The 56409-nt window shown below is 65.4% G+C and carries 49 protein-coding genes and 1 other RNA gene (1 of these 50 only partly in view); 23 read left to right on the top strand and 27 right to left on the bottom strand.

Features of this window, described 5'->3' with window-relative positions:
- Window positions 1-58: 58 nt before the first annotated feature.
- Complete coding sequence (locus tag ACSQ3D_RS18380) at window positions 59-955, bottom strand: LysR family transcriptional regulator (RefSeq protein WP_436127852.1); 897 nt, start codon at window positions 953-955, stop codon at window positions 59-61.
- Between the two features lie 186 nt (window positions 956-1141).
- Here ACSQ3D_RS18380 and ACSQ3D_RS18385 point away from each other — a divergent pair, with 186 nt between their 5' ends.
- Together ACSQ3D_RS18385 and ACSQ3D_RS18390 are read left to right on the top strand one after the other, a co-directional pair.
- Entirely contained in the window at window positions 1142-1699 is a 558-nt protein-coding gene (locus tag ACSQ3D_RS18385) for an N-acetyltransferase family protein (RefSeq protein WP_436127853.1), read from the top strand.
- On the top strand, window positions 1699-2958 hold the full coding sequence (locus tag ACSQ3D_RS18390) for an MFS transporter (RefSeq protein ID WP_436127854.1): 1260 nt from the start codon (window positions 1699-1701) through the stop codon (window positions 2956-2958). The genes ACSQ3D_RS18385 and ACSQ3D_RS18390 overlap by 1 nt, the downstream gene beginning before the upstream one ends.
- Before the next feature lie 220 nt (window positions 2959-3178).
- Here ACSQ3D_RS18390 and ACSQ3D_RS18395 read toward each other — a convergent pair whose 3' ends face one another.
- From ACSQ3D_RS18395 to ACSQ3D_RS18405, 3 genes are all read right to left on the bottom strand, one after another.
- Window positions 3179-3937 carry a 3-hydroxyacyl-CoA dehydrogenase gene (locus ACSQ3D_RS18395; RefSeq protein ID WP_056171789.1) on the bottom strand — a complete coding sequence of 253 codons (759 nt, stop codon included), beginning with the start codon at window positions 3935-3937 and terminating at the stop codon, window positions 3179-3181.
- A gap of 167 nt (window positions 3938-4104) precedes the next feature.
- A complete protein-coding gene (locus ACSQ3D_RS18400) occupies window positions 4105-5157 on the bottom strand; it encodes an extracellular solute-binding protein (RefSeq protein WP_056419255.1) in 1053 nt (350 codons plus the stop codon).
- 355 nt (window positions 5158-5512) lie between these two features.
- The gene (locus ACSQ3D_RS18405) at window positions 5513-6061 is read right to left on the bottom strand and encodes a phasin family protein (protein ID WP_056419257.1); all 549 of its coding nucleotides are present in this window, start codon (window positions 6059-6061) and stop codon (window positions 5513-5515) included.
- A gap of 200 nt (window positions 6062-6261) precedes the next feature.
- Here ACSQ3D_RS18405 and ACSQ3D_RS18410 point away from each other — a divergent pair, with 200 nt between their 5' ends.
- From ACSQ3D_RS18410 to ACSQ3D_RS18450, 9 genes are all read left to right on the top strand, one after another.
- Window positions 6262-7200, top strand: coding sequence for a histone deacetylase family protein (locus tag ACSQ3D_RS18410; RefSeq protein ID WP_436127855.1), 939 nt, complete (start codon window positions 6262-6264; stop codon window positions 7198-7200).
- Window positions 7197-7703, top strand: a complete 507-nt coding sequence (locus ACSQ3D_RS18415) for an acyl-CoA thioesterase (RefSeq protein ID WP_436127856.1) — start codon at window positions 7197-7199, stop codon at window positions 7701-7703. The genes ACSQ3D_RS18410 and ACSQ3D_RS18415 overlap by 4 nt, the downstream gene beginning before the upstream one ends.
- Before the next feature lie 208 nt (window positions 7704-7911).
- Window positions 7912-9132, top strand: a complete 1221-nt coding sequence (pncB, locus tag ACSQ3D_RS18420) for a nicotinate phosphoribosyltransferase (RefSeq protein WP_056419266.1) — start codon at window positions 7912-7914, stop codon at window positions 9130-9132.
- 219 nt (window positions 9133-9351) lie between these two features.
- Window positions 9352-10713, top strand: coding sequence for a sodium:proton antiporter (locus ACSQ3D_RS18425; protein WP_436127925.1), 1362 nt, complete (start codon window positions 9352-9354; stop codon window positions 10711-10713).
- A gap of 172 nt (window positions 10714-10885) precedes the next feature.
- On the top strand, window positions 10886-11875 hold the full coding sequence (locus ACSQ3D_RS18430; protein WP_436127857.1) for a 2-hydroxyacid dehydrogenase: 990 nt from the start codon (window positions 10886-10888) through the stop codon (window positions 11873-11875).
- Window positions 11876-11948: 73 nt separating this feature from the next.
- The gene (gene rmuC, locus ACSQ3D_RS18435; protein ID WP_436127858.1) at window positions 11949-13691 is read left to right on the top strand and encodes a DNA recombination protein RmuC; all 1743 of its coding nucleotides are present in this window, start codon (window positions 11949-11951) and stop codon (window positions 13689-13691) included.
- Window positions 13688-14896 (top strand): MFS transporter, encoded by a 1209-nt coding sequence (locus tag ACSQ3D_RS18440; protein ID WP_056419279.1) that lies wholly within the window; start codon window positions 13688-13690, stop codon window positions 14894-14896. The genes rmuC and ACSQ3D_RS18440 overlap by 4 nt, the downstream gene beginning before the upstream one ends.
- A gap of 119 nt (window positions 14897-15015) precedes the next feature.
- Complete coding sequence (locus ACSQ3D_RS18445; RefSeq protein WP_436127859.1) at window positions 15016-16353, top strand: surface lipoprotein assembly modifier; 1338 nt, start codon at window positions 15016-15018, stop codon at window positions 16351-16353.
- Between the two features lie 11 nt (window positions 16354-16364).
- Complete coding sequence (locus ACSQ3D_RS18450) at window positions 16365-17369, top strand: FecR family protein (protein WP_396504569.1); 1005 nt, start codon at window positions 16365-16367, stop codon at window positions 17367-17369.
- A gap of 88 nt (window positions 17370-17457) precedes the next feature.
- Here the strand turns inward: ACSQ3D_RS18450 and ACSQ3D_RS18455 are convergent, their stop codons facing one another.
- From ACSQ3D_RS18455 to ACSQ3D_RS18475, 5 genes are all read right to left on the bottom strand, one after another.
- Window positions 17458-18321, bottom strand: coding sequence for a TIGR00730 family Rossman fold protein (locus ACSQ3D_RS18455; protein ID WP_436127860.1), 864 nt, complete (start codon window positions 18319-18321; stop codon window positions 17458-17460).
- A gap of 100 nt (window positions 18322-18421) precedes the next feature.
- Window positions 18422-18808: a fluoride efflux transporter CrcB gene (gene crcB / locus ACSQ3D_RS18460; RefSeq protein ID WP_396504571.1), complete on the bottom strand. Its 387-nt coding sequence runs from the start codon at window positions 18806-18808 to the stop codon at window positions 18422-18424.
- Window positions 18809-19010: 202 nt separating this feature from the next.
- Window positions 19011-20321: a TRAP transporter large permease gene (locus ACSQ3D_RS18465; RefSeq protein WP_200912615.1), complete on the bottom strand. Its 1311-nt coding sequence runs from the start codon at window positions 20319-20321 to the stop codon at window positions 19011-19013.
- A gap of 204 nt (window positions 20322-20525) precedes the next feature.
- Complete coding sequence (locus ACSQ3D_RS18470) at window positions 20526-21062, bottom strand: TRAP transporter small permease (RefSeq protein ID WP_056165298.1); 537 nt, start codon at window positions 21060-21062, stop codon at window positions 20526-20528.
- A gap of 12 nt (window positions 21063-21074) precedes the next feature.
- Window positions 21075-22091, bottom strand: coding sequence for a TRAP transporter substrate-binding protein (locus ACSQ3D_RS18475; RefSeq protein WP_056165300.1), 1017 nt, complete (start codon window positions 22089-22091; stop codon window positions 21075-21077).
- Window positions 22092-22279: 188 nt separating this feature from the next.
- Between ACSQ3D_RS18475 and ACSQ3D_RS18480 the strand changes: the two genes are divergently transcribed.
- Window positions 22280-22810 carry a winged helix DNA-binding protein gene (locus tag ACSQ3D_RS18480; RefSeq protein ID WP_056165302.1) on the top strand — a complete coding sequence of 177 codons (531 nt, stop codon included), beginning with the start codon at window positions 22280-22282 and terminating at the stop codon, window positions 22808-22810.
- 81 nt (window positions 22811-22891) lie between these two features.
- Window positions 22892-26554, top strand: coding sequence for a hydantoinase B/oxoprolinase family protein (locus ACSQ3D_RS18485; RefSeq protein WP_436127861.1), 3663 nt, complete (start codon window positions 22892-22894; stop codon window positions 26552-26554).
- Between the two features lie 60 nt (window positions 26555-26614).
- Here ACSQ3D_RS18485 and ACSQ3D_RS18490 read toward each other — a convergent pair whose 3' ends face one another.
- From ACSQ3D_RS18490 to gyrA, 16 genes are all read right to left on the bottom strand, one after another.
- Window positions 26615-27019, bottom strand: a complete 405-nt coding sequence (locus tag ACSQ3D_RS18490; protein WP_436127862.1) for a monovalent cation/H(+) antiporter subunit G — start codon at window positions 27017-27019, stop codon at window positions 26615-26617.
- Window positions 27016-27294 (bottom strand): K+/H+ antiporter subunit F, encoded by a 279-nt coding sequence (locus ACSQ3D_RS18495; RefSeq protein ID WP_055402533.1) that lies wholly within the window; start codon window positions 27292-27294, stop codon window positions 27016-27018. Before ACSQ3D_RS18495 ends, ACSQ3D_RS18490 begins: the two co-directional genes overlap by 4 nt.
- Window positions 27291-27809, bottom strand: a complete 519-nt coding sequence (locus tag ACSQ3D_RS18500) for a Na+/H+ antiporter subunit E (RefSeq protein WP_056419300.1) — start codon at window positions 27807-27809, stop codon at window positions 27291-27293. Before ACSQ3D_RS18500 ends, ACSQ3D_RS18495 begins: the two co-directional genes overlap by 4 nt.
- Window positions 27806-29521, bottom strand: a complete 1716-nt coding sequence (locus ACSQ3D_RS18505; protein WP_436127863.1) for a monovalent cation/H+ antiporter subunit D — start codon at window positions 29519-29521, stop codon at window positions 27806-27808. Before ACSQ3D_RS18505 ends, ACSQ3D_RS18500 begins: the two co-directional genes overlap by 4 nt.
- Before the next feature lie 159 nt (window positions 29522-29680).
- Entirely contained in the window at window positions 29681-30046 is a 366-nt protein-coding gene (locus ACSQ3D_RS18510) for a Na+/H+ antiporter subunit C (protein ID WP_056419306.1), read from the bottom strand.
- Entirely contained in the window at window positions 30037-32997 is a 2961-nt protein-coding gene (locus ACSQ3D_RS18515) for a monovalent cation/H+ antiporter subunit A (RefSeq protein ID WP_436127864.1), read from the bottom strand. Before ACSQ3D_RS18515 ends, ACSQ3D_RS18510 begins: the two co-directional genes overlap by 10 nt.
- 116 nt (window positions 32998-33113) lie before the next feature.
- Window positions 33114-33548, bottom strand: a complete 435-nt coding sequence (locus ACSQ3D_RS18520; protein ID WP_396504578.1) for a ComEA family DNA-binding protein — start codon at window positions 33546-33548, stop codon at window positions 33114-33116.
- A gap of 78 nt (window positions 33549-33626) precedes the next feature.
- On the bottom strand, window positions 33627-34784 hold the full coding sequence (gene lapB, locus ACSQ3D_RS18525) for a lipopolysaccharide assembly protein LapB (RefSeq protein ID WP_056419316.1): 1158 nt from the start codon (window positions 34782-34784) through the stop codon (window positions 33627-33629).
- The gene (locus ACSQ3D_RS18530; RefSeq protein WP_436127865.1) at window positions 34774-35103 is read right to left on the bottom strand and encodes a LapA family protein; all 330 of its coding nucleotides are present in this window, start codon (window positions 35101-35103) and stop codon (window positions 34774-34776) included. Before ACSQ3D_RS18530 ends, lapB begins: the two co-directional genes overlap by 11 nt.
- A gap of 176 nt (window positions 35104-35279) precedes the next feature.
- A complete protein-coding gene (locus ACSQ3D_RS18535; RefSeq protein ID WP_056419323.1) occupies window positions 35280-35606 on the bottom strand; it encodes an integration host factor subunit beta in 327 nt (108 codons plus the stop codon).
- Between the two features lie 156 nt (window positions 35607-35762).
- Window positions 35763-37463, bottom strand: a complete 1701-nt coding sequence (gene rpsA / locus ACSQ3D_RS18540; RefSeq protein WP_268751090.1) for a 30S ribosomal protein S1 — start codon at window positions 37461-37463, stop codon at window positions 35763-35765.
- Between the two features lie 191 nt (window positions 37464-37654).
- Window positions 37655-39694, bottom strand: coding sequence for a bifunctional 3-phosphoshikimate 1-carboxyvinyltransferase/cytidylate kinase (locus tag ACSQ3D_RS18545; RefSeq protein WP_436127866.1), 2040 nt, complete (start codon window positions 39692-39694; stop codon window positions 37655-37657).
- Window positions 39695-39934: 240 nt separating this feature from the next.
- Window positions 39935-40807 carry a prephenate dehydrogenase gene (locus ACSQ3D_RS18550; RefSeq protein WP_056419328.1) on the bottom strand — a complete coding sequence of 291 codons (873 nt, stop codon included), beginning with the start codon at window positions 40805-40807 and terminating at the stop codon, window positions 39935-39937.
- A 12-nt stretch (window positions 40808-40819) separates the two neighbouring features.
- The gene (gene pheA, locus ACSQ3D_RS18555) at window positions 40820-41917 is read right to left on the bottom strand and encodes a prephenate dehydratase (RefSeq protein WP_056419331.1); all 1098 of its coding nucleotides are present in this window, start codon (window positions 41915-41917) and stop codon (window positions 40820-40822) included.
- Between the two features lie 53 nt (window positions 41918-41970).
- Window positions 41971-43080, bottom strand: a complete 1110-nt coding sequence (gene serC, locus ACSQ3D_RS18560) for a 3-phosphoserine/phosphohydroxythreonine transaminase (protein ID WP_436127867.1) — start codon at window positions 43078-43080, stop codon at window positions 41971-41973.
- Window positions 43081-43205: 125 nt separating this feature from the next.
- Entirely contained in the window at window positions 43206-45878 is a 2673-nt protein-coding gene (gyrA, locus tag ACSQ3D_RS18565; protein ID WP_436127868.1) for a DNA gyrase subunit A, read from the bottom strand.
- A gap of 224 nt (window positions 45879-46102) precedes the next feature.
- Here gyrA and ompA point away from each other — a divergent pair, with 224 nt between their 5' ends.
- The 6 genes from ompA (at window position 46103) to ACSQ3D_RS18595 (ending at window position 50741) form a co-directional block, all read left to right on the top strand.
- A complete protein-coding gene (ompA, locus tag ACSQ3D_RS18570) occupies window positions 46103-46750 on the top strand; it encodes an outer membrane protein OmpA (RefSeq protein ID WP_396507548.1) in 648 nt (215 codons plus the stop codon).
- A gap of 99 nt (window positions 46751-46849) precedes the next feature.
- A complete protein-coding gene (gene ubiG, locus ACSQ3D_RS18575; RefSeq protein WP_056419343.1) occupies window positions 46850-47560 on the top strand; it encodes a bifunctional 2-polyprenyl-6-hydroxyphenol methylase/3-demethylubiquinol 3-O-methyltransferase UbiG in 711 nt (236 codons plus the stop codon).
- A gap of 11 nt (window positions 47561-47571) precedes the next feature.
- Window positions 47572-48237 (top strand): HAD family hydrolase, encoded by a 666-nt coding sequence (locus ACSQ3D_RS18580; RefSeq protein WP_396507552.1) that lies wholly within the window; start codon window positions 47572-47574, stop codon window positions 48235-48237.
- Window positions 48238-48249: 12 nt separating this feature from the next.
- Window positions 48250-48636, top strand: a transfer-messenger RNA (tmRNA) gene (gene ssrA, locus ACSQ3D_RS18585).
- 92 nt (window positions 48637-48728) lie between these two features.
- Window positions 48729-50468 carry a hypothetical protein gene (locus ACSQ3D_RS18590; protein ID WP_436127869.1) on the top strand — a complete coding sequence of 580 codons (1740 nt, stop codon included), beginning with the start codon at window positions 48729-48731 and terminating at the stop codon, window positions 50466-50468.
- A gap of 9 nt (window positions 50469-50477) precedes the next feature.
- On the top strand, window positions 50478-50741 hold the full coding sequence (locus ACSQ3D_RS18595) for a hypothetical protein (protein ID WP_436127870.1): 264 nt from the start codon (window positions 50478-50480) through the stop codon (window positions 50739-50741).
- 156 nt (window positions 50742-50897) lie between these two features.
- Here the strand turns inward: ACSQ3D_RS18595 and ACSQ3D_RS18600 are convergent, their stop codons facing one another.
- A complete protein-coding gene (locus ACSQ3D_RS18600) occupies window positions 50898-51182 on the bottom strand; it encodes a hypothetical protein (RefSeq protein ID WP_310636249.1) in 285 nt (94 codons plus the stop codon).
- A gap of 250 nt (window positions 51183-51432) precedes the next feature.
- Here ACSQ3D_RS18600 and ACSQ3D_RS18605 point away from each other — a divergent pair, with 250 nt between their 5' ends.
- From ACSQ3D_RS18605 to ACSQ3D_RS18620, 4 genes are all read left to right on the top strand, one after another.
- Window positions 51433-52779, top strand: a complete 1347-nt coding sequence (locus ACSQ3D_RS18605; protein ID WP_436127871.1) for a MobA/MobL family protein — start codon at window positions 51433-51435, stop codon at window positions 52777-52779.
- Window positions 52780-53278: 499 nt separating this feature from the next.
- Window positions 53279-53551: a hypothetical protein gene (locus ACSQ3D_RS18610; protein WP_436127872.1), complete on the top strand. Its 273-nt coding sequence runs from the start codon at window positions 53279-53281 to the stop codon at window positions 53549-53551.
- Between the two features lie 307 nt (window positions 53552-53858).
- Window positions 53859-54116: a hypothetical protein gene (locus tag ACSQ3D_RS18615; RefSeq protein WP_436127873.1), complete on the top strand. Its 258-nt coding sequence runs from the start codon at window positions 53859-53861 to the stop codon at window positions 54114-54116.
- Between the two features lie 334 nt (window positions 54117-54450).
- Window positions 54451-55593: a hypothetical protein gene (locus ACSQ3D_RS18620; protein ID WP_310636251.1), complete on the top strand. Its 1143-nt coding sequence runs from the start codon at window positions 54451-54453 to the stop codon at window positions 55591-55593.
- On the opposite strand, the gene ACSQ3D_RS18625 is transcribed toward ACSQ3D_RS18620, so the two are convergent.
- Window positions 55563-56409, bottom strand: partial view of a hypothetical protein gene (locus tag ACSQ3D_RS18625; RefSeq protein ID WP_310636252.1) — the 3' portion only. It continues 122 nt past the right edge of the window; only the last 847 of its 969 coding nucleotides appear in the window; its start codon lies beyond the right edge, outside the window; it ends in the stop codon at window positions 55563-55565. The genes ACSQ3D_RS18620 and ACSQ3D_RS18625 overlap by 31 nt on opposite strands.

The raw sequence follows: 56409 nt of genomic DNA on the forward strand, positions 1-56409 counted from the left end.
GGCGCTTCTGCATGCGCTCCAAGCCAATGGCACGCGACCCACACCTGCCATCACCTCCTCATTCCACCGCACGCAGCGCTGCCACCGTCTCGCGCAACCCCCAGTGCAGCTTTTTGTCCCGGCGCATCACCACGGCCAGGGTGCGGCGCAGGGGTGGCGACAAGGGCCGCACTTCCAGCGTGCCGCCATGTCCGCCATGTCCACGGTGCGCGCCTTGCACCGCCATGCCCGGCAGCACGGCGCAGCCCAGCCCTGCAGCGACCAGCTCCTTGATCGCCTCCACGCTGCCCAGCGACATGGCAGGCTGCAGCGCCACGCCGGCCCGCGCAAACCAGGCGTCCGCGAGGCGCCGGGTCTGGCCGCCGGGCTCATAGAGCAGTACCGGGTGGCGCGCCAGTTCCCTCGCGGTGACGCGTGCGGGCAGCCCCGTGCCCTGGGGCGCAATGGCGACGAAGGGGTCCTTGAGCACGGGTATCACCTCCAGCATCCGCCCGCTGGCGGGCAGCGTGACCAGGCCCAGGTCCAGCAGGTTGCCCTCCACCGCCTGCACGATGTCTGCGGTGTTGCCCGTGCTCACCGTGATGTCGAGGCCTGGAAACCGCTTCCGCAGTGACCGCAGCACCGGCGGCAGCAGAAAGATGCAGGCCGTGGCGCCCGTGCCCAGGCGCACGCGGCCGGTGCTGCCGTCGGCATGGCGCGACACGGCGTCGATCGCCTCGCTCACGGCGGCATCGATGCGCCCCACATGCGTCAGCAACTCGGCGCCCGCTGCCGTGGGCCGCAGCACCCGGCCGACCCGTTCGATCAGCACGGTGCCCAGGCGCTTTTCCAGTTGGCGCACCTGCAGGCTGACGGCCGGCTGGGTCAGGTCCAGGCGCTGCGCCGCGGCAGAAAAGCTGCCCAGTTCGATGGCGGTGGCAAAGCCGTGCAATTGGTCGAGGTTGATGCGTTCCATGCCAAAGAATTTCTCATACTTTGCATAAATTGAGAAAGCTTCTTTTATGGCAAGGATCTGGCCACACTGGCAGACATGCACACCTTGACGCCCTTTTCACCCTCCTTGTCTTCTCTCTCCGCAGGCACCCCGGCCGGGCTTTCGGCGCCCGGCGCTGCGGGCGGAGCGCCCTCCAAGGCATGCGCCGTGCGCCCCGCACACGACGGCGACCTGCCGGCCATCCAGGCGCTGTACGCACACCATGTGCTGCATGGGCTGGCCTCGTTCGAAGAGGTGCCCCCCGGTGTCGACGACCTGCGCGCGCGCCACGCGGCGGTGCTGGCTGCAGGGCTGCCCTATCTCGTGGCAGAGCTGGAGGGCCAGGTGGTCGGGTTTGCCTACGCCACGCCGTACCGCGCCCGTTCGGCGTACCGGCACACGGTGGAAGATTCCGTGTATGTCGCGCCGGGCCTTGCGGGGCGTGGCATCGGCGCGGCGCTGCTGGGCGCGGTCATCCGGCAGTGCGAGCCCGGGCCGTGGCGCCAGATGCTCGCCGTGGTCGGGCAGGGCGACGAAAACGCTGGCTCCCTGGCGCTGCATGCGCGCATGGGTTTTGAACGCATCGGTGCGCTGCGTTCGGTGGGCTTCAAGAAAGGCCGGTGGCTGGACACCGTGCTGATGCAGCGCCCGCTGGGCGCCGGCGATGGCGCGCTGCCGGCCCGCGCACCGGGTGGTGCAGCACCCGGAACGCGCGGGGTGGCGTAGTGCCAGGCCTTGCCGGCGGCGCGGCCACCGCGGCGCGCGCTCCGCACCTGAGCGGTCGCGTGGTCTTGTGCCTGGGAGTCTCGCAGTTCATCTGCTGGGGCATTTCGTACTACCTGATCGGCGCACTGGACGAGGCCATGGTGCAGGACCTGGGCTGGGCGCGCACCACCGTGCATGGCGGCTTCGCCGTGGCATTGCTGGTGATGGGGTGCGTCTCTGCCGCCGCCGGGCGCTGGGTGGACCGGTGGGGTGGGCGCCGGGTGATGGTGTGGGGATCGCTGGGGCTGGCCGCTGGCTGCCTGGGCCTTGCCGCCGCCCATGGGGTGGTGCTGTATTACGCCGCGTGGGCGGTGATGGGACTGGCGATGCGCCTGACGCTGTACGACGCAGCCTTTGCGGCGCTGGCCCATTGGGCGGGGCCGCACGCGCGCCGTCCCATGGCGCAGATCACGCTGCTGGGCGGCCTGGCGGCGACGGCTTTCTGGCCGCTGGGGCATGCCTTGGCGGACGGGGCCGGCTGGCGCGTGGCCTTGCTGGTGTATGCAGGGCTGGCACTGCTGACGGTGCCGCTGCACCTGGCGCTGCCGGGCCCGGCGGCCGCATTCAGCGACGGCGACCCAGCTGCCGCAGCGGCCTTGCCCGCGCACCCCGAACCCTTGGCCCGAGAAGGGGCCGAGCGCGCGCTCGCGGCCGTGCTCTTTGCCGCGATGACGACGCTCGTGAATTTTCTGAATGCAGGCATGTCGGCGCACCTGGTGGGGCTGCTGGCAGGCCTGGGCCTGGCGCTGCCATTGGCGGTGGGCGTCGCATCGCTGCGCGGCGTGGGCCAGTCGGCGGCACGGGTGGCCGAGGTGCTGTTCGGCGCCAGGCTGCATCCGCTCGCACTGGGGGCATTGGCCTGCGCGCTGCTGCCGCTGGCCTTCCTGGCAGGCGCAGCGTCGCGGCAGGTGTTGGCTGCGGCCTGGGTGTTCGTGCTGCTGTACGGCGCGTGCAATGGCCTGCTCACCATTGCGCGCGGCACGCTGCCGCTGGTGCTGTTCGACCACCGCACCTACGGCGCGTTCGTCGGGCGTCTGGTCGCACCCGGCTTTGTGCTGTCGGCCTGTGCGCCGGTGGTCTATGCGGCGGTCATGGATGGGTATGGTGCGGCGGCAGCGCTATGGATGTCGGTTGCGGTGGCGGCACTGGTGTGTGCGGCATCGATGGCGCTGCTGCTGCGCTTTGGGGCTCGGGCAAGAAGCGCGGTAGCCGACTCTTGACACTGGCGCGACCAAGGCCAGTGTTCCCGCGCGAGGGCCGCCAAGCCGCGCAGGCGGCGCTTTGCTTACGTGCTCTGGGAGCGCCCCCTCTCCACTCGCGCAGCGAGACGAGAGGGGGCCGAGGGCCGCGGCTCCAAGCCTGCTGCGCAGCGTTGGATGTGCCCGAAGAGCCAGCGCTTCTGGCGGGGGCACCGAGGCGCGAAGCGACTCACGGGGTGAATTACTTCGGCGCCAGGCGGATCGCGCCGTCCAGGCGGATCACCTCGCCGTTGAGCATGTCGTTCTCAAAAATGTGCTGCACGAGCTTGGCGTAGTCCTGCGGTGTGCCCAGTCGGCTGGGGAATGGCACGCCAGCGGCCAGTGCGTCCTGCACCTCTTGCGGCATGCCGAACAGCATGGGCGTGCCGAAGATGCCGGGGGCGATGGTCATGTTGCGGATGCCGTTGCGGGCCAGGTCGCGGGCGATGGGCAGGGTCATGCCTACCACGCCGCCCTTGGAGGCTGCATACGCCGCCTGGCCGATCTGGCCGTCGTAGGCGGCCACGCTGGCGGTGGAGATCAGGGCGCCGCGCTCGCCGGTGGCCTCGGGCTCGTTCTTGCTCATGGCTTCGGCGGCCAGGCGGATCATGTTGAAGCTGCCGATCAGGTTGACCGTGACGGTCTTGCTGAACACGGCCAGCGCGTGCGCGCCGTTCTTGCCCACGGTCTTCTCGGCCGGTGCGATGCCGGCGCAGTTGACCAGGCCCATCAGCTTGCCCAGGGACACGGCCTTGGCCACCACGGCCTGGCCGTCGGCCTCGTTGCTCACGTCGCACTTCACGAAGGCGCCACCGATGTCGCGGGCCACGGCTTCGCCCTTGTCGGCCTGCATGTCGGCGATGACCACCGTGCCGCCCTGCGCGGCCAGCATGCGCGCCGTGCCTTCGCCCAGGCCCGATGCGCCGCCGGTGACGATGAATACCTTGCCCTTGATGTCCATGAGGTGTCTCCTGTAAGTGACGTTAACGTAAACGTCAATTATGGCCGATGTGCCGCTGTGCCTTGCAGCTTTGCAGGCGCAAAAAAAGCAGCCCGGCGTTACCGGGCTGCTGGGGGCTGCCGCGCGCAGCCAGGGCGGCTGCGGGCAGGGGCTGCTTATGTTTCGACTTACTGGAAGCCCACGCGGTCCAGCATCTGCTGCACCTTGGTCACGTTGGCGCCGACGGCGCTGATCGGGATGGTTTCGCTCTTGAAAGGCTTGTTGTTGGTCATGGCCTTGAGTGCGGGGTTGTCCAGCGCCACGCCCTTGGCGGCGGGCCATTCGTTGTTGCCGTTGGCAAAGTAGTTCTGCGCTTCGGGGCTGGCCAGGTATTCCAGGAACTTGACGGCGTTGGCCTGGTTCTTGGAGTGCTTGGCCACGGCGCCGCCGGCGATGTTCAGGTGGGTGCCCCAGGACTCCTGGTTGGGGAACACCACGCCCACCTTGTTGACCACGGCCACGTCTTCGGGCTTGTTGGAGCGCATCATGCGCGCCAGGTAGTAGCTGTTGGTGACGGCGATATCGCATTCGCCGGAGGCCACGGCCTTGATCTGGTCCGTGTCGCCGCCCTTGGGAGGACGGGCCAGGTTGGCCACCATGCCCTTGAGCCAGGCCTCGGCCTTTTGCTCGCCCAGGTGCTCGGTCACGGCGCCGAAGAGGCTCAGGTTGTACGGGTGCGAGCCGGAGCGGATGCACAGCTTGCCCTTGTTCTTGGGGTCGCCCAGCTCTTCATAGGTGTCGACGTCGGCCTTTTCGACCTTGATCTTGTTGTAGACGATGACGCGGGCCCGGGTGGACAGGCCGTACCAGGCGATGCTGCCGTCCGCGGTGGGCGTGCTGCGCAGGTTGGCAGGGATGGCGTCGTTCAGCACCTGGGACTTGACGGGCTGGAACAGGCCGTCCACCTCGCCCTTGTACAGGCGGGCGGCATCGACCAGCAGGATCACGTCGGCGGGGGACGCCGCGCCTTCGGCCTTCAGGCGGGCCAGGATGCCTGCGTCGTCCGCATCCACGCGGTTGATCTTGATGCCGGTGGCCTTGGTGAAGCCGGTGTACAGCGCTTCGTCGGTGGAGTAGTGGCGGGCCGAGTAGAGGTTCACGACCTGCTCCTGGGCAGAAACGGCGCCAGCGGCGGCGGCCAGTGCGCAGGTGCAGAGCAGGGCTTTCACGGTCTTCGACATGGATGCGTCTTTCGGGGTTTGTAACACCCGCGATGATAAAACCAAACGCGAATTATTCTTAATAAACGTCTGGGTTTCTATGGGTATGCGGGGGCAGGGCTGACCTGGGTCACCGTGGAGATGGGTGGCGGGTGTGCCAGGCGCCACACCTGCGCTGCGGCCCGGGACACCCGGCGCGCAGGCAAAAAAAAGCCCGGCAGAACCGGGCTTTGAAGGGATCCTGGAAACGGGGGTTTCGCGAGGATCCAAGGAGACAACTCGTGCGCTGCAACCGGGGCTGCAGCGCGTGATGGGATTATCAGGGTAAGCCCTGAAAACGGCCTAGAGGTTGCTCTCCAGACCGCGTGCCCTGGGCTCAGCGCTTGCGGGGAGCGGCCGTCTTGGCGGCGTTGGCAGCGGTGCTGGCCACGGCGTTGAAGTTGGCTTCGGCCACGTCGGACGCTTGCTTGACAGCCTTCTGGACCGATTCAAAAGCGTTGTTGGCGGCAGAGACGGCGCTCTTCATCACGGCGACGGCGGTTTCGGAACCGGCGGGAGCGTTCTTCGCGGCGCTGTCGACCAGGCCGGTGAAGGCGCGTTGGGCGTCAGCAGCCTGGCTTTCGAAAGCCTTGCCGAATTCGGCGCCGGTGCCGGAGGCGATGTCGTACAGGTGACGGCTGTAGGCAGCGGTCTTTTCAGCCAGGGGCTGGAACAGGCCGGCTTGCAGGGCCAGCAGCTCTTGCGCGTCCTTCACGCCCAGCACAGCCTGGCTGTGGTTGGCGGCTTCGGTCAGTGCGGCGCGCGAGGCGGTCACGTTCAGCTCGACGAGCTTTTCCACGCCTTCGAAAGCCTTGGTCGTCAGACCGAACAGGGTTTCGAGGTTGGCTTTGTGGGAAGCGAGGATTTGTTCAGCGGTCAGCGTCATGTCATATCTCCTAAGAATGGGGCCCGGCGGGCCATGGTGGTTCACAAGACATCTGCGCTGGCCCTGACTCATCAAGTCATGTTGCAGTGCAGCATGGATCGAATTTTAAGGACTTGGTGCGGGTTTGCAAGAGGTTTTTGTTGCGATGCAGCAAATTAGAGGCGCGCCCTCAGGAATCCGCGGCTTGCCACAATCACGTCATGCACGCCTATTACGCCGACCAGTTTGTGCTGCCCCTGCCCGAAGGCCACCGCTTTCCCATGGCCAAGTACCGCCTGCTGCGCGACCGCATCGCCCAGCACCTGCCGGGCGTGTCGCTGCAGGTGGCGCAGCCCGCCGCCGACAGCGAACTGGCCCTGGCGCACGACAGCAGCTACATCGACGCCATTGCCGACGGCACGCTGCCCGCCCCGGCGCAGCGCGAGATCGGCTTCCCCTGGAGCCCCGCCATGGCCGAGCGCGCCCGCCGCTCGGTGGGCGCCACGGTGGCTGCGAGCCGCGTGGCGCTGCAGGAAGGCGTGGCGGGCAACCTGGCCGGCGGCACGCACCATTCGTACGCCCACAAGGGCAGCGGCTTTTGCGTGTTCAACGACGTGGCGGTGGCCGCGCGGCTGATGCAGGTGGAGCGCGCCAGGGCGCGGGGCCGCCACACCCAGCCGCTCAGCGTGGCGGTCATCGACCTGGACGTGCACCAGGGCAACGGCACGGCGCACATCTTTCAGGGCGATCACAGCGTGTTCACGCTGTCGCTGCACGGCGCCCGCAACTTCCCGTTTCGCAAGGAGGCGAGCGACCTGGATGTGGAGCTGCCCGACGGCTGCACCGACAACGCCTACCTGGAGGCGCTGTCGCACGCGCTGGACGCCCTGGAGCAACGCTTCACCCCGCAGCTGGTGTTCTACCTGGCCGGCGCCGACCCGCACGAAGGCGACCGCCTGGGCCGCCTGGGCCTCACGCACGACGGCCTGGAAGCGCGGGACCGACACGTCTTCGACTGGGCCTGGCAGCGGCGGCTGCCGCTGGTCTTCGCGATGGCGGGCGGCTACGGGCGCGACATGGAAGACACCCTGACGGCGCAGCTCAACACCTGGCGCGTGGCCTGGGAGTACCACCAGCGCTGGCAGAATGTGCGGCCATGACGTCCGCCGCCAGCCCCCCCCACGCCACCCGTCCAGACACCGTGACCGCAGCCGCCCCCGCGGCAGCACGCCCGGCGCCGCAGCCGCGCAGCGCCTACCGCGCGTTTCGCCCCATCACCACGCGCTGGGCCGACAACGACGTCTACGGCCATGTGAACAACGTCGTCTACTACAGCTGGTTCGACACGGCGGTGAACGCGCACCTCATCGAGCAGGGCGTGCTCGACATCCACGCGGGCGGCACCATCGGCCTCGTGATCGAGACCCAGTGCAACTACTTCGCGCCGCTGGCCTTCCCGCAGACGGTGGAGGCAGGCATCCGGGTGGCGAAGCTGGGCAGCTCCAGCGTGCGCTACGAAGTGGGCCTGTTCGCGCAGGGCGAGCCCATGACCGCCGCCGCCGGGCACTTCATCCATGTGTACGTGGACCGTGAAACCCGCCGCCCCGTGCCGGTGCCCGACGCACTGCGCCAGGTGCTGCAGGCGCTGGTGGTCACGGGCTGAGCGCCTGCATTACGGGTGCTATTGATTTAATAGCTCCTCGCGCCCGACCATCAAGCGGCAGGGCGCTTTTGGGCTTGAAAGCGCCGGGTGCGCGGGGTGCGTCGGGTCCCAAGGGGCTTCCCAGCGCCGCACGGCGGCATGGCCTACACTTTGCGGCTTTGCTGTACGGCCCCCTGCATCCCCGGCCTTCTCTGCGCCCGCACCGTCCATGATCATCACCAGCCTGCTCGACACCGACCTGTACAAGTTCACCATGATGCAGGTCGTGCTGCACCAGTTTCCGGGAGCGCAGGTCGAATACAAGTTCAAGTGCCGCAACCCGGGCGTGCAGCTGGCGCCGTTCGCCAACGAGATCCGGGACGAGATCCGTTCGCTGTGCAGCCTGCATTTCCAGGACGCGGAGCTGGCCTACCTGCGGTCCATGCGCTTCATCAAGAGCGATTTCGTGGACTTCCTGGGGCTGTTCAGGCTCAACGAGAAATACATCACCGTCACGCCGCTGCACAATGGGGAGATCGACATCGCCATCCGCGGGCCCTGGCTGCACACCATCCTGTTCGAGATCCCGGTGCTGGCGATCATCAACGAGGTGTACTTCCGCAACACGCAGAAGGTGCCCGATTTTCCCGAAGGCCGCCGGCGCCTGGATACCAAGATCGCGCAGCTGCAGGCCGAGGGCCTGTCGGACCTCAAGATCGCCGACTACGGCACGCGCCGCCGTTTCAGCCGCGCCTGGCATGAGGAAGTGCTGCGCGTGCTGGTGGCCCGCCTGGGCACGGGCGACCGCCGCCCCGGCGCGCCGGCAGGGCCTGGCCAGTTCGCCGGCACCAGCAACGTGCTGTACGCGATGAAGCTGGGCGTGACCCCGCTCGGCACCATGGCGCACGAGTACCTGCAGGCCTGCCAGGCCCTGGGCCCGCGCCTGCGCGACAGCCAGGTCTTCGGCTTCGAAGTGTGGGCCAAGGAATACCGCGGCGACCTGGGCATCGCCCTGTCGGACGTGTACGGCATGAGCGCCTTCCTGCGCGACTTCGACCTGTACTTCTGCAAGCTGTTCGACGGCGCGCGCCACGACAGCGGCGACCCTTTCGCCTGGGGCGAGCGCCTCCTGGAGCACTACCGCAAGAACCGCGTGGACCCGCTGACCAAGACGCTGATCTTCAGCGACGCGCTCACGGTGCCGCGCACCGTCGAGCTGTACCAGCAGTTCCGCGGGCGCTGCCAGCTGGCGTTCGGCATCGGCACCAACCTGACCAACGACCTGGGCAGCCCGCCCGCGCACGAGCCGCTGCAGGTCGTCATCAAAATGACCCGCTGCAACGACCAGCCCGTGGCCAAGCTGTCGGACACGCCTGGCAAGGGCATGTGCGACGATGAAAAGTACCTGGCGTACCTGCGCCAGGTGTTCGATATTCCCCAGACCGCCTGATCCAGCGGGGCGGGGCCAGCAGGGCGTGCGCTTTGCCGGTGCCCGGCGGCATTGGGCCGCATTCCGTCGCATCGGCGGCATTCATCGGCACCCGTCGGCACCTCGCGATGGGGCGCCACAAATGATTATTGGAGCGAGATGGAGACAACGCATATCTTGAAGTCGGCGCGCAGGCTGTCGGCCGTGGCGCTTTGGTTCGCGGCATGGCCCGGTGGTGCGATGGCCGCCGATCTGGATGGGAGCACGCTGTCGGTGCTGTGGGGCGTGCCGTTTGCGGGCATCCTGCTGTCCATCGCGCTCATGCCGCTGCTCGCGCCCATCTTCTGGCACCACCACTTCGGCAAGGTAGCCGCTGCCTGGGGCCTGGCGTTCTTGCTGCCCTTCGCCGTGGCCTTCGGGCCGGCGGTGGCGGGCGCGAACCTGGTGCATGCGCTGCTGGCGGAGTACATCCCCTTCGTGATCCTGCTCACCGCGCTGTACACCGTGGCGGGCGGCATCTACATCCGCGGCAACCTGCACGGCAGCCCGGGGCTGAACACGGGGCTGCTGGCCCTGGGCGCGGTGCTGGCCAGCTTCATGGGTACCACCGGCGCGTCCATGCTGCTGATCCGCCCGCTGATCCGTGCCAACGACAACCGCAAGCACGTGGTGCATGTGGTGGTGTTCTTCATCTTCATCGTGTCCAACGCCGGCGGCTCGCTCACGCCGCTGGGCGACCCGCCGCTGTTCCTGGGGTTCCTCAAGGGCGTGGACTTCTTCTGGACCGTGGGCCACATCCTGCCGGAGACAATGTTCCTCATCGGCACCCTGCTGGTGCTGTTCTTTGCGCTCGATTCCTGGTTCTACCGGCAAGGGGCCGAAGTGCTGCCGCGCGACCCCACGCCCGCCACCGGCGGTGCGCGCTCCTTCGGCTTTGACGGCAAGCTCAACTTCGCCCTCTTGGGCGTGGTGGTGGCGCTGGTACTGCTCAGCGGGTTCTGGAAGTCGCCCGTCGTGTTCGACGTGATGGGCACCCCGGTGGGCCTGCCCGGCATCGTGCGGGACGCAGGCCTTGTGGCCGTCACGCTGGCATCGCTGTGGCTCACGCCGCGCAAGGTCCACGACGACAACCAGTTCGGCTGGGCCCCGATGCAGGAGGTGGCCAAGCTCTTCGCAGGCATCTTCCTCACCATCATCCCGGTCATCGCGATGCTCAAGGCCGGCACGGACGGCCCGTTCGGCGCCGTGGTGCGGGCCGTCACCCGGCCGGATGGCACGGCCGACCCGGCGATGTACTTCTGGGCCACGGGCGTGCTCAGCTCGTTCCTCGACAACGCGCCGACCTACCTGGTGTTCTTCAACACGGCAGGGGGCGACCCGGCCGTGCTGATGACCACGCTGGCCCCCACGCTCGCTGCCATCTCGGCGGGCGCCGTGTTCATGGGCGCCAACACCTACATCGGCAACGCGCCCAACATGATGGTCAAGGCCATCGCCGAAGACCGGGGCGTGAAGATGCCCAGCTTCTTCGGCTACATGCTCTGGTCGGGCGGCATCCTGGTGCCGCTGTTTCTTGTCATGACATTCATCTGGTTCAGATGATGTACATCCCCCTGAGCGGCTGCGCCGCTTCCCCCTTCTCTCGCACCGCTGCGCGTTGCGGGAAGGGGGACGCCGCCCTCGCTGCAGGGCTGCCTTTGCCCGGCGGCCACTGGCCTGGGCAGCGCAGGTTTCACACGGCGACTGACCTCGCGAACACCTTGGAGATGAGAATATGAGCAAGCCCCGCATCCTGGTCGCGCGTGCGATCTTCCCGGACATCGTGGACCGCCTGCGCCAGCATTTCGACGTGCTGGACAACCCCGATGACACCATCTGGTCCCCGGCCGAGCTGGCCGAGCGCCTGGCCGACAAGGACGGCGCCTTCACCACCGGCAGCCAGCGCATCGACGCGGCGCTGCTGGCGGCCGCGCCGCGGTTGAAGATCGTGGCCAACATGGCGGTGGGCTACAACAACTTCGACGTGGACGCGATGACGGCCGCCGGCGTGTGGGGCACCAACACGCCCGATGTGCTGACCGAGACCACGGCCGACTTCGGCTTTGCGCTGCTGATGGCCACCGCGCGCCGCATGACGGAGTCGGAGCACTACCTGCGCGCCGGGAAGTGGACCAAGTGGAGCTACGACATGTTCTCCGGCAGCGACATCCACGGCAGCACGCTGGGCATCATCGGCATGGGGCGCATCGGCCAGGGCATTGCGCGGCGCGGCGCGCACGGCTTTGGCATGAAGGTGGTCTATCACAACCGCTCGCGCCTGTCGGCCGAGCTCGAAGCCGAGTGCAAGGCCACGTATGTCGGCAAGCGAGAGCTGCTCGCCACCGCCGACCACGTGGTGCTGGTGGTGCCCTACACAGCTGCGTCGCACCACACCATCGGCGCGGCAGAACTGGCGCTGATGAAGCCCACCGCCACGCTGGTCAACATCGCCCGCGGCGGCATCGTGGACGACGCGGCGCTGGCCGTGGCCCTGCGTGACGGGCGCATTGCGGCGGCGGGCCTGGATGTGTTCGAAGGCGAGCCCAGCGTGCATCCTGATCTGCTGACCGTGCCGAACGTGGTGCTCACGCCCCACATCGCCAGCGCCACCGTGCCCACGCGCCGCGCCATGGCCAACCTGGCGGCCGACAACCTGATCGCGTTCTTCGAGGGACGCGGTGCGCTCACGCCGGTGAACGCGCCCGCCGCACCGAACCGCGGCTGAATTTTCAATAAAAACACCTGCTACCGCTGGATGGATGAGCGCTGGCAGCTATCAAAAGTATAGTAATCAAATTTTGACTACCGACACCCTTGTCCTGCTGGCCGCACTGGCTGTTGTGGTGGTGCTGCTGGCTGTCGTCCTGCTGCGCCGCCCGAGTGTGAATCTGCCTGCCGAATGGATCGCCCGGCTGCAGGCGATGGAAAGCCTGGCCCAGGCCACCCGGCTGGCCGTGGCGCGCAACGATGGCGCGGTGGAGTCGCTGGCCCAGCAACTGTCGGGTTTCACGCAGGCCACGCAGCGCCAGCTGGAGGCGTTGCGCGGCGCGGTGGATGAGCGGCTGTCGCAGGCGGTGGGCGAATCGCGCACCGGGCGTGCCGAGCTGCTCGCGGCCTTCGGTGCCTTCGAGGCGCGCCTGGAGCAGCGCCTGGCCCAGGGCCAGGCCGAGGCGGCGCTGGCGCGCAAGGAGCTGTCGGATGCGCTGGCGGCGTTCCGTGCCGAGCTCACGCAGACCGCGCAGTCCCTGGCGTCCGACAGCCAGCGCTCGCGCGAGGCGCTGGCCGAGAGCACGCAGCTGTTCGAGCAGCGCATCCAGGAGCGCTTCGAGGCCCTGTCCGGCGCCACGCGCGGCACGCTCGATTCGCTCAAGAGCGACATCCACACCCAGCTGGGCGCAGTGTCCACCGCACTCAAGGACCAGCTCGAAGCCAACGGCCAGCAGATCCGCCACCAGTTCGGCGTGCTGCAGGACGCGGTGTCGCAGCAACTGGCGGGCCTGGTGCAGGGCAGCCAGCAGAACGCCGAGCAGCTGCGCACGGCGCTCAACGAACGGCTGGCGGCCATCCAGACCGACAACTCCGCCAAGCTCGAAGAGATGCGCCGCACGGTGGACGAGAAGCTGCACGCCACGCTGGAGCAGCGCCTGGGCGAATCCTTCAAGCTCGTGAGCGACCGCCTGGAGCAGGTGCACAAGGGCCTGGGCGAGATGCAGACCCTGGCCGGCAGCGTGGGGGACCTCAAGCGCGTGATGACCAACGTGAAGACGCGCGGCACGTGGGGCGAAATGCAGCTCGGGGCCATCATCGAGAACGTGCTCACGCCCGACCAGTTCGCGCGCAACGTCAAGGCCGTGCCCGGCAGCGACGACCTGGTCGAATTCGCCATCCGCCTGCCGGGCCGCGGCGACGAGCAGCCCGTGTGGCTGCCCATCGATTCCAAGTACCCGGTGGAGCAGTACCAGCGCCTGCTCGACGCGCAGGACGCGGCCGACAAGCCCGCCATCGCATCGGCCGGCAATGCGTTCGAGACCTCGATCAAGCTCGAAGCGAAGAAGATCTTCAGCAAGTACGTGTCGCCACCGCACACCACCGACTTCGCGGTGCTGTACCTGCCCACCGAGGGCCTGTTCGCCGAAGTCATCCGCCGTCCCGGCCTGGTCGAAGCGGTGCAGAACGACTGCCGCGTGATGATCACCGGCCCCGCCAATCTGGCCGCCATGCTCAGCAGCCTGCAGATGGGCTTCAAGACGCTGGCCATCGAAAAGCGCTCGTCCGAAGTGTGGGGCGTGCTCGGTTCGGTGAAGACCGAGTTCTCCAAGTTCGGCGAGATCGTCGAGTCGGCCCGCAAGTCCATCGACGCGGCGGCCAAGAAGTTCGACGACGTGGGCGTGCGCACCCGCGCCCTGCAGCGCAAGCTGCGCGACGTGCAGGAACTGCCCGCACCCAACGCATCCACCGGTCTCGGAGCACCCGCCGTGCCGGCAGCGGACACCGGCACGGCCGCGCTGCCGGGCCTCGACCTGGAGGACGACCTGCCATGAACCGCAACCTGGCACGCCTGATTGCCGGGCAGGTCTGCGTGCACGCCTGCATGGCCGGCATGCGGCTGGCGGCCCCGTTGCTGGCCCTGCGCGAAGGCTACGGCGCCGCGGCGGTGGGCCTGCTGGTGGCGCTGTTCGCGCTCACGCAGGTGTTCCTGGCGCTGCCGGCCGGGCGCTATGCGGACCGCCACGGGCTCAAGCGGCCGGTGGGCTATTCCGTGGCCCTGGCCGCCACGGGCGCGGCGCTGGCCATGCTGTTCCCGGTGTTTCCGGTGCTGTGCATCACCGCGTTGATGACGGGCGGGGCGGCCGGTGCGGCCACCATTGCGGTGCAGCGCCACGTGGGCCGCGCGGTGCACGACACCACGCAGCTGCGGCAGGTGTTCAGCTGGCTGGCCATCGGGCCGGCGGTGTCCAACTTCATCGGCCCCTTTCTGGCGGGCCTCATGATCGACCACGTGGGCCGGGTGCCCGGCAGCATCGAGGGCTACCGGGGCGCGTTCGCGCTGCTGGCCGTGCTGCCGCTGCTGTCCTGGGTGTGCGTGCGCACCACGGTGGAATTTCCGCCCGTGGTCGCGGCCAACGACGGCGTTCCACGCCGCGCCTGGGACCTGCTGGGCGACGTGCCCTTCAGGCGCCTGCTCATCGTCAACTGGCTGCTGTCCTCGTGCTGGGATGTGCACGCCTTCGTGGTGCCGCTGCTGGGGCACGAGCGCGGCCTGTCGGCGTCGGTCATCGGCACCATCCTGGGCGCGTTCGCCATTGCCGCCACGGTGATCCGCATGCTCATGCCCATGGTGGCGTCGAGCCTGAGCGAACGGGTGGTGCTGGCGGGCGCCATGGTGTCCACCACGGTGCTGTTTTGCATCTACCCGCTGCTGGGCAGCGCGCTGGGCATGGGCCTGTGCTCGGTGCTGCTGGGCTTTGCGCTGGGCTCGGCCCAGCCCATGGTGATGAGCCTGCTGCACCAGATCACGCCGTCGCACCGCCACGGCGAGGCCCTGGGCCTGCGGCTGATGGCGATCAATGCGTCGAGCGTGCTCATGCCGCTCATCTTCGGGTCGGCCGGGGCGCTGATCGGGGTCGGCGGGCTGTTTTGGGGCGTCGGGGCGATCGTGGCGGGCGGCACGCGCCTGGCGTGGCTGCTGACGGTGGCGCCGTCCGAGCCCGCGCAGGCGCACAAGGACTCGGGAAACGGCAGCTGAACGTCCACCGGGATGGGTTTTCGTGCGGTATTGCGCGCCGCGTGGCAATCAGGGCTTGAGGGGCTGAGCAAGCGGCGTGAAACGTAGTAGATTCGCCCCATTCGACAGAGGGGGCTGAGATGAACGTTCCAACCTGGTCCTGGCACGTGCGCCGCCTGGCCGTGCTGCCGTTTCTGGTGGCGGCCCCCGGGTCTTTCGTGCATGCGGACGACGTGCTGGGCCAGGCGCAGGCCTGGCTGCAGCAGGGCGACGCCCGGCGCGCCTTCGAGGCGCTGGATGCCCAGGAGGCCACGCGCGCCGGCGACCCGGCATTCGACGCGGCCATGGGCCGTGCCGCCCATGCAGCAGGCCAGTACAGCCGTGCCGTGCTGGCGTGGGAGCGGGTGGTGGCGGCGCAGCCCGGCAACACCGAAGCCCAGTGGGAGCTGGGGCGCGCACTGCACGCGGTGGGCGACAAGCAAGGTGCCAACGCCGTCTCCGAGCGCGTTCGTGCCGCCGGCATCCCGGTAGACGCTGCGCTCAGCATCGACCAGTTTCTGGTGTCCTACGACCGCCTGGGCCACCAAGGCCGCTCCACCTGGAAGGGCCATGTCGAGCTGACCGTGGGCCGCGACTCCAATGCCAATGCCGGGCCCGACCTGAATGCGCCTGCGCTGTCGCCGCCCGGCACGCCGGCCTGGTCGCTGGCCCCGGGCGCCGAGGCGCAGCGTGCGTCGTATGCCGCCGTGCTGGGCAATATCCGTGGGCGGCATGTGCTGGATGCGCGCTGGTCGCTGATCGGCGCGGCCACCGCCGAGGCGCGGGGGTATTCCGATGCCGGCAAGCCCTACGACAGCGCGCAGCTCGACGCCAGCGCGGGCGTGGCCTACCGCGTGGAGCGCCACGAGTGGATGCTGAGCGCGCAGGGCGCGACCTACCGGCTCGATGGCGACACGCTGCGCAACATCGGCGGCGTGGTGGGCGAGTGGATCTACCGGCTCGACGGCTTTCGCCAATGGGACACCTTCCTGCAGGTGCAGGACCTGCGCTATCCCACGCAGTCGCTGCGCAACGCCCGGCGCACCGTGGGCGGCACCTCGTATGTCCATGTGCTGCGCAACGGCAGCCTTTACTACGCGGGCCTCTACGCCGGGCAGGAGAACCCCCGGGCCAGCGATGTGGACAACCTGGGGCACCACCTGGCGGGGCTGCGGGCCGGCGTGCAGTGGGCCATCACGGCCGACTGGGCGGCCTTCGTGCACCTCAATCACGAGCGCCGCCGCTACGGGGCCACAGACCCTTTCTTCGGCGTGACGCGCCGCGACCGCCAGACCTATGGCGTGCTGGGCGTGTCCTGGCTGCCCGCGCCCGGCTGGCGCATCACGCCGCAGTGGGCCGTCACGCGCAATGCGTCCACGCTGCCCATCACCGATTACGACCGCCGGGTGTTTTCCGTCACCGTGCGGCGCGAGTTCTGAGGGAGTTCCTGATGCCGTCCCAATTTCCTTCTTCCCGGCTGGCGCTGTGGCTGGCCGTGGCGGCCGCGTGGCCCCTGCAGGGCCTGGCCGCCGCCGGCCTGGTCCAGTTCGTGGCGGGCGACGTGCAGTTGCGCCGAGGCTCCGCGCAGGCGCCGGTGGCCAAAGGCGCCGAGGTCGAAAGCGGCGATGTCGTCGTGACCGGTGCCGCGGGCCGTGCGCAGATCCGTTTTTCGGACGGCGGGCTGGTGGCGCTCTACCCGGACTCGCAATTCACGGTCACGCGCTATGCCGACGCCGGCAACGCGGCCGAAGACCATTTCGCCGTGGACCTGCTGCGCGGCGGCATGCGCGCCATCACCGGCCTGATCGGCAAGCGCGACCCGCGCAACTACCGGGTGACCACGCCCACGGCGGTGGTGGGCATCCGGGGCTCGGCCTTCCTCATCGCCTTCAATGCCGATGGCGAGCTGGTGGTGTCGGGCGAGCAGGACGAGATCGAGGTGTGCACCGAGGCCGGTTGCGTGGGCGTGAAGGCGGGTGAATCGGTGCGTGTGGTGGCCAGCAACCAGCTGCCGCTGTACACCCACACGCGCGCCGTGCTGCCGCTGCCGCCGCCACCGGTGCCGTTTGCGGTGGGCGAGGAGCTCAACAGCAGCGGCCGCCTGGCGCCCACGCCGGTCGCCCCCGTGCCGCCGCCCGTCACCACCACACCCACACCGCCCGCGCCCGGGGTGCCGCTGCCCCCGCCGCCACCACCGCCCACGACGACGGCACCGCCGCCGGACCCGTCCATCCCGACCCCGCCGCCGCCCCCCACCACGGGCACGCCCACGCAGCCGCCGACAACGCGGCCGCCGGTGACCGGTGCGCCACCGACGACACCGCCCACGACGGCGCCCACCACGCCCGCGCCGCCGGCCACGCGTCCACCCATCTTCGTGCTGCCGCCCATCGTGCGGCCCATCATCGTGCTGCCACCGATCGCGGTGCCGCCTCCGCCGCCGGTGATCCGCTGACGAGGCGGCCCCTGCACGCACCAGCGGGTGGTGCGGACAGGGGGCGCATGGCAAGGGCAGGGGCCCGCAGGCCCAGGGGCTCAGCCGTTCACAGCTGGTAGAACGACTTGATCAGCTCCCACGCTTCCTGCGGGTCGTCGGTGTAGTGAAAGAGGCCCAGGTCCTGGGCCGAGATGGTGCCTTCTTCGACCAGCACCTCGAAGTCGATGAGGCGCTTCCAGTAGTCCGCGCCGAACAGCACGATGGGCACGGGCTTGGCCTTCTTGGTCTGCACCAGCGTGAGCACTTCGAACAGCTCGTCCAGCGTGCCGAAGCCGCCGGGGAAGGCCACCAGCGCCTTGGCGCGCATCATGAAATGCATCTTGCGCAGCGCGAAGTAGTGGAACTTGAAGCTCAGCGTGGGCGAGATGAAGCGGTTGCCGCTTTGCTCGTGGGGCAGGGCGATGTTCAGGCCCACGTTGAGGGCGCCCACATCGTGCGCGCCGCGGTTGGCGGCCTCCATGATGCCGGGGCCGCCGCCGGTGCAGATGTAGATGCGGTCTGCGGGCGGCTGGCGCTCGCTGTGCTCGGCCACCACGCGGGCGAACTGGCGGGCCAGGTCGTAGTACTTGGCGTTGCGCACCGCCAGGCGCGCGCGCTGCAGGCGCACGTCGTCGCCGCTGGCCTCGGCTTCGAGCAACTGGGCGTCGGCTTCGTCGGGGGCGATGAAGCGGGCGCTGCCGTACACGACCACGGTGTTCTCGATGCCTTGCTCGATCTGGCCCAGGTCGGGCTTGAGCATCTCCAGCTGGAAGCGGATGCCGCGGGTCTCGCGGCGGAACAGGAATTCAGGGTCGGCGAACGCGAGGCGGTAGGCATCGGCGTGCAGCGGGTTGCCGCTGGCGGCGTGGCTTTGCAGCTCCGCCCAGGCATCGGCCAGGCGGCGTTCGTTGAGTTGGGTATTGGCGTCCATGGCAAGTCAGAAAAAAGCGCTGCAGGCCCTCGCACAGGCGCAGGTCGGCAGTAGTTGAACGTGGGTGGAGATGAGCGTTGCGCTTGATTATCACGCAGGATCAAGCGCGTGCAGCTATCAAAAGGGTAGCGCTGTGGATGCCCAGCACCGTGAGTGTGAGCGAGCCGAGCAAATGCACTGCGGTCGTGCCCAGCGCCAGCAGATAACGCTGCTGCTGCAGCATGCCCACCACCTCGGCCGAGAAGCTGGAGAACGTGGTGAGCCCGCCCAGAAACCCGGTGACGAGCGCCAGGCGCCACACCGGGTCGAGCTGCGGCAGCGACTGGAACACCGCCACGCAGACCCCCACCAGGTACCCCCCGATCAGGTTGGCCGCCAGCGTGCCCCACGGCAGCAGGGCTCCCGCCGTGTTGAGCCAGATACCGAGCCGCCAGCGCGCCAGCGCACCCACGCTGGCACCGATACAGATGGCCACGACTGCAAGCATGGTGCGATGACTCCGGAGAAACGAAGGGCCGTATTGTCGGCGATGCTGTGTTCAGCCGGTCTGTGCCGTGGCCACGGCTGCGCGACCCGCCATCCACCGTCAGCCTGGGACGCAACCCCGGCCAGCGCCACCGTGGAACCGGCTTCGCCGGGCCACTGGAGGCGTCCCCCTTGGGGGGAAGGCGCGAAGCGACTCAGGGGGGCTACTTTTCCTTGCCCATCACCAGGTCCGGCAAGATCGTCACGACCTGCGGGAACACCGTGATGATCGCGATGCACACGACCAGGCACAGGAAGAACGGAATCGCAGCGCGCGCAATCGTGTTGCTGTCCTTGCCCGTCATGTTCTGCAGCACGAAGAGGTTGAAACCCACCGGCGGCGTGACCTCGGCGATCTCGACCAGCAGCACGATGAAGATGCCGAACCAGATCAAATCGAACCCGGCCTGCTGGATCATGGGCAGCACCACCGCGCTGGTCAGCACGATCATGCTGATGCCGTCGAGCGCCGTGCCCAGCACCAGGTACACGATGACCAGCACGCTGATGAGCGCGAACGGCGACAGGTGCATGGCGTTGACCCACTCGGCCAGCTCGCGCGGGATGCCGGTGAAGGCCATGGTCTTGGTGAGGAACGCGGCACCGGCCAGGATGAACATGATCATGCAGCTGGTGCGCGTGGTGCCCATCAGCCCGTCCTTGAAGTTCTGCCAGGTGAGCGAGCGGCTCCAGAGCGCCAGCCCCAGCGAGCCCACCACGCCGTAGGCCGCGCATTCGGTGGCGGTGGCGTAGCCGGTGATGAGCACGGCCACGATGAAGACGATGAGCACGCCCACGGGGATCAGATTGCCGGACTTGCGGATCTTCTCGCGCAGCGTGGAGGGCGGGTCGGCCGCGGGCACCTTGTCGGGGTTGCGCAGGCTCCACCAGCCGATGTAGCCCGAGAACAGCAGCATCAGCAAAATGCCCGGCAGAAAGCCCGCAAGGAAGATGCGGATGATGGACGCATCGGCCGCCACCGCATACACCACCATGGTGATCGACGGCGGGATCAGAATGCCCAGCGTGCCCGCCGTGGCCAGCGAACCGAGGGCCAGCTTCTCGTCGTAGCCGCGCTTCATCAGCTCGGGCAGGGCTACCTTGCTGATGGTGGCACAGGTGGCGGCCGACGAGCCCGACACCGACCCGAAGATGCCACAGCCCAGGATGGTGGTGTGCATCAGCCGCCCCGGAACGCGGTTGAGCCAGGGGCGCAGGCCTTCGAACATCTCTTCGGACAGCTTGGTGCGAAACAGGATTTCGCCCATCCAGATGAACAGCGGCAGGGCGGCCAGCTCCCAGCTCGCATTGCTCTCCCAGAACGCCGAGAACAAATTCTTGGCCGGCTGCGTGGACGTAAAGAACGCCTGCCCCACCCACCCGCAGATCGCCAGCGTCATCGCAATCCACACGCCACCGGACAGCAGCACCAGCATGAGCAGCAGCAACACGCCACCCACCATCAAGATATCCATATCGAACTTTCTGGACTGCAGGGCGCGATGCGCGATGCAGCCTGTTGTTATCGGTATTCACACCGCGCGGTCATTGCGCCGCGCGTCCCACCCACCGCAAAAACTGGCGCGGCAAACGCGAGTGCCACGGTGGAACCGGCTCCGCCGGGCCACCGGAGGCGTCCCCCCCTCAGGGCGAAGGCGCGCATCGCCTCCGGGGGCTTCCTAGATATCAGACGAAAAGTCACCCTTGGCATGGCGTTCTTCCACCGCCCGCACAAAGGTCGGCACGCCGCCGCGCAGCACGATGATGAATTCATCCACCACCGCCACCCACAGCAGCACCGAGCCGATCGCAAAGCTCAGTTGCGGAATCCACAGCGGCATGGGCAGCAGGCCCTGGGAGATGTCGTTGAACTCCCAGCTCTCGTACGTGTAGCTGCAGGCCGCCCACATCAGGTAGCCCACGGCCACCGATGCGATGGCGAGCGACACGACTTCCAGCTGGCGGCAGCGGCGCGGGGACAGCTTTTCCAGCAGCAGTGTCACGCGCACGAAGTCGCCGTGCTTGAATGCATGGGCCATCGCAAAGAAAGCCGCGGCCGCGCAGAACCAGGCCACGATGTCGTTGATGGCGCCGGTGCGCAGGCCCACCTCGCGCATGATGCTCTGCGCGATCATGAGGATGCAGATGAGGGCGATGAACGCAGCGCCCAGGGCGCCTGCGGCAAGGTAGAGGCGGTCGAGCCAGCGGCGCAGCATATGGATGCGGGCCTACTTCTTGGCCTGCACGCCAGGGACCGGACTGCTCTTGCGGTAGCTCGCGACGATGGCTTCACCGTCCGGGCCGGCCTTCTTGAGCCAGTCGGCCAGCATGATCTCGCCGACCTGGCGCATGTCGGCCATGAGCTTGGGCGCGGGCGTCACGATCTTCATGCCCTTTTCGATCAGTGCCTTCTTGTACCACTCGGTCTTTTCCTCGCTGAGCTTCCAGCCGCGCGACTCGGCCTCGGCCGAGGCCTTGAGCAATGCGTCCTGGCTGGGCTTGTCCAGCGCATCGAAAGCCTTCTTGTTCACGATGACCGCGTTCTTGGGCAGCCAGGCCTGCGTGTCGTGAAAGAGCTTGATGCTTTCGTAGATCTTGCTGTCGTAGCCGGTGGAGCCCGACGTCATGGTGGCCTCGACCACGCCCGTTGCCAGCGCCTGCGACAGCTCGGCGGCCTGGATGGTCACCGGCTGCGCGCCGATAAGCTCTGCGATCTTGGCGGTGGCGGGACTGTAGGCGCGCCACTTGATGCCGCGCAGGTCGGCCACCGAGGCCAGTTCCTTCTTCGAATAGATGCCCTGCGGCGGCCAGGCCACGGCGTACAGGAGCTTCATGCCCTGCGTGCCCAGCAGCTTGTCGAGGTAGGGCTTTTGCGCTTCGTACAGGCGCCTGGAGTCCGCATACGAGGTGGCCAGGAAGGGGATGCCGTCCACGCCGTACAGCGCGTTCTCGTTCTCGAAATTGCCCAGCAGCACTTCACCGGCCGGGGCCTGCCCGCCCTGCACGGCGCGCTTGATTTCGTTGGCCTTGAACAGCGAGGCGTTGGCGTGCACCGTGATCTTGAGCTTGCCGGCCGATGCGGCATCCACATCCTTGGCGAACTGCATCAGGTTCTCGGTGTGGAAGTTGCTCACGGGGTAGGCGGCGGCCAGGTCCCACTTGGTCTGTGCCATCACGGAGGACGCGGTGAAACCGAAGGCCAGGGCCAGGCCAAGCGCTGTGGCGGGGAGGATTCGACGCTTCATGGAGAGCTCCGCAAGTAAGGACGTGGGGTGAAAGGACTGTCGGCGACTGTATAGAAATCAACCCATGGCGACATAGGTGTTTTGCCTAAACGCTGACAAATTGCCAACAAATCATTGCCATGGTGCCTACAATGGCTTGCATAACCCGTGCCAGTTTTTCCCGTCCACCACAAGGTTCGCTGTCCATCATGAAATCCGGCTCCAAGGCCAAGGGCGATTCCGGCCCCATCGTGTCGTCGGCGCACCTGGTGTCCGCGCAGAGCGCGGAGCTGAGCGAGTTCGAGTTCGGACTCATCGTCGCGGGCAACGCGTTTCACCGCTGGGTGGCGCACTGCATGTCGGCGGCGGGCCTGAAAGACCTCACGCCACTGGATGTGCTGGTGCTGCACCATGTCACGCACCGCGCACGGGACAAGCGCCTCGCCGACATCTGCTTCATCATGAATGTGGAGGACACGCACCTGGTGAACTACGCGCTCAAGAAGCTGCAGAACCTGGGCGTGGTGGCTTCGCAGAAAAACGGCAAGGAAGTGACCTACGCCGCCACTGACGTGGGCCGCGCCTACGTGCAGCGCTACCGCGAAATCCGCGAGAGCTGCCTCATCGATGCGTTGCACGCCGACGACTCCCTGAACCGCGACATCGGCGAGCTGGCCCGGTTGCTGCGTGTGCTGTCGGGCATGTACGACCAGGCGGCGCGCTCGGCGGCGTCGCTGTGACTGCCGCCACGCCGTGGTTTGAATAAAAAACTGCCCTACCGCTTGATGAACAAGCGCCAGCAGCTATCAAAATAGTAGCAAATGTCCCATCAACCTTCCCCCATGTCCCGCTGGCAGTTCTGGATCGACCGTGGAGGCACCTTCACCGACGTGGTGGGCCGCCGGCCCGAATCGGACGGCACGTTCACGCTGGTCACCCACAAGCTGCTGTCCGAGAACCCCGAGCAGTACAAGGACGCTGCGGTGGCCGGCATTCGCCACCTGCTGGGTTTGAAGCCCGGCGAGCCGGTGACGCCTGCACAGGTCGAGTGCGTGAAGATGGGCACCACCGTGGCCACCAATGCACTGCTGGAGCGCAAGGGCGAGCCCACGCTGCTCATCACCACGCGGGGCTTCAAGGACGCGCTGCGCATTGCGTACCAGAACCGCCCGCGCCTGTTCGACCGCCACATCGTGCTGCCCGAGCTGCTCTACAGCCGCGTGATCGAGGCGCAGGAGCGCGTGGGCGCGCAGGGCGAGGTGATCGAGCCGCTGGATGAAGCGCACCTCAAGGAGCGCCTGTGGGCCGCGTACGACGCGGGCCTGCGCAGCGTGGCCATCGTGTTCATGCACGGCTACCGCTACACCGCGCACGAACAGGCCGCAGCGCGTCTGGCGCGCGAGGCGGGCTTCACGCAGGTGAGCAGCTCGCACGAAACCAGCCCCATGATGAAGTTCGTGAGCCGCGGCGACACCACGGTGGTGGATGCATACCTCTCGCCCATCCTGCGCCGCTACGTGGACCAGGTGGCCAGCGAGATGCCGGGCGTCAAGCTGTTCTTCATGCAGTCGTCCGGTGGCCTTACCGATGCGGGCACCTTCCAGGGCAAGGACGCCATCCTGTCCGGCCCGGCCGGCGGCATCGTGGGCATGGCGCGCACGGCGGAGCTGGCGGGCCACGCGAAGGTCATCGGCTTCGACATGGGCGGCACGTCCACCGATGTGAGCCACTACGCGGGCTCGTTCGAGCGCGAGTTCGAAACCCAGGTGGCGGGCGTCCGCATGCGCGCGCCCATGATGAGCATCCACACCGTGGCCGCCGGCGGCGGCTCCATATTGGGATTCGACGGTGCGCGCTTTCGCGTGGGCCCCGAGAGCGCGGGCGCCAACCCCGGCCCGGCCAGCTACCGCCGCGGCGGCCCGCTGGCCGTGACGGACGCGAACGTGATGGTGGGCAAGATCCAGCCCGCACACTTCCCGCACGTGTTCGGCCATGCGGCCAACGAGGCGCTCGACGGCGACGTGGTGGCGCAGAAGTTCGCGCAGCTGGCGGTGCAAAGCGGCCGCTCGCAAGAGGATGTGGCCCACGGCTTCATCCAGATCGCCGTGCAGCAGATGGCCAACGCGATCAAGAAGATCAGCGTGGCGCGCGGCTACGACGTCACGCGCTACACGCTGCAGTGCTTTGGCGGCGCGGGCGGCCAGCACGCCTGCCTGGTGGCCGACGCCCTGGGCATGACGCGGGTGTTCGTGCACCCGCTGGCGGGCGTGCTGAGTGCCTACGGCATGGGCCTGGCGGACCAGAACGTGATCCGTGAGCAGGCGGTGGAAATCAAGCTGGCGCCGGACGCATTGCCCGGCATCGAAGCCACGCTGGACGCCCTGGCCGCCACCGCGCGCACCGAACTGGAGCGCCAGCAGGCCGGCAGCAGCACGGCCGTGGTGCATCGGCGCGTGCATGTGCGCTACGAGGGCAGCGACTCGGCGCTCATCGTCCCTTTCGGTTCGCAGTCCGAGATCATCGCGGCGTTTGAAAGCGCTTACCGCCAGCGCTTTGCTTTCCTGATGCAGGGCAAGGGCCTGGTCGTGGAGGCCGTGTCGGTCGAGGCCGTGGTGCCCGGCGACGCGCCCGTGGAGCCGCGCCACGCGCTGCAGCCTGCGCGCGAGACGCCGCACCGCGGCATGGTGCGCATGTACACCGGCGGGGTCGATGGCGTGCCCGCGTGGCACAGCGCCCTGCTGGTGGTGCGCGAGGACCTGCGCCCGGGCGATGTGATCCCCGGCCCGGCCATCATTGCCGAGAAGAACGCCACCACCATCGTCGAGCCCGGCTGGCAGGCGCAGTTGACCGACCTGGACCACCTGCTGCTGGACCGCACCGTGGCGCGCGCGGTGCAGCACGCCGTGGGCACCACGGTGGACCCGGTGCTGCTGGAAGTCTTCAACAACCTGTTCATGAACATCGCCGAGCAGATGGGCCTGCAGCTGCAGAACACGGCGTACTCGGTGAACATCAAGGAGCGCCTGGACTTCAGCTGCGCGCTGTTCGACACGGCTGGCAACCTGATCGCCAACGCGCCGCACATGCCGGTGCACCTGGGGTCCATGGGCGAGAGCATCAAGACGGTGATCCGTGACAACGCCGGCCGCATGCAGCCGGGCGACGTGTTCGTGCTGAACGACCCGTACCACGGCGGCACGCACCTGCCCGACATCACGGTCATCACGCCGGTCTACCTGGAGGACGACGCCGAGCCCACGTTCTACGTCGGCAGCCGCGGCCACCATGCGGATGTGGGCGGCATCACGCCGGGTTCCATGCCGCCGTTCTCGACGCGCATCGAGGAAGAGGGCGTGCAGATCAACAACGTGAAGCTGGTCGAGCGCGGCGTGCTGCGCGAGGCAGAGATGATCGCGCTGCTGGAAAGCGGCGAATACCCGTCACGCAACCCGCAGCAGAACATGGCCGACCTGCGCGCGCAGATCGCCGCGAATGAAAAGGGCCAGCAGGAGCTGCGCCGCATGGTGGGCGAGTTCGGCCTGCCCGTCGTGCTGGCGTACATGAACCACGTGCAGGACAACGCCGAGGAGTCGGTGCGCCGCGTGATCACACGCTTGAAGGACGGGCAGTTCACGCTGCCGCTGGACAACGGCGCGCAGATCAGCGTGGCCGTGCGTGTGGATGCGGCCAGCCGCAGCGCTGAGATCGACTTCACCGGCACCAGCCCGCAGCAGACGCACAACTTCAACGCGCCCACGGCGGTGTGCATGGCGGCGGTGCTGTACGTGTTCCGCACGCTGGTGCAGGACGACATTCCGCTCAACGCCGGGTGCCTCAAACCGCTCAAGGTCATCATCCCGCCGGGCTCCATGCTCAACCCCAACCCGCCGGCCTCGGTGGTGGCGGGCAATGTGGAGACCTCCACCTGCATCACCAACGCGCTGTACGGCGCGCTGGGGCTGATGGCGGCGGGGCAATGCACCATGAACAACTTCACCTTCGGCAGCGCGAAGTACCAGTACTACGAGACCATCTCGGGCGGCAGCGGTGCGGGCGGCGTGTGGGATGCTGCGGGCCAGCTCACCGGTGGCTTTGCGGGCACGAGCGTGGTGCAGTGCCACATGACCAACTCGCGCCTGACGGACCCGGAGATCCTGGAGTTTCGGTTTCCGGTGCGGCTGGAGGGCTACGAGATCCGCAAGGGCTCGGGCGGCGAGGGTCAATGGAAGGGCGGCGACGGCGGCGTGCGCCGCGTGCGCTTTCTCGAGCCCATGACGGCCAGCATCCTGTCCAACGGCCGCCACCACGGCGCTTTCGGTATGGCCGGCGGCAGCGCGGGCGCGGTGGGCATCAACAAGGTGGTGCGCAGCAACGGCAAGACCGAGCTGCTGGACCACATCGGCCAGGCCGAGATGCAGCCGGGCGATGTGTTCGAGATCCACACGCCAGGCGGCGGCGGCTTCGGTGCCGTGGGCTCGAAGTAAGGGTCCTATGGGCTGCTACCGCTTGATTTGCAAGCGGTAGCAGCTATCAAATCAGGAGCGTCAGACGCGCACGTCCTCGGGCGCTGTCGATGCCGGTTCGGCCTCGGGCTTGGGCTGGCTCAGCGTGGGTGGCACCGGCGGATGCCCCATCTGGCGCGCCCGGAACAGGGCCGCGCGCATCAGAAAGATCGACATGATCGGCACCGAGATCGCCACGAACACGGCGATCAGCAGCGCATGCAGCGCCAGGCTGCGGTCGGCCACCGAGAAGTACAGCACCGTGCCGTGCATGATCAGCCAGCAGCCCAGCGTGGCGATGATGGACGGCGCGTGCACCCGCTCGAAGAACGTGGGCAGGCGCAGCAGGCCCGACGAGCCCAGCAATGCCAGGCCCGCGCCCGACAGCACCAGCACGGCGACGATGATCTCCAGCCACAGGGGCAGGGTGGTGGCGGCGTCCGTCATTCGATCACCTCGCCGCGCAGCAGAAACTTGGCCATGGCCATGGAGCCCACGAAGCTGAACAGCGCCAGCAGCAGCGCGGCCTCGAAGTAGTTCTTGCTGCCGTACAGCAGGCCCAGCACCAGCATCACCAGCATGCCGCTCAGGTACATGCAGTCGAGCGCCAGCACGCGGTCCTGCGCCGAGGGGCCCTTGAGCAAACGGATCAGTGCGCAGCCCATGGCCAGGGCCAGCATGAACAGGGCGATCGGCAAGGCCCAGTCGAGGATAGGCGTCATTCAAAGATCTCCATGAGGGGGGCTTCGTAGCGCTGCTTCACATCGGCGATGACCTGGGCGGGGTCGTCCAGCTCCAGCACATGCAGCAGCAGCACGCTGCGGTCCAGCGACAGCTCGCCCCAGGCGGTGCCGGGCGTGATGCAGACGATCATGGCCAGCACGGCCAGCGCGTTGGGGTCCCGCACGTCGAGCGGGATGTGCACGAAGCCCGATGGATGCCGACGGCGGCCCGGTGCGAGCAGCAGGCGCGCCACCGCCAGGTTGGAGCGCGTGGTGTCGGCCACCACCGTGAACGCCAGGCGCAGCACCGCACCGGGCTTGCGGATGCGCACCGGCAGCGGTCGCAGCCCCGCCGTGAGCAGCGGTATGGCGAGCGCGAGCACGCCGCCCAGCACGAAGTGCCCTGCGCTCAGGCTGCGATTGAGCAGCAGCCACAGGCCCAGCAGCGCCAGCGACAGCAGCGGCGCGGGCACCAGGCGCTTGAGAGGGCGTTGGTATGTGCGCGATGGCTTCATGGCGTGCTGCTCCCGGGCATGGCGGCAGGCTGGGGTGGGTTGGGCACGGGCTCGGCCGTCATCACGGCGCGCACGTAGCCCGCGGGTGCGTGCAGCGCGTCGGCAGTGGCCTGGGTGTAGCGCATCACCGCGCCGGCCTGCCACACCAGCACAGCGCAGGCCGTGAGCAGCAGGGCAATGGGCAGGCCTTCCAGCACCAGCAGCTTGGGCACGGTGCGGTCATGCGCCGCCCAGAAATGGCGGATGCCCGCGCGGGTCAGCGCCAGCAGCGCCAGCAGGCCCGAGCCGATGAGCAGCGCCACCAGCGCCCAGCCTTCCGCGCCCAGGTGGAACCCTTGCGACGAGGCCAGCCCCAGCGGGTTGAGTAGCGCATGGATCATGGCGAACTTGCCCACGAATCCCGGCAGCGGCGGCAGGCCCGCGATGACGAGCGTGCAGGCCATGAAGGCCAGGCCCAGGAAGGCCACGGCGGCCGGGATCACCTGGCCGATGAGTTCTTCTTCGCGGTCGTCCAGGTTGATGCCGTCGGTGGGCACCAGGTCGGCCGACAGAAAAGGCGCATCGTCCGTCTGCTCGTACGCGGCCAGGTTGGAGCCATCGTTGCGCCAGCGGTCGATCAGGTCGGTCAGCAGGAACAGCGCGCTCACGGCCAGCGTGGAGCTGAGCAGGTAGTACAGCAGCCCGGCCGTGAGCAGGTTCTGGCCGAAGCCCACGGCCGCCAGCAGCGTGCCCGACGACAGGATGGCCGAGAACCCGGCCAGATGCCCCAGCCGCTGCGAGCCCAGCATGCCGATGGCGCCGAACGCCATGGTCAGCATGCCGCCCCCGATGAGCCACTGGCTGCCGAACTGGGCCGAATCGCCTGCCTCGGCGCCGAACAGCAGCGTCCACAGGCGCAGCACGCTGTACACGCCCACCTTGGTCATCAATGCGAACAGCGCGCCCACGGGCGCGGTGGCCGCGCTGTACGCTGGCACCAGCCAGAAGTTGAGCGGCCACACGGCAGCCTTGATGAGAAACGCCACGGCCAGGATGGCTGCCGCTGCATGCAGCAGGCCGCGGTCGGAGGCTGCCACCCCGGCGATGCTGCGCGCCAGGTCGGCCATGTTGAGCGTGCCGGTGATGCCGTACAGCATGGACACGCCGATCAGGAACAGCGAAGACGCCGCGAGGTTGATGGCGATGTAGTGCAGCCCCGCCGACACACGCGGGCGCCCCGAGCCGTGCAGCAGCAGACCGTAGGAAGCGGCCAGCATGATCTCGAAGAACACGAACAGGTTGAACAGGTCGGCCGTGAGGAACGCGCCCGCCAGCCCCATGAGCTGGAACTGGAACAGCGGGTGGAAGTGCACCCCCGCCCGGTGCCAGCGCGCCGCCGAAAACAGCACGGTGGCCAGCGCCACGGTGCTGCACAGCACCAGCATCATGGCCGACAGACGATCCACGGCGAGCACGATGCCGAAGGGCGCAGGCCAGTTGCCCGGCAGGTACACGCCCAGGCTGCCCGGCAGCCCGGGGTCCTTGGCCTGTATCAGCAGCAGCACCGCGATCACCAGGCCCATCAGCGTCGAGACGATGTTCAGCGTGACCTTGGTGCGCTGGCGCTCTTCGCGCAACAGCAGCATCAGCCCGGCCGTGAGCATGGGCAGCGCGATGGGCGCGAGGATCAGGTGCGGCATGACCCGGTCAAGTAAAAATCCTGTGAATGTCATGTCATTTGTCCAGGCCGCTGCGCACGAAACTGGCACGCACCGCGCCAGGGCAGCCTGGCAAGGGCCGCCCGGCAGCGAGGGCTGCGTCCCCCTGCCCGCAGCGCGCAGCGCTGCGAGAGCGGGGGGAAGCGGCGAAGCCGCTCAGGGGGGTGTTCTTCATCATGGCATTTCCTGCACGTCTTTGCCCTTGGTCCCATCCACATGGTCGGTGCCGGCCATGCCGCGCGATGCGAGCAGCACCACCAGGAACAGCGCGGTCATGGCAAAGCCGATGACGATGGCGGTGAGCGTCAGCGCCTGTGGCATGGGGTCGGCGTAGTGGGCCAGGTCCTTGGGCAGGCCGGGCTGCAGCACGGGCTCCTTGTCGATGGCCAGGCCCAGGCGGCCCATGCTGAAGATGAACAAATTGACGGCGTACGACAGCAGCGACAACCCCATGATGATCTGGAAGGTGCGGGGCCGCAGCAGCAACCACACGCCCGATCCCGTGAGCACGCCGATGGCCAGGGCCAGTATCAGTTCCATGGGCCTTCTCCCTGCGTTGCGACGGCGGATGGTTCGGCGGCCTGTGCCTCTTCGGCAGGGCGCGCGTTGTTGTAGCGGTGGCTGCGCACCGACTGGTGGGCGATGCCGGTGAGGATGAGCATGGTCGAGCCCACCACCAGGGTGAACACGCCGATGTCGAAGAACAGCGCGCTGGCCACGTGCACCTCGCCCACGAAGGGCAGGTGCAGGTGGGCCGTGTGGCTGGTCAGGAAGGGGTAGCCCCACACCCAGGCGCCCAGGCCCGTGGCCAGCGCGGCCAGCAGGCCCACGCCGATCCAGCGGCGCGGGTACAGGGGCAGGTGCGCCTCCACCCACGAGGTGCCCGAGACGATGTACTGCAGCAGCAGCGCCACCGAGAACACCAGCCCCGCCACGAAGCCGCCACCGGGCTCGTTGTGCCCGCGCATGAAGAGGTACATGGACACCAGGGTGGCGAACGGCAGCATCAGGCGCACCAGCACGGCGGGCACCATGAGGTAGCCCACGGCGGTGTCGGCCGTCTGGCGCGGGTTGGACAGGTCGGTGTCCACGTCGGCCGGCAGCGCGCGCTGCTGTGCGGGCAGGTCCATCACCTCGCGCGCAGGGCGAAAGCGCCGCAGCAGCGCATACACCGTGAGCGCCACGATGCCCAGCACGACGATCTCGCCAAAGGTGTCGAAGCCCCGAAAGTCCACCAGCATCACGTTGACCACGTTGGTGCCGCCGCCACGGCTGAGCGCGTTTTCGAGAAAGAAGGTGGAGGTGCTGTCGGGGAAGGGCCGGCTCATCATCGCGAACGACAGCAGGGCCATGCCCGCGCCCGCGGTCAGTGCCAGGGCCATGTCGCGGTAGCGGCGCAGCTGGGTGCGGCGCTCCTCGGCCAGCGTGGGCTTGCGCAGTGTCTCATCGCGCCGGGGCAGCCAGCGCAGGCCCAGCAGGATGAGGATGGTGGTCACGATCTCCACCACGATCTGCGTGAGCGCCAGGTCGGGCGCAGAAAACCACAGGAAGGTCAGGCACACGCACAACCCCGCGCCACCGAGCAGCGTGAGGGCCGCCAGGCGGTGGTACTTGGCCTGCCAGGCTGCCGCCATGGCGCACAGCGCACCCAGCAGCCACAGCAGCGCGAACGCGGGCGACAGCGGCAGCTGCGTGCGGTCGCCGATCGGCAGGCCGCGCGACCACAGGGGCAGTACGCAGGCCAGCAGCGCGGCGCTCACCAGCCATAGCATCTGCCACTGCAGGCGCCCGGTGCCCAGCAGGCGGCGGCCATGGCGCCCCGCCTGGCTGACCAGGGCCAGCGTGTGCTCGAACACGCGCTGCCCGCTGATGCGGTACATGAGCGGCGGTGCGTCGACCGTGCCCTTCTCGCGCTGGCGGCGCAGCAGCGCATACAGCGCAATGCCGCCGCCCAGGGCGATCAGGCTCATCACGAAGGGCGTGTTGAACCCGTGCCAGACAGCCAGGCTGTAGACGGGCAGCTCGCCCCCCACCACCGGCCGGGCTGCGGCGGCCAGGTACGCGCCCACGGACCAGGCCGGCAGCACCCCCACCACCAGGCAGGCCAGCACCAGCAGCTCCACCGGCACGCGCATCCAGTGCGGGGGCTCGTGCGGCTCGCGCGGCAGGTCGGTGGCTGCGGGGCCCCAGAACACGTCCACCGTGAAGCGCAGCGAGTACGCCACGCTGAACACGCCTGCGATGGTGGCCGCCACGGGCAGCAGCCATTCGAGCAGGGGTGTCGTGTTCACGTACACGGTTTCGGCAAAGAACATTTCCTTGGACAAGAAGCCGTTGAGCAGCGGAACGCCCGCCATGGCCGCACTGGCCACCATGGCCAGCGTGGAGGTGATGGGCATCATCCGGCGCAGGCCCGACAGGCGCCGGATGTCGCGCGTGCCGCTTTCATGGTCCACGATGCCCACGGCCATGAAGAGCGAGGCCTTGAAGGTCGCGTGGTTCATGATGTGGAACACGGCCGCCACGGCGGCCAGCGGGCTGTTCAGGCCCAGCAGCAGGGTGATGAGGCCCAGGTGCGAAATGGTCGAATACGCGAGCAGCCCCTTGAGGTCGTTCTGGAACATGGCCGCGTAGCCGCCCACCAGCAGCGTGCACAGGCCCGCGCCGCCCACCAGCCAGAACCATTGCTCCGTGCCCGCCAGCGCCGGCCACAGGCGCGCCAGCAGAAACACACCTGCCTTGACCATGGTGGCCGAGTGCAGGTACGCCGACACCGGCGTGGGCGCGGCCATGGCATTGGGCAGCCAGAAGTGGAAGGGGAACTGCGCGCTCTTGGTCAGCGCGCCCAGCAGGATCAGCACCAGCGCCGTGGTGTACAGCGGGTGGCTCTGGATGAGCTGGCCCGCCGTGAGCACGTGGTCCAGGTCATAGCTGCCCACGATGTGGCCCAGCACCAGCATGCCCGCCAGCATGGCCAGGCCGCCGGTGCCGGTCACGGTGAGCGCCATGCGCGCGCCGCGCCGCGCATCCTTGCGGTGGTGCCAGTATCCGATCAGCAGGAACGAGAACAGGCTGGTCAGCTCCCAGAAGAATGCGATCTGGATGATGTTGCCCGACAGCACCACGCCGACCATGGCGCCCATGAACGCCAGAAAGAACGAGAAGAAGCGCGGCACCGGGTCGGCCGCCGACATGTAGTAGCGCGCGTACAGCACCACCAGGCTGCCCACGCCCAGCACCAGCATGCAGAACATCCAGGCAAAGCCATCCATGCGGATGACGAGGTTCAGGCCCAGGGCGGGCAGCCACTCGATGTCTTGCCGGAGCACGCCGCCGTCCGCGATCTGCGGAAAACACAGCGCCACCTGCACGGTGCAGAACACGGCGATCAAACCCGCCAGCGTGGACTCAGTATTGCGGGCATTGGCAGGCAGCACTGCCGCCAGCAGGCTGCCGATGAAGGGGAGGAGGATGAGGGTGATCAGGGGCATGCCCCAACGATTTTAGGGGCAGCTTTCAAAGACCCTGCCTGAAGCCGGCCGTTGCGCGAACGTTGGCGCAAAAAAAACAAGCCCGCGGCGGCGGGCTTGCAGCTTGGGGAGCGTGCTTAGTTTTTGCTAGCGCTGGCTGTCGGCGCGGGCGCCGGGGCTGCCGCTGCTGGCGTGGCGGAGTCGGCCTGCGCTGCGCTGCCGCGGGGCTTGGCATCTTGCGCGGCGCCTGCCTGTTTCTTGCTGTGGGCGCCGTGGCTCTTGGCCTCGGCCTTGGCGGCGGCTGCGGCGCTGTACTTCTTGCCGTTGACGGTGAGGCCTTCCTTGGAGAAGTTCACGGCGCTCTTGTTGCCCACGCCGCCCACGCGGCCGATGAAGTCGCTCCAGTCCTTGAAGGGCGCGCTGCGGCGCTCGTCGAGGATGCGGCTGGACAGACCCGGCCCGATGCCCTTGATGCCGTCGAGCTCGGCTTCGGTGGCGGTGTTCACATCCACGGCCGCAAAGGCGGCGGCGGCACACAGGGAGGCGAGGAGGGTGAGCAGTTTCTTCAGCATGGTGGATGCGGGATGGGGCCGCTGGGTTGTGTGGGGTTGGGGAGGGAGGGCTGGGGCGCAGATGCCGGCGCTGCGCAGTCAGAGTTCTTCGACGCGGCGGGCGGGGTAGCTGTCCCAGGTCTGGCAGCCAGGGCACTGCCAGAAATGCTGGCGCGCCTCGAAGCCGCAGGCCGCGCAGCGGTAGCGGGTGAGGGGCTTGACCGCATGCTCCAGCGCCCGCTGGACCTGCGGGTGGAATTCTTCGTGCTCCAGCTTCTCGCCAGCCAGCCATTTGGCCGCAGCGACCAGCGAGCGCTCCTTGTCCAGGTGCTGCACGTAGCGCTGGCGGGCCGTGTCGCGCGTGGCGTCGTCGGCGGCTTCCATGGCCACCAGGGCTTCCAGCACATCGAGCGACGGCGTCTGTGCGTAGTGCGCCTGCAGCAGTGCCTGTACCTCGGGCACGCGCTGCGTGGCGTTGGCCGCCTCGACCATCATCGGCGCCGCGAGGGGCACGGCGGCAGGGTTGCGCTCGCCCAGCGTGCGCAGCGTGGTCAGGACCTCGGCCGGCCGGCCCATCAGGCGTTGCAGCCGGGCCAGCTCGATGCGCGCGCGCGCGGCCTCGGGCGCCGCGGCCACGGCCTGCTCCAGCAAGGCCTGCGCGCCCGAGAGGTCGCCCTGGGCACTGAGTGCCAGCCCCTGCTCGCACAGGTAGTGCGCCTGCCGCGTGCTGAAGTCGCCCTGGTCGGCATCGTGCATCTTGCGCGCGATGGCGGTGGCATGGGGCCAGTCGCGCGAGCGTTCGTAGATGGCCAGCAGCGCCAGGCGGGCCTGGGCCTCGAAGGGCGTGCCTTCCAGCCGGTGCAGGGCGTCTTCAGCGCGGTCCAGCAGGCCGGCCTTGAGGAAGTCGAGCGCCAGGGCGTGCTGGGCGCGCTCGCGGTCGGTGCGCGAGAGGTCGCCGCGCGAGAGCAGGTGCTCGTGCACGCGCACCGCGCGGTCGTACTCGCCGCGGCGGCGAAACAGGTTGCCCAGGGCGAAGTGCAGCTCCGAGGTGTCGGGGTCGTTCTGCACAGCCTCGATGAAGGCGTCGATGGCCTGGTCCTGCTGCTCGTTGAGCAGGAAGTTCAGCCCCTTGAAGTAGGCCTTGGGCGCGCGGCGGTTTTCGGCACGCAGCTGGCGCAGGTCGAAGCGCGATGCCAGCCAGCCCAGCACGAAGGCGACGGGCAGGCCCAGCAGGATCCAGGTCAGGTCAAATTCCATGGACGGAGGGCAGGTCGGGCGGTGGAGGTGGCGCGGGCGGCGTGTTGGTGGCCGCAGGGGCGGCGGCGGGTGTTGTGGCGCTGCCGGCACCGGCCTGCGCACGCCGTGCCGCTGCACGGTGGCGCCACCAGCGGGGCACCATGCCCAGCACCCCCACCGCGAGCCCGGCGGAGAAAGCGGTCAGCACCACCAGCACGAGCGGAGCGCGCCATTGGGTGCCAAAAAAGAAATGCACGGTCGCATCCTGCTGGTTGTTCAGCGCGAAGGCGAAGAGCGTAAAAAAAATGGCTGCCTTGAGCAGCCACAGGAGGTATTTCATCGGTCTCCCCAGTGGTGGGGCGATTCTAAGAGCCAGCCCGCTGTGGCCGGGATGCGTGCGGTGCGGGGCGGCTGGGTATTGTGGATGGGCCGATGCGCCGCCCTGCCGAGCAGGGCGGGCTATTTGGTAATGCTTGAAAAAGCCGCTACCGCTTGCCTGTACGGCGCAAGCTGCTATCAAATTTGATGGGTGGCAGGCGTCGTGCCTTCTTCCATCTCTGCGGTGCGCTTGTCCACGGCTTCGCGCAGGGCCTTTCCGGGCTTGAAATGCGGCACGCGTTTTTCCGGGATGGCCACGGCTTCGCCGCTGCGGGGGTTGCGGCCCATGCGGGGCGGGCGGTGGTTGACCGAGAAGCTCCCAAAGCCCCGGATCTCGATGCGGTGTCCGCGCACCAGCGCGTCGCCCACGGCGTCCAGAATCGTCTTGACGGCGAATTCGGCATCGCGGTGCGTGAGCTGGCCGAATCGTGCGGCCAGTTCTTCAACCAGGTCTGAGCGGGTCATGGAGTCTTGGGACATAGGCAGGCTGCCCGTGGGCAGGTGGTATCTCTCTTCGTGAAAAAAGAGCGGGCGCCGAGGCGCCCGCTGTCTGACCGTTGACGGCCAGGCCCCTGCACGAATGGATCACATCGTGCGCGGGCCTGTCGTCGGGTCAGTGTCTTACTTTTCCGAGTTGTCCAGCTTGGCGCGCAGCAGGGCGCCCAGGCTGGTCGTGCCGGCGCTTTCGCGGCTCGATTGCTGGCTCAGGCTGGCCATTGCGCCTTGCTCGTCGGCCATGTCCTTTTGCTTGATCGACAGCTGGATGTTGCGGGTCTTGCGATCCACATTGACCACCACGGCCGTGACTTCGTCGCCTTCCTTGAGCACGTTGCGGGCATCTTCCACGCGGTCGCGGGAGATTTCCGAAGCGCGCAGGTAGCCCACGATGTCTTCGCCGAGGTCGATTTCAGCGCCACGGGCGTCCACGGTCTTGACCTTGCCGGTCACCGTCTGGCCCTTGTCGTTCACGGTCACGAAGGTCGTGAATGGGTCGCCGTCCAGCTGCTTGATGCCCAGCGAGATGCGTTCGCGGTCCACGTCCACGGCCAGCACGATGGCTTCCACTTCCTGGCCCTTCTTGTAGTTGCGAACAGCGGCTTCGCCGGGTTCGTTCCACGAGAGGTCGGACAGGTGCACCAGGCCGTCGATGCCGGCAGCCAGGCCCACGAACACGCCGAAGTCGGTGATCGACTTGATAGGACCCTTGACGCGGTCGCCGCGCTTGGTGTCCTGTGCGAATTCTTGCCATGGGTTGGCCTTGCACTGCTTCATGCCCAGGCTGATGCGGCGCTTGTCTTCGTCGATTTCCAGGACCATGACTTCGACTTCGTCGCCCAGCGAAACCAGCTTGGCGGGAGCGATGTTCTTGTTGGTCCAGTCCATTTCGGAGACGTGCACCAGGCCTTCGATGCCGGGTTCGAGTTCCACGAATGCGCCGTAGTCGGCGATGTTCGTGATCTTGCCGAACAGGCGGGTGCCTTGGGGGTAGCGGCGGTTCACGCCCATCCATGGGTCGTCGCCCATTTGCTTCAGACCCAGCGAGACACGGTTCTTCTCGGTGTCGAACTTCAGGATCTTGGCAGTGATTTCCTGGCCAGCCGTCACCACTTCAGAGGGGTGACGCACGCGGCGCCATGCCATGTCGGTGATGTGCAGCAGGCCGTCGATGCCGCCCAGGTCCACGAACGCACCGTATTCGGTGATGTTCTTGACCACGCCTTGAACGATGGAGCCTTCCTTGAGGGTTTCCATCAGCTTGGCGCGCTCTTCGCCCATGGAGGCTTCCACCACGGCGCGGCGGCTCAGCACCACGTTGTTGCGCTTGCGGTCGAGCTTGATGACCTTGAATTCCATGGTCTTGTTTTCGTACGGCGTCAGATCCTTGATCGGACGCGTATCGATCAGCGAACCGGGCAGGAATGCGCGGATGCCGTTGACCAGGACGGTGAGGCCGCCCTTGACCTTGCCGCTGGTCGTGCCGGTGACGAATTCGCCGGATTCCAGGGCCTTTTCCAGGCTCATCCACGAAGCGAGGCGCTTGGCGGTGTCGCGCGACAGGATGGTGTCGCCGTAGCCGTTTTCGATGGAGCCAATGGCCACCGACACGAAGTCACCCACTTGGACTTCGACTTCGCCCTTGTCGTTCTTGAACTCTTCCAGCGGCACGTAGGCTTCGGACTTGAGGCCGGCGTTGACCACGACGAAGTTGTGCTCGACGCGCACGACTTCAGCGGTGATCACTTCGCCTGGGCGCATTTCCGTACGCTGCAGGGATTCTTCAAAAAGGGCGGCAAAAGATTCGGACATGTGTTTCCTTGCCACAAACAGGATTCCGGCAGCACCATTGCTGTCGTTTTTATAGCTGCTTGCGGTGGTTTTTTGCGGTAGAACCGCGGTTAGGTTATCGATCCACACTGCCTGTGCGCTGGCGCGCGAGAAGGGCTGTGTGGGCCTGTGGCAAGGCCTTGCGGCACTGCCTGCGGGGCCGGGTTTGAACCCGTGCCCTGCACGTTTCAGCCTTGCGCAGCAGCTGCGAAGGGCTGGCGCTCCTGCCACCAGGCCAACACCTGATCGACGGCTTCATCAATCGTCAAGGTGGAGTTGTCCAGGACCAGAGCATCCTGCGCGGGCTTGAGCGGTGCGACGGTGCGGGAGCTGTCCCGCAGGTCGCGCGCCTCCAAGTCTGCGCGAAGGTCTTCGATATTAGCTGAAAAACCCTTTGAAATCAACTGTTTATGGCGGCGTTCTGCGCGGCAGGCTGCGCTGGCCGTCAAATAGACCTTGAGCGGGGCTTGCGGGAAGATCACCGTGCCCATGTCGCGGCCGTCGGCCACCAGCCCCGGCAGGCGCCGAAAGCTGTGCTGCAGGGCCACCAGGGCCTCGCGCACGGCGGGCAGGGCCGACACGCGCGAGGCGTTCATGCCCGCTTCTTCGGTGCGGATGTCGGCGGTCACATCGTCGTTGCCCAGCCACACCTTGCCGCCTTCAAAGCGCACGGGCAGGGTTGCGGCCATGGCCGCGATGCGCGGCTCGTGGGTGGTGTCGATGGCCAGGCCGGCACGCAGCGCGGCCAGCGCCGTGATGCGGTACATCGCGCCCGAATCCAGAAAACGGTAGCCCAGCCGCTGGGCCACGGCCGCGGCCACCGTGCCCTTGCCGGAGGCCGTGGGCCCGTCGATGCAGATCACCGGAATGCGCTCAGTGGCGGCCTGCGACACCGAGAACAGCGTCTCGAAGTAGTCGGGGAAGGTCTTGGCCACGCATTTGGGGTCTTCGATGCGCACCGGCACCTGGGCGGGGTTGAACGCCGCGAGCGAGAAGCACATGGCCACGCGGTGGTCGTCGTAGGTGTGGATGCTCGCCGCTTTCCAGTCCTGCACCCGGGCTGGCGGCGTCACGCGGATGAAATCGGCGCCTTCGTCCACGGTGGCGCCCAGCTTGCGCAGCTCGTTGGCCATGGCGGCGATGCGATCGGTCTCCTTCACGCGCCAGCTCGCAATGTTGGTCAGCGTGGTGGTGCCCTCGGCATACAGCGCCATCACGGCCAGCGTCATGGCGGCGTCGGGGATGTGGTTGCAGTCGAGCGCGATGGATTTGAGCGGCCATGCTCCGCGCTCGATGTGCAGCCAGTTGGGCCCGCCCGTGACCACCGCGCCCATGGCGCGGGCCGCCTCGACAAAGCGGATGTCACCCTGGATCGAGTCCAGCCCCACGCCCCTGATCTTGATGCCTTTGGGGTCTTTGGGGCCGCTACCGCTGGGTGCGATGGCGCCGAGTGCTATGAAATAGCTAGCAGATGATGCGTCGGCCTCGACGTGGATGCTGCCGGGCGACTGGTACCGGCTGCCGGCCGGGATGGTGAAGCGCTGCCAGTTCTGGTGCTCCACCACGATGCCGAAGCGCGCCAGCAGCTGCAGGGTGATGGCGATGTAGGGCTTGGAGATCAGCTCGCCCACCACTTCGATGGTGATGGGCTGCGTGGCCGCCGCGAGGGGCAATGCCATGAGCAAGGCAGTGAGGAACTGGCTGGAAACATCCCCGCGCACACGGATCGGCGCGGCCAGCGCCAGCGCAGGCACTCCGTCGGCATGCGCAATGCGCAGCGGCGGATAGCCATCGTTGCCGAGATAGTCGATGCGGCAGCCCAGCTGGCGCAGCGCATCGACCAGGTCGCCGATGGGCCGCTCGTGCATGCGCGGCACGCCGGACAGTTCGAACTCGCCCCCCAGCAGCGCCAGCGCCGCCGTCAGCGGCCGCATGGCCGTGCCCGCATTGCCCATGAACAGCTTGGCAGGCGACTGCGGCGCCCGGCCGCCCAGCCCGGTGATGTGCACGGTGCTGCCGTTTTCGTCGACGACGCACCCGATCTGGCGCAGCGCATCGAGCATCACACGCGTATCGTCCGACGCCAGCAGGTCGTGCACGGCGGTGGTGCCGTTGCTCAGCGCTGCCAGCAGCAGCACCCGGTTGGAAATGCTCTTGGAGCCCGGCAGATGGACTTCGCCCGCAGCGGCTTGCAGGGGAGGCAGGTCTAGGAAAGCAGTGCTGTACATCAGTGTGATTCGTCCATCGCTCAAAAGAGCATTAACCAGCCCGGTGAATCGAGCCAGAGCACGAGGGCCGCAGGCCAAGTCAGTGGCGGTCATCCGCCAAACCCTGCGCACCCGTCACGCCCTTCGAAACCGGCGCGCCCCAGGCGAGTGCACCCGTGGAACTGGCTCCGCCAGGCCACCGGGTGCGTCCCCCTTGGGGGAAGGCGCCGCAGGCGACTCAGGGGTCTACCAGGCCGGGAGTTACTTCCGCTTCGCTCCCATGCGCCAGTGCGCCCGCGTCTCGCTGGCCAGCGTCAGCATGTCTTCCAGCGACTGGCTGTCGCTTTTTTCCATGGCCTCTTCGATGTTGTGCAGCGCCTGCCGGAACAGTTTGGACTGGGCGATGAGCTCTTCGCGGTTGGCCAGCAGGATGTCGCGCCAGACCTTGGGGTCGCTGGCCGCGATGCGGGTGAAGTCGCGAAAGCCCGGGCCGGCCAGCGACAAGAACTCGTCGCCTTCGTTCTGTCCGGTGATGCTGTTCATCATGGCGAACGCCAGCACGTGGGGCAGGTGGCTCACGGCCGCAAACGCGGCGTCGTGCGACTCGGGCGACATGCTGCTCACGCGGCAACCGAGCGCCGTCCAGATCTCGCCGGCCTTTTGCAGTTGCACGGTCAGCGTGCGTTCGGTGGGCGTCAGGATGACCTGGCGGCCGCTATACAGGTCGGCCTCGGCGTGCTCCACGCCCGACACTTCGCGCCCTGTGATCGGGTGCGCGGGAACGAACGAGCCCACCTGGTCGCGCAGTGCACGGCGCGCAGCCTGCACCACATCGGCCTTGGTGGAGCCCACGTCCATGATCAGCATCTGGGGGGTGACCAGGTGCTTGATGGCCTTGAGCGTGGCTTCGGTGGCGGCCACCGGCACGGCCAGGAGCACGACATCGGCGCCCGCCACGGCCAGCAGGGCCGACGGGGCCTCCACATCGATCACGCCCATCTGGCGCGCGCGGTCGGTGGTGGAGGGCGACTTGCTGTAGCCCACCACGCGCTTGACGAGCCCCGCCTTTTTCATGGCCAGGGCGAACGAGCCCCCCATGAGCCCGCAGCCGATCAGTCCCAATTGTTCAAACATGGCGGCGGCTCCTTACGACGACACGGGGTAGGTCCCCAGGACCTTGTAGAACGCGCACAGGCTGCGCAGTTCTTCCAGGGCCCGCGCCACGTGGGGCTGGGCCGGATGGCCGTCGAGGTCGATGTAGAAGTAGTACTCCCACTGGCCCGTGCGTGCGGGGCGCGATTCGAAGCGCGTCATGGAGACGCCATGCGTCTTGAGCGGCACCAGCAGGTCGTGCACCGCGCCGGGCTGGTTGGGCACCGACACCACGAGGCTGGTGCAGTCCTTGCCCGACGGCGGTGGCGTCTGCAGCGTGTGCGGCAGGCAGATGATGGCAAAGCGGGTGCGGTTGTAGGCGTCGTCCTGGATGGCATGCGCCACGATGTGCAGGCCGAACTGCGTGGCGGCACGTTCGCTCGACAAGGCCGCCCAGCCGGGGTTGGTGGTGGCCAGGCGCGCGCCTTCGGCGTTGCTGGACACCGGGCGGCGCTCGGCGTGCGGCAGGTGCTTGGACAGCCACGCCTGGCACTGCGCCAGTGCCTGCGGATGGGCCAGCACCACCTCGATGCCGTCGAGCGAGTTGCTCGTGCGCAGCAGGTTGTGGCGCACCAGCAGGCTGACTTCGCCCACCACATGGGTAGGAGTGTGCAGGAACAAGTCGAGCGACCGCGTGACCACGCCTTCGGTGGAGTTCTCCACGCCCACCACGCCGTACTGCGCGCTGCCGGCGGCCGTGGCGTGGAACACCTCGTCGAAGTTGGCGCAGTACATCAGGTCGGCCGCGCCGCCGAAGAATTCAATGGCCGCCTGCTCGCAGAACGTGCCTTCGGGGCCGAGCACGGCCACGCGCTGGGGCGATTCGAGCGCCAGGCAGGCGGACATGATCTCGCGCCAGATGGCGGCCACGTGCGGCCCCTTGAGCGGTCCGGGGTTGGCCGTCTGGATCTTCTCGATGACCTGCGCCACGCGGTCGGGGCGGAAGAACGGCGTGCCTTCGCGCTTTTTGACTTCGCCCACTTGCTCGGCCACCAGAGCCCGCTGGTTGAGCAGCGTGAGCAATTGCTGGTCGATGGAGTCGATCTGCACGCGCAGGCTGGCGAGGTCGGGTGAGGCTTGCGGAGTATTCATGAATGGGGTGTCAGTGCGCTGTCGCGAGAACGGGTGTCGGTCTGGGTTCCGGTTCAGGCGTGCTTTTGTTCAAATTCTCGCATGTAGTCCACCAGCGCCTGCACGCCGGCCAGCGGCATGGCGTTGTAGACGCTGGCGCGCATGCCACCCACGGACTTGTGGCCCTTGAGCTGCAGCAGGCCGCGTTCCTTGGCCCCGGCCAGGAACGCATCGTTGCGGCTTTCGTCGCGCAGGAAGAACGGGATGTTCATGCGCGAGCGGCAGTTGGCGGCCACCTTGTTCACGTACAGCTGCGAGCCGTCGATGGCGTTGTAGAGCAGGTCGGCCTTGGCGATGTTGCGCTGCTCCATGGCGGCCACGCCGGTCAGGCCGCCTTCGGTCTGGCGCTGGAGCCACTGGAAGGTCAGCCCGGCAATGTAGATGCCCCAGGTCGGCGGCGTGTTGTACATCGACTGGTTGTCGGCCACGACACGGTAGTCGAACGCGCTGGGGCAGGCGGGCAGGGCGTGGCCCAGCAGGTCTTCGCGCACCACGACCAGCGTGAGGCCGGCGGGCCCGAGGTTCTTCTGAGCACCACCGAAGGCCAGGCCCACGCGCGACCAGTCCACGCTGCGCGAGGCCACGTGCGACGAGAAATCGATCACCAGGGGCGCATCACTGCCCAGCGCTTTGAGGTCGGGCAACTGGTGGAATTCGATGCCGTTGATGGTCTCGTTGCTGCAGATGTGCACGTAGCTCGCGCCGCGGCTCAGCGTCCAGGTGGCAGGGTCGGGCAGTGTGGTGAAGCCCGTGTCCTCGGCCGAGCCGACGATGTTCACTTCGGCGGCGTACTTGCGCGCTTCCTTCTGCGACTTCTGGCTCCAGCTGCCGGTCAGCACGAAGTCGACCACGCCGGCACGCGACAGGTTCAGCGGAACGATGGCGTTTTCGGCCAGGCCACCGCCCTGCATGAACAGGATCTTGAAGTGGGCCGGGACCGCCAGCAGCGCGCGCAGGTCGGCCTCTGCCTGTTCGTAGATGGACAGGAATTCCTTGCCGCGGTGGCTCATCTCCATCACGCCCATGCCGCTGCCATGCCAGTCCAGCATTTCGGCAGCGGCTTGCTCCAGCACTTCGGCAGGGATGGCGGCCGGGCCGGCCGAGAAGTTGTAAGGGCGGGTCATGGTCTGGCAGTCAGTCAAGTCAAAATTGCTGCCAGCGCTTGTTGGTAAAGCGCTGGCAGCTATATTTTTAGTAGCATTCGGGTGCCATGCCCATCATGGCACCCGGCAAGGACGGGGCGTCGGGGTCAGGCGTCTGACGCCGGCGGCGTGTCGGCATCCGGGGAGCCGGCACCGTCGGCACTGGCGTCGCCCTCTGCATCGACATCGGCCACGTTGGCGTCGTTTTCCACGATGCGCTGCAGGCCGCTGAGCTTGGAGCCTTCATCCAGCGCAATCAAGGTCACGCCCTGGGTCGCACGGCCCAGTTCGCGGATCTCGGACACGCGGGTGCGCACCAGCACACCCTTGTCGGTGATCAGCATGATCTCGTCGTCCGCATGCACCAACGTGGCGGCCACGACCTTGCCATTGCGCTCGCTTTGCTGGATGGCGATCATGCCCTTGGTGCCACGGCCATGGCGCGTGTATTCGACGATGCTGGTGCGCTTGCCGTAGCCGTTTTCGGTGGCGGTCAGCACGCTTTGCGTCTCGTCTTCGGCCACCAGCATGGCGATCACGCTCTGCCCGTCTTCGAGTGTCATGCCGCGCACGCCACGGGCCTGGCGGCCCAGCGGGCGCACGTCGTTCTCGTCGAAGCGCACGGCCTTGCCGCCGTCGCTGAACAGCATCACGTCGTGCTTGCCGTCGGTCAGCGCGGCGCCGATCAGGTAGTCGCCGTCGTCCAGGTTCACGGCGATGATGCCGCCCTTGCGCGGGTTGCTGAATTCATCGAGCGCCGTCTTCTTCACGGTGCCCATGCTCGTGCCCATGAACACGTAGCGGTCGGCCGGGAAGGTGCGCATGTCGCCGGTCAGTGGCAGCACCACGTTGATCTTCTCGCCGTCCTGCAGCGGGAACATGTTGACGATGGGGCGGCCCCGCGAGCCGCGCGAGCCGGCGGGCACTTCCCAGACCTTGAGCCAGTACAGGCGGCCGCGGTTGGAGAAGCACAGGATGTAGTCGTGCGTGTTGGCGATGAAGAGCTGGTCGATCCAGTCGTCTTCCTTGGTCGCCGTAGCCTGCTTGCCACGCCCGCCGCGCTTTTGGGCGCGGTATTCGGACAGGGGCTGGCTCTTGATGTAGCCGGTGTGGGACAGCGTCACCACCATGTCGGTCGGCGTGATCAGGTCTTCGGTGGAGAGGTCCTGTGCGCTGTACTCGACGATGCTGCGGCGCGCGCCCAGCTTGTGCTGGCCGAATTCCGTCTTGATGGAGGTGAGCTCTTCGCCAATGATGGTGGAGACGCGTTCGGGCTTGGCCAGGATGTCCAGCAGGTCTTCGATGACCGCCATGACTTCCTTGTACTCGGCCACGATCTTGTCCTGCTCGAGCCCCGTCAGGCGCTGCAGGCGCATCTGCAGGATTTCCTGGGCCTGCGTTTCCGACAGGCGGTACAGGCCGTCCTGGCCCATGCCGAACTCCTTTTCCAGGCCGTCGGGACGGTAGTCATCGGCATTGATCACGCCGCCGTCTTCGCGGGTGCGGGTGAGCATCTCGCGCACCAGCTTGCTGTCCCACGAGCGCGCCATCAGTTCGGACTTGGCCACCGGTGGGGTGGGTGCGTTGCGGATGATGGCGATGAAGTCGTCGATGTTGGCCAGGGCCACGGCCAGGCCTTCGAGCACGTGTCCACGGTCGCGCGCCTTGCGCAGCTCGAACACCGTGCGGCGCGTCACCACTTCGCGGCGGTGCTGCAGGAAGACGACGATCAGGTCCTTGAGGTTGCACAGGCGGGGCTGGCCGTCGATCAGCGCCACCATGTTCATGCCGAAGGTGTCCTGCAGCTGCGTCTGCTTGTACAGGTTGTTGAGCACCACCTCGGGCACTTCGCCACGCTTGAGCTCGATCACCAGGCGCATGCCCGACTTGTCGGATTCGTCCTGGATGTGGCTGATGCCGTCGATCTTCTTCTCGTGCACCAGCTCGGCCATGCGCTCCTGCAGCGTCTTCTTGTTGACCTGATAGGGCAGCTCGTCGACGATGATCGCCTGGCGCTGGCCGCGGTCGATGTCCTCGAAATGGCACCTGGCGCGCATGATCACGCGGCCGCGGCCCGTGCGGTAGCCGTCCTTCACGCCGTTGATGCCGTAGATGATGCCGGCCGTGGGGAAGTCGGGCGCCGGAATGATCTCCATCAGGTCGTCGATGGTGGCCTCAGGGTGGCGCAGCATGTGCAGGCATGCATCCACCACTTCGTTGAGGTTGTGCGGCGGAATATTGGTCGCCATGCCCACCGCAATACCGGCCGATCCGTTGACCAGCAGATTGGGTAATTTGCTGGGCAATACGAGCGGCTCTTTTTCGCTGCCGTCGTAGTTGGGGCCGAAATCGACGGTTTCCTTGTCGATATCGCCCAGCATTTCGTGGGCAATCTTTGCCAGGCGGATTTCGGTATACCGCATCGCAGCGGCGTTATCGCCGTCCACCGAGCCGAAATTGCCCTGGCCGTCCACCAGCATGTGGCGCAGCGAAAAATCCTGCGCCATCCGGACGATCGTGTCGTACACCGCCGAGTCGCCATGCGGGTGGTACTTACCGATCACGTCCCCCACGATACGGGCGGACTTCTTGTAAGGGCGGTTCCAGTCGTTATTGAGCTCATGCATCGCAAACAGCACACGGCGGTGCACCGGCTTCAAGCCATCGCGAGCGTCGGGCAGGGCCCGACCCACGATCACGCTCATCGCGTAATCGAGATAACTGCGGCGCATCTCCTCTTCAAGGCTGATGGGCAGGGTTTCTTTGGCAAACTGGGTCATTGGGGGCGGCGGCGGTGGCAAAGGAGAATCATTTTAGAGGTAAGAGCGTGTAGCGCCTCAGCAACATATCGTGGCAATTCCGGTTTTGTCCTACGGAGCCTACACGGGTGCCACCGCTTTTGCCCTGTTACGTATGGCACAATCGTTTGAACGCTTCGGGTGGTGGTCACCCCAGGCGTCCTGATTCGCAGCGCGGCTGCGGCTTTTTCCCCAAGAGGAGAACCATGAAGAAACTGAACAAAGTGGCGATGTTGTTTGCCTCTGCAGCGCTCGCAACCGCCGCTGGCGCACAAACCGTTGACAACTGGCGTGATGCTTCTGGCCAACTGGTCTGGAAGAACGGTACCAACGAATATTGCTGGCGCAATGCTAACTGGACGCCTGCTACGGCAGCTCCTGGCTGCGACGGCGCAATCGTTGCTCCCGCTCCTGCCGCATCTGCACCTACGCCTGGCGCAGCGCCAACACCTCCCGTTGCTCCAACGCCACCAGCCCCTCCACCACCAGCTGTCGCCACCAAGGTGACGTACGCTGCTGACGCATTCTTCGACTTCGACAAGTCGGTGCTGAAGCCAGAAGGCAAGGCCAAGCTGGACGACCTGGTTTCCAAGGTCAAGGGCATCAACCTGGAAGTGATCATCGCCGTGGGTCACACCGACTCCGTGGGCTCTGATGCTTACAACCAGAAACTGTCGGTTCGCCGTTCCGAAGCCGTGAAGGCTTATCTGGTGTCCAAGGGCATCGAAAAGAACCGCGTTTACACCGAAGGCAAGGGCGAAAAGCAACCTGTCGCCGACAACAAGACTGCCGAAGGCCGTGCGAAGAACCGTCGCGTGGAAATCGAAGTGGTTGGCACCCGCGCCGCTCAGTAATCCCCGGATTGCTGTTATGCACAAAAAAGCCCCGGCAACGGGGCTTTTTTGCGTTTGGGGCTTTTAGATCCTTCATCTCTATCGTGGAAAATGACAGCCATGAGTGAAACCGTCAACGCAGATCCCGCCGAACTGGCCAAATTCTCCGAACTTGCCCACCGCTGGTGGGACCCCGACAGCGAGTTTCGGCCTTTGCACCAGATCAATCCTTTGCGGCTTGAATGGATCAACGGCTTGTGCCAGCTTTCGGGCCAGCGCGTGCTGGATGTGGGATGCGGCGGCGGCATTTTGGCCGACTCCATGGCGCGCAAAGGTGCTCAGGTGCTGGGGATCGACCTGGCAACCAAGGCGCTGCGCGTGGCACAGTTGCATGCCCTGGAGGCCCAAACGTCCCAGATAGAGTACCGGGAAATCAGTGTGGAAAGCCTGGCTGCAGAGCAACCTGGCACCTTCGATGTGGTCACCTGCATGGAAATGCTGGAACACGTTCCAGATCCCGCCTCGGTCGTCAAGGCCTGCTCGGCGCTCGTCAAGCCGGGCGGCTGGGTGTTTTTCTCTACCATCAATCGCAACGCCAAGGCATTCATGCTGGCGATTGTGGGCGCCGAATATGTGCTGAATATGCTGCCGCGGGGCACGCATGAATACGCCAAGATGATCAAACCCAGTGAACTGGCCATCAGCTGCCGGGGGGCGGGCCTGGATATTCAGGCCACGCGGGGCCTGGAATACAACCCGTTGACCCGGCGTTATTGGCTCAGTGCCGACACCAGCGTGAACTATCTTTTCGCAACCCGCCGCAGCGCCTGACACGATTGACCATGTTTCACAATATTCGCGCCGTTCTGTTCGACCTGGACGGAACACTGATCGATAGCGCCCCGGATCTGGGCGCTGCAGCCGACAAGATGCGCACGGACCGGGGCTTGTCCTCCTTGCCGTTGGAGCGTTACCGCCCCATGGCCGGGGCAGGTGCGCGTGGCATGCTGGGGGAAGCCTTCGGAATGACCCCCGATCACCCTGACTTTCCCGTCATGCGGGAGGAGTTCTTCGTGAACTATGAGTCGCGCATGACCGAACTCACCAGCATTTTCGATGGGGTGCCGCAGTTGGTGGTGCAACTGCTCGAGCGCAACCTCGCGTGGGGCGTCGTCACCAACAAGGCCGCCCGATTCACCGAGCCCTTGACGCGCGCCATGCCACTGTTTGCCAGCGCCGGGGCGGTGGTCAGTGGAGATACGACACCGCACGCCAAGCCCCACCCCGCGCCCTTGCTCGAAGCGGCGGCCCGCTTGAAGATCGCGCCCGAGTTCTGCATTTATGTGGGTGACGACGAACGAGACATCGTCGCTGGGCTGGCAGCCGGCATGGGAACCGTCGCGGCGACCTATGGCTATCTTGGCTCCAAGAGCGATCCGCTCCAGTGGGGCGCCCACGCGGCAATTAAATCTCCCACCGAGCTCTTGCAATTGCTCGAAGGCGCCTAAAATAGAGGTTCTGGGGCTGTCCTGGTTTCGACGTGGGTTCGGAGTCGGTGTGGTGCATGTCGAGCTTGAGTCACGCTCGTAAATCTCGATTTAACAAACTAACTGCAAACGACGAACGTTTCGCACTCGCTGCTTAATTGCCAGTGAGCCTTGCAACAGTTGGCCGATGGGCTGGGCAAGGGGGTTCTGAGCAATCAGTGCCTCCCGGCTGCAAGGATACTTACATGGGCTGGCTTTGATCCGGGTACCTTGGGTTGAAGCGAGAAAATAGGGTGCTGGCCGACGTTGTAGCGTGCGACTGCGCGATAACGTTAGCGAGACTTAAATCAGACCGCTAAACATGTAGATCTGCCCGATGAAGGCTTGCGGACGCGGGTTCAATTCCCGCCAGCTCCACCACTTTTATAACTTGTTGTTTTTAAAGGATTTTTTAGGGTGCGGTTACACAACCAACGCGGGGAGACACGAAGGGGCACACTTGGGGCCCATGCATGCTTTCCTCGGCATACCTTCAAAAATCTCGCAACGGCGTTTACTTCGCGCGGTTTGTTGTTCCTGCGCGACAAAGAGTTCTTGCCGACGGCAGGGACTTCAAACTTTCTACTGGCACCAAGGACCCGCGCCATGCTAAGGCGATAGCGCGCTATTTGCGGGTACTTTTTGACGCCTTCTTGATGGAGAATGCAACTGTCTCGCGCGCCAGCGCGGTTGCCTTCCTTCAAGCGCGCATGAAAAAACCAACTGTACCGCCCATGCCCTTTGGGGTGAAGATAAAGGGGCAGGGATTCGACATTGAGCTGACGGACCTTGGCCCCCACGATGTGGGCAACATGGACCAGCTCATCGAGAACGTGACCCGGGGCGCCGCAAGGATTGCACCTTCGAACATTGCGGTCTGGGACAGGCCCTCCGATCAGCCGACCACGCCAGACCATGCCCCAGCCATCAACGAGCCAGGGCGCCTATCGCCTGTGGCAGCAAAGACCGTGGGCCGGTTGGTCAAAGAGTATTTGAAGTACGAGCAGGACCGGGCTACGGAAAAGGAAATCGGCGTCAAGAAGGTGCCCCAAATTCGCACCCGCCTGAAACCCTTCATCGACCGATTCAGCGCTCGCCATGTGGGCACCCTCACGCCTTTGGACTTGGAGCAGTACCGCAAAGACTTAGCGTTCTTCCCCAAGAACATCGACAAGCTGCCAGGGGCTGGGGGACAGCCCTTCGATACGCTCATTCAGAGGGTGCGCTCCAAATCGCTTTTCCGGGCGAATGGTCAGCAAGCCCAGACCATCACGCAGAACACCTTGGATGGCTACCTAACCGTTGCGGCCAACTTTCTGGAGTTTTGCAAACGGCAGTACGCTGTCAACCCAACCCTGTTGGAGGGATTCAAGGTGAAGACAACCCAGGCCCGCAAGGGTGCATCCAGACGCGCCTTCACCCAGAAGGAATTGCAGCAAATCTTTGGGTCGGACTACTACCGGGATGGGGCTTACAACCGCTCCTATCAGTACTGGGTCATCCACTTGGCAGCGTTCACCGGAGCGCGCGTCAATGAGCTTTCGCAACTGACCACCGACGATGTTCGGCAGGACGATGAAGGTCTATGGTTCCTGAACATCACGGCAGCGGAAGACGACGGCCAAAGCGTCAAGAACGAAGAAAGCCGCCGCATCATTCCGGTGCACCAAAAACTCATCGACTTGGGGTTCATCGGCTATTACCAAAGCAAGAAGGCGGCAGCCAAGGACGGAGCGGTCAACCTGTTCGACCTAAACCGAGCCAAGGCTGACGGTTACGGGAAGGCTGCGAGCCAGTGGTTCAACACGAAATACCTGCGGGACTATTTGAAGATTGAAGACCCGAATGTGGTGTTTCACTCGTTCCGCCATCGGTTCATCAGTTCGCTGGCCCAAGCCATCTTGGATGCCTCGGGCGTATCGGAAGAAACGGCCATAAAGGAGCGCATCCCAGAGGCTCTGATTCTTCGTCGCCTTGCTGGCCACTCCGTAGCCCATGCTATGACGGCGGGCCGTGGGCAGTTCGACGTTCACACGGATACCTACACCGGCGCTTTTTCTGTTAGGAGCATGAAACGGGTGATAGACCGCCTGGACTATCCGGGGGTGAATTTTTTCGCCTATAACGCTTCCGGTCTTGTTGGCAAAAAAAGAATGCGTCGCGCCGCCGAAGATTCGAGCGGACCAGTAACTTTGGATTTTTTGTTTTCCTGAGTGGGCTCCATGAACGCTACCGTGGCAGTAAGTTATGAGCACGACGAGCAGGGGCGACCAATTTATTTGGTTAGAGTCGGTAATGGTGAATGGGAGAGCTTTACCGACTATCGTCAATTTGCTTTGTATCTCAAATCGTTGGAGGCAGCAGGCGAAATTTTGCCTCCCGGCTACAAAAATGTTTCCGATAGAACTGCTATGCGTTCGATTGACCCTCAGACGTTTGACCTTGACCCGGATGCGGACTCAGGCTTGAATCCGAGTTCGGTTTAATCCTCAGCACCGACCAAGGCGGCAGAACGTCGGCTAAATCGCTTGGCACCTTTATTAGATAGAACTTCTTATCACTGATAATCGTGATAGTGTGATATCCGCTTACGGGGAACTCTTTCGTTGGGTCGTAGATGACATCAAAGGTGATAGACGAACTCATTTTGCCTCCACGGATTTCGTCGTCAGGCTGGCATGTTCAATCGTGGGGATGGAAGCGTCTTCAAACGCCCTTGGTTTGTCTTTTTGGCTTAAGGCCCAAACCTTTCGCAAGACCTCATTCGCTCTTGCATCGGTTGTTGCTAATTTAAGAAGCGCTCCCCCGATTGCGTATTTTCGAGCGTCTGAATTTTTCCTTGCTGTACTGGATACCTGCGCAAGAAGGGCAGCCTTTTGCGCATCGAGTTGGCTCAATCGCTTTTTCATCGCTGTTATATTCATCATGGTATAAATCTCCTTTTTCTCCTATCAAATTACCACTTTCTTTTTGATTGTGCTAATTTATATAGGGTGAATATCCCTAGCGCGTTAATTAGTTCCAGCCCCCAAGCAGCCCCCTGCAAGGGCTCACTTATGCAAACTCTTCGAGTTTGCGTTCGCCATGGGCTGCGCCCCTGGACCCCGTTGCTTCGCAATCGCCTTCGGGGGTGCTGTGCCTAGTCTCGCCACTTGGTTCACCCCTTCGCTGCAAGTCTTGCAGCGCGCCAAGGGACGTAACGCTGTTGCAGCCGCTGCATACCGCTCCTGCACCCTGCTGAACGACGAGCAGTTAGGTAAGGTGTACGACTACCGTCCTAAGGCCGGCCACGTCTGCACCGAACTGTTCGGCGTTGCCGGTCTTCAAATGGGTATGGACGATATCGGCACCCTCTGGAACAAAGCCGAACGGTCAGAGACGCGCAAGAATTCAGCTGTCGCCCGTGAGTTGATGGTCCCTCTGCCGCACGGATGGACAGACGAGCAGCGGCTACTTTGTGTTCGTGGTTTGGCGGAAATGCTAGTGGCCCGTTACGGGGTAGCCGTCATGGCTTCTATTCATCGACCGGCCAATGGACAAAATGACCATGTCCATATTTTGTTTACCACCAGAGAGGTGGATGCGGAGATGAATTTTGGGAGGAAAACCCGAATTCTGGACGACATGAAAACCGGCGAGGTGAAGAAAATGCGGGAAGAGCTTTGCCGCATCATGAACGCGCATGCCCAGGCCAACAGCGACGACTGGTATGTCTACGCCGGGAAGTTTGCCGAGGTGGAGGAATGGCACATCCCCACGGCGCATATTCCGGTCAACGCGCCCGCCGAACTGCGCGAGGCTATGGAAGCGGAGAATTTGGCGATTGTGGAGGCTCGCCCCCTTCTCAAACGCATCATGGAAGAGTCGAAAGAGACGTCCGCGCAGGTCCAGGCAGCGTTGCATGTTGCCGCAAGCACAGCAGCCCAGGAACACCAGATCGTCAACGCGGAAGTGCCCCAAGAGCGTCCATTAAGTCGGCCATTTGCCCCCAGTGCTAGCCCCTTGGCGGAGGATGCCCAACAGCGGATATCGCAGCTCACGAATTCGCTTGACCTTCGGCACGCCTTTCGTGAAGTAAAGCGGGCCCATGCCAGACGAAAGGAGGGGCGTGAAGTGGCAAACAAATGGCGAGCGCATCTTCGCGAGCTTGAAGCAGACCCGCCCAGCCCACTGGTTTCCATGATGGCGAAAATGCTCCGCACCTTCGGCGTCCGGGACACACTGGCGATTTACGAAGAGAAGGTAGCCGAAGCCCGAGCGGCCATAGAGCAGTGCAGGAAGAACGACACGGCCTTGACTGCGTACATCAATGACCCCGAGCGCAAGCGCAAATATGACGAGTGGATGCAATGGCCCGAGCACCGCGAACGGGTCAACGCGCACGAGGCGATGTTGCCCGATGCTCCCCGTCCGAGTCCGGCGCCTCAATCTCCGAGTCCTACGCCAGCACCCGTCACCAGTTGGGGTGGTCCTTTCACTCTGACAACTCACCAAACCCCGAAAGTTCCCGAACCCTGGGATTGAGATAGCAGATGAAACACACGTGACAAAGTGATAAGTGTTTTCCCTGTCTTGAAGACCAAGCTGGTGCCCAGACCTTCATGGCAGCAGAGGATGGTCCTCTTGCGTATCGGAGGGAGAACTCTATGGCTTTCTACGGTGACGAGAAAAAAGTCATTCAAAGCACCAAGTTGAATCAATATCAAACGGAATTGAAGCCTGGGGAAAAGCCGCTTGGTCCGGGGATTTATAGATGCCAAGCGTGTGGCTTTGAAGATGTAATGAACAGAGCGTGTAATGTTCTTCCGCCATGCTCCAATTGCAATAAAAAGCCTCATACTTGGAAATTCTTGGTGAAGGCGGTAGATGCACCTCCGCCCCCGGCACCAGCTAAAAAGAGCTAGCTGGCTTGGTGAGGCCCTCGCAGGGGCGGCCCCATCCATTTTCAATGGATGGGGTTTTTGAGTTTTACAACCAACGATGCCTCTGGGTAATTTAAAAAAACTTGCGTGGATGTATAAAATTGAATACCGTTCAAAGCACTATTGGATTCTTGACTTTGCTGTTTACGTTTATTGGTAATTACAAAGTATGGCTGTTTGTTTGTATTGGTGGCGTAGGATTTTTGTTCTATAAGGCTTTCTTGGAGCATTATTCTCCATCGCAAGAATTGTGGAAGAAGTTTTTTTGGGGTGCAGGTCTTGTTGCTGTGCTGTCAAATGTCTATTTTTGGTTCGATACCAAGCAAGAATTGGAGAATCAGCAGAAGTCAAATTCTTCAGTATTTCCACGGTAAATTAAGTATAAAGAGTATGAAATAGGTTGTCATCGCGTAAAACGCTCGCTCCCAGAAGCACATGGATTTCCATGTGCTTTTTATTTTCCCTAGAATTTTTCGCATTAGTGACCCCTTTGGAGTTCTATCAAACATCAGGGAGTGGGGCATGGTCAACCTTAGGCGGTGGTATGAACACCTTGAAGCGATGGGAAAAATCCACGGTGGAGTGGCATCAAAAAAGTAAGGCGACGACCTGCGTTTGGTGCTTCGGCATGTAAACCCCCGGTTTACTTGACTTCGATGAGTGGCCGAGTAGCTTGGTTTGATGACTAAATCAACCCCATACATCGACCCACGCTCTCCGCTCGAAAAGCTGCAGTTCAACTTGAAGATATCCCGCCAATGTCTGGTGGACTTGCAAGCCGCTCTTTGGCGAAGCGACGCCGAAATCGAGGCAGAGGACTTCGACTCCGAATACCTCTCCGAGATGAGGCAGGCCCGCTCCCTCATCGTTACCGATATCGAAGAGACCGAGTTGGACATTGCTGCCTGGGAGGAACAGATTGCCGCCCTGGCACCCTGACGGGGCCATCCTTGGGAAGAATAGGCATACTCCGACACATGGCTTCAAACTGATATCAGGAGTGCGGTTCTCCCGGTCATCACTTGACCCGAACCGCTATCAATTGATAAGTTGATTGGACAAAGAAAAAGGCCCGCACAGGGCGGGCCTTTTTTACTGCACCTTCTTTTAGCCGGGAAATGCAGTACAGGGAACAAGTCCATGATACTAATTCATCGTTCATTGTCAAGTAAACAAGTCGGCGCGAAAGCCGGCGATGTCGCTTGACCAGAAAACACCATCAAAATCGAGTCCTAATAGGTCGTACATCCGCGTTTCAATCGCCTCGCGGCTAATGGCCGGCTACTACCATAAGAACGGCGAGAATCTCCGGGGTTCATCGGTTATCGGCTGCGGTCGTTGGCGCGCCTTCGGATTCGACGCCACGCACGCGGAAATCGAGGTTGGCCCAGACGGTACGAAGCTCCATGGCCACTTCAAATGCGGCAACGTCTGGACCTGTGACCAGTGCGCCCGCGCCCGAGTCTCACAGGCCCGTTCATGGATTCGTGCTGCCTTAATTCCGGCATTGGAAGCCCATGGCTTGGGGGCTGCGATGATGACCTTCACTATGGCCCATAGCTACGACGGCAACTGGAAGGATTCTATAGACCTCCTGCACGCTGCCTTCAAGCTCTTCGACAAGAACATGTCTAGGCGCTACAAGGCAATCGGCTGCATGGGTAGGCTGAAAAGCTTGGAAGCCCCGGTAGGTGTCCATGGTATCCATGGGCACTTCCACGTCCTTCTAACCCACCTTCTAGGGGCAGATTTGACCGCCTTCGAAGCCTTTGCCCGCGCCGAGTGGGAAAAGGCCGTGGCGCAGGTGGGCGGCAGGTGCAATGACCACGGCTTTGACCTGAAACTGAACGCCATGGCGGACTACCTCGCCAAACAGGAATTGGCTCACGAAATGTCCAACCACGACACCAAGAAAGCGCGCAAAAAAGGCCTGCTGCTGGGGCAGTTGCTTGACCGCGCGGCCCGTGGCGATGCCAAGGCATCGGCCGAATGGTTGCGCGCCATCGAAGCGTTGCAAGGCCGTAGCCGTTTCCACGCTGGCGACATTGCCAAGAAGCTGGGTATCCCCACCTGCACGGCTTGGGAGGATGAGGAGCGGCATGCGGAGAGGGAAAGTCTCTCCGCTGACGCGCCCGAGCCGGTGCGCATTACGTATCCGATGCGCAACCACCTGACCGCGACACGCCCCGACTCCCCGCGCCCAGGCTTGGCCATGATTCTGCGCGCGGCCCGAGACGGTGAGGCCGCGAAGGTGCTGCAAATGGTGGAGGCACTATGCAGAGAGGCGAGGGCGCGTGACCGGCGCACGCCGAACAGTGCCCCGCCGTCCTTCTGGGATTGGACGGATGACTACTTCGACCAGCTAGCGGCGCCGCCTCCCACCAATCAAGGAGCTAGCAGCGCCTGCACATTCTGACTCGTCATCGGCTTGTCGATGTACGTGCACGGGTACTCATGCTGAGGGTTCAGGCCCTCTTTAATGAGCCACTCCGCCAGCGGCTTGTCATCGGCGATGTGCGCGTACGCCAGCAGGTCCATCCGCTCACACACAAACGCAAGCCCGATACTCGGCAACTGCGTGCGCTTCCTGGCCCATGCGTCCAGCTTGTCCAAGTTGCGCAGTGTCGGCAGGTCGTTGATGCGCGAACCCAGCACCACGTTGGACAGGACCGGCACCGGCTGGCGAACATCGAGGCCTTGGTCCATGTACAGGCGCAGCAGCTCAAAGCGGTCTGGGCGCTTCTGGTTCAAGCCCAGCAGCAGCATCCATTGGTCCTGCGGCAGCTTCTTGCCCGATGCGACGAGCTTTTGCAGGTAGGGATAGTCTCCCTCTCCCAAGTAGTCGCGCGGCTCTTTGAGCATGGCCTCCATGGTGCCCACCGACGCCTGGATGGCATCGACCTTGGGCGCCATGTTGTCCATGGTCGCGCGTATGTGCTGGGTGTCCTGCTGCACGCCCAGCAATAGCGCCTGCACGTTGCGCACGCTGGGCGCCGCGCTGGCGATGAGCCCGCCGCTGTCTGCACGGGCCTTGGAGGCTTGCCCAAGCACCAGCGCGATGACGACAACGATGCCGAAGACCTGCCAGGCCGGGGACTTCCACAGCGGGCCAGGAGGCTGCCGCAGCCGCGCCAGAGTACGCACATACCAGGCATTGCCATTGGTGCCCGTGCGCAGGGCGCGCACTTCCAGCACCATGGCCAGGATGACCAAGCCCGCCAGCGCGTAGCTG

Origin of the sequence: Acidovorax sp. LjRoot117 (genome assembly GCF_964252695.1) — a bacterium.
In the GTDB taxonomy this organism is placed as follows: Bacteria; Pseudomonadota; Gammaproteobacteria; order Burkholderiales; family Burkholderiaceae_C; genus Acidovorax.

Coding starts and splice junctions, on each gene's coding strand:
- ACSQ3D_RS18545 (WP_436127866.1), bottom strand. CDS start 39,694: ATGTACAGCACTGCTTTCCTAGACCTGCCTCCCCTGCAAGCCGCTGCG.
- ACSQ3D_RS18615 (WP_436127873.1), top strand. CDS start 53,859: ATGACTAAATCAACCCCATACATCGACCCACGCTCTCCGCTCGAAAAG.
- ACSQ3D_RS18535 (WP_056419323.1), bottom strand. CDS start 35,606: ATGACCCGCTCAGACCTGGTTGAAGAACTGGCCGCACGATTCGGCCAG.
- pheA (WP_056419331.1), bottom strand. CDS start 41,917: ATGAATACTCCGCAAGCCTCACCCGACCTCGCCAGCCTGCGCGTGCAG.
- ACSQ3D_RS18530 (WP_436127865.1), bottom strand. CDS start 35,103: ATGAAATACCTCCTGTGGCTGCTCAAGGCAGCCATTTTTTTTACGCTC.
- ACSQ3D_RS18500 (WP_056419300.1), bottom strand. CDS start 27,809: ATGAAGCCATCGCGCACATACCAACGCCCTCTCAAGCGCCTGGTGCCC.
- ACSQ3D_RS18620 (WP_310636251.1), top strand. CDS start 54,451: ATGGCCGGCTACTACCATAAGAACGGCGAGAATCTCCGGGGTTCATCG.
- ACSQ3D_RS18590 (WP_436127869.1), top strand. CDS start 48,729: ATGCTTTCCTCGGCATACCTTCAAAAATCTCGCAACGGCGTTTACTTC.
- ACSQ3D_RS18490 (WP_436127862.1), bottom strand. CDS start 27,019: ATGACGGACGCCGCCACCACCCTGCCCCTGTGGCTGGAGATCATCGTC.
- ACSQ3D_RS18380 (WP_436127852.1), bottom strand. CDS start 955: ATGGAACGCATCAACCTCGACCAATTGCACGGCTTTGCCACCGCCATC.
- gyrA (WP_436127868.1), bottom strand. CDS start 45,878: ATGACCCAGTTTGCCAAAGAAACCCTGCCCATCAGCCTTGAAGAGGAG.
- ACSQ3D_RS18400 (WP_056419255.1), bottom strand. CDS start 5,157: ATGTCGAAGACCGTGAAAGCCCTGCTCTGCACCTGCGCACTGGCCGCC.
- ACSQ3D_RS18450 (WP_396504569.1), top strand. CDS start 16,365: ATGCCGTCCCAATTTCCTTCTTCCCGGCTGGCGCTGTGGCTGGCCGTG.
- ACSQ3D_RS18415 (WP_436127856.1), top strand. CDS start 7,197: ATGACGTCCGCCGCCAGCCCCCCCCACGCCACCCGTCCAGACACCGTG.
- ACSQ3D_RS18430 (WP_436127857.1), top strand. CDS start 10,886: ATGAGCAAGCCCCGCATCCTGGTCGCGCGTGCGATCTTCCCGGACATC.
- ACSQ3D_RS18405 (WP_056419257.1), bottom strand. CDS start 6,061: ATGACGCTGACCGCTGAACAAATCCTCGCTTCCCACAAAGCCAACCTC.
- ACSQ3D_RS18445 (WP_436127859.1), top strand. CDS start 15,016: ATGAACGTTCCAACCTGGTCCTGGCACGTGCGCCGCCTGGCCGTGCTG.
- ACSQ3D_RS18455 (WP_436127860.1), bottom strand. CDS start 18,321: ATGGACGCCAATACCCAACTCAACGAACGCCGCCTGGCCGATGCCTGG.
- ACSQ3D_RS18505 (WP_436127863.1), bottom strand. CDS start 29,521: ATGACATTCACAGGATTTTTACTTGACCGGGTCATGCCGCACCTGATC.
- ACSQ3D_RS18600 (WP_310636249.1), bottom strand. CDS start 51,182: ATGATGAATATAACAGCGATGAAAAAGCGATTGAGCCAACTCGATGCG.
- ACSQ3D_RS18485 (WP_436127861.1), top strand. CDS start 22,892: ATGTCCCATCAACCTTCCCCCATGTCCCGCTGGCAGTTCTGGATCGAC.
- ubiG (WP_056419343.1), top strand. CDS start 46,850: ATGAGTGAAACCGTCAACGCAGATCCCGCCGAACTGGCCAAATTCTCC.
- crcB (WP_396504571.1), bottom strand. CDS start 18,808: ATGCTTGCAGTCGTGGCCATCTGTATCGGTGCCAGCGTGGGTGCGCTG.
- pncB (WP_056419266.1), top strand. CDS start 7,912: ATGATCATCACCAGCCTGCTCGACACCGACCTGTACAAGTTCACCATG.
- ACSQ3D_RS18425 (WP_436127925.1), top strand. CDS start 9,352: ATGGCCGCCGATCTGGATGGGAGCACGCTGTCGGTGCTGTGGGGCGTG.
- ACSQ3D_RS18480 (WP_056165302.1), top strand. CDS start 22,280: ATGAAATCCGGCTCCAAGGCCAAGGGCGATTCCGGCCCCATCGTGTCG.
- ACSQ3D_RS18395 (WP_056171789.1), bottom strand. CDS start 3,937: ATGGACATCAAGGGCAAGGTATTCATCGTCACCGGCGGCGCATCGGGC.
- serC (WP_436127867.1), bottom strand. CDS start 43,080: ATGACCCGCCCTTACAACTTCTCGGCCGGCCCGGCCGCCATCCCTGCC.
- ACSQ3D_RS18580 (WP_396507552.1), top strand. CDS start 47,572: ATGTTTCACAATATTCGCGCCGTTCTGTTCGACCTGGACGGAACACTG.
- ACSQ3D_RS18520 (WP_396504578.1), bottom strand. CDS start 33,548: ATGCTGAAGAAACTGCTCACCCTCCTCGCCTCCCTGTGTGCCGCCGCC.
- ACSQ3D_RS18410 (WP_436127855.1), top strand. CDS start 6,262: ATGCACGCCTATTACGCCGACCAGTTTGTGCTGCCCCTGCCCGAAGGC.
- ACSQ3D_RS18440 (WP_056419279.1), top strand. CDS start 13,688: ATGAACCGCAACCTGGCACGCCTGATTGCCGGGCAGGTCTGCGTGCAC.
- ACSQ3D_RS18465 (WP_200912615.1), bottom strand. CDS start 20,321: ATGGATATCTTGATGGTGGGTGGCGTGTTGCTGCTGCTCATGCTGGTG.
- ACSQ3D_RS18510 (WP_056419306.1), bottom strand. CDS start 30,046: ATGGAACTGATACTGGCCCTGGCCATCGGCGTGCTCACGGGATCGGGC.
- ACSQ3D_RS18495 (WP_055402533.1), bottom strand. CDS start 27,294: ATGACGCCTATCCTCGACTGGGCCTTGCCGATCGCCCTGTTCATGCTG.
- ACSQ3D_RS18550 (WP_056419328.1), bottom strand. CDS start 40,807: ATGTTTGAACAATTGGGACTGATCGGCTGCGGGCTCATGGGGGGCTCG.
- ACSQ3D_RS18475 (WP_056165300.1), bottom strand. CDS start 22,091: ATGAAGCGTCGAATCCTCCCCGCCACAGCGCTTGGCCTGGCCCTGGCC.
- ompA (WP_396507548.1), top strand. CDS start 46,103: ATGAAGAAACTGAACAAAGTGGCGATGTTGTTTGCCTCTGCAGCGCTC.
- ACSQ3D_RS18595 (WP_436127870.1), top strand. CDS start 50,478: ATGAACGCTACCGTGGCAGTAAGTTATGAGCACGACGAGCAGGGGCGA.
- ACSQ3D_RS18470 (WP_056165298.1), bottom strand. CDS start 21,062: ATGCTGCGCCGCTGGCTCGACCGCCTCTACCTTGCCGCAGGCGCCCTG.
- lapB (WP_056419316.1), bottom strand. CDS start 34,784: ATGGAATTTGACCTGACCTGGATCCTGCTGGGCCTGCCCGTCGCCTTC.
- ACSQ3D_RS18515 (WP_436127864.1), bottom strand. CDS start 32,997: ATGCCCCTGATCACCCTCATCCTCCTCCCCTTCATCGGCAGCCTGCTG.